The organism is Cohnella baijiui (genome assembly GCF_020731285.1).
Classification (GTDB): Bacteria; Bacillota; Bacilli; order Paenibacillales; family Paenibacillaceae; genus Cohnella.
The window spans coordinates 57672-113840 of record NZ_JAJFOW010000009.1; the positions used below are offsets into that span (position 1 = coordinate 57672).

Genomic DNA, 56169 nt, shown 5'->3' on the forward strand with positions numbered 1-56169 from the left:
GCCAATCGGTACCCTTCCGCCGCTTGTACCCGCCATTCGATCGTCATTAACCAAGAATGCGCATGACTACTTGAATCCGCCCATTCGAAATATAGGAAATAAAGGCATTATAAAGATGAGTAGCGAAATTCTGAAGTGGCCTTCTCGCAGCAAAAATCTGGAGCAAGATCTATGCTTGACCGCATTATTAATGGAAAAAGCGGGAACCGGCGGCGCTCTGTTTCGAAATCTATATCGGGATTTTCTAAAAGAATGCGTGGATCTGTTTGGAGATCCACAAGTAGAACAGGCCTATTTGCGGTTTACGGAAATCGCTCCCCTGTGGGTCAGCGTATCTTCTTTGATCGACCATGCGGGAAGAACGGGAAACCACCAGGAGCTTAACCAGGTTTCCAAGCTGTTGCTCGAGATCGCGGATAAAGAACGTGTTGCCATGGAATTATTATTGAAATAACAAAAATCGCAACAGGGCATCCAGATGGGATGCCCTATTCGTATCTTCTAACGCAATCAACCTTTGTCCCAGCCGAATGGCTGGGGCTGAGACGCCGAGTGGATAGGCTTTCTGTAAAGCTGCATGATGGCACTTTGGGCAAAGCATGCAAAGGCAAGATGGGACACCTTCTTCGCCTTTTTTCCAATGCCTATTTACATGCCATGGTGAATTAGTGTACTATTTCATTAGTGCACTGAGTTTTGGATTAATCTCAAAAGGGTGAAGCGGAAATGCGACAGTGGTCAGCTTTGTTCATTAAGGATTTCAAGTTAACAAGAAGCATGTTCTTCATCGGAATCGTCATGAATGTATTGATTGCTATGCTGACGTTATTCTTGGAGAGGGCAGCGGACGATTCATTGCTCATGTTCGTACCCTTAGCGATTGCCGCTGCCATTCATGTGATCTACGTTCCTCTTTTTGTGTTTGTCGGGTTAAAGTCGGAGGGCAATTTGCACTTATGGCTGAGCAACCCCCAACCGGCTGTTAAATTGTTGTTGAGCAAAGTGGCGAACAGCTTGCTGATGGTCGTAATTTCATTAGTCTTGTTATATGGGTTTTCCAGACTGCTGATCGTACCCAAGTTCAACTTGATTGAGCCGTATTGGACGGATACCTGGAAAGTGGGATGGTTTATCTTTCCTAATGTGATTTGGATATCTATTGAACTTAGCGCATGGGTGATGGTTCTTTGGGCTCTGTACCAATACCTTAAGTTGAAAATCGGGCGTTGGAGCTGGGCAGCGGTTGCCGGCGCGGCCATCCTGTCCGGATCGCTAAATGCTTTGATCAAATCCTCTGCCCTTTATCGGTACGTGATGAACTGGGGAAGCATTGCTTATCCATTTCCTACGATATTATCCAAACCCATACAAACCTACGTAGGAGGGTATGTATACGACCTCATCATGATCGTCGGACTTTTCATACTAACCGCGTGGCTCGTGGACAACAAAGTTGAGGGATAACGATGGATGAATTCAATGCTTCAAAGCCGATCTATTTGCAATTGGCGGATCGCATACATCGACAAATTATAAGCGGAGAATTGAAAGCCGGCGAGAAGCTTCCTTCGATCCGCGATATGGGAATCAAATACAACATGAATCCCAACACCGTTCAAAGAGCTTACAGCGAGCTGGAGCGTGAAGGGATCTTGGAAACGAAGCGAGGTCAAGGAACGTTCGTTCCGGAACGGCAGGATCGTCTGGTTCAACAGCGTGACAAGTTGAAACGGGAACAAATTGAACAATTCGTTCACGTCATGCGAGAAATGGGATACAGCGCGGCAGAGATCCTGTCGGGGCTGACAGATTATTTGAACAACGCTGAGAAAGGCGATGAGTGAAATGATTCGGATGACAAACGTTACAAAGAAATATGTCAATCAGATTGCGCTTCAGGATATCTCATTGACGATACCCATAGGTAAAATCATTGGCATTGTGGGCGAAAATGGCAGCGGGAAGTCAACCTTATTAAAGCTAATGTCTGGACTTTCGCTGCCCACAAGCGGCAGTGTGACGGTTAACGGAGAGACGGCCAATCGAAGAACCGGCAAAGTCGTTTCTTATTCCTCCGAGTCGAGTCTCTTTTATCCGATATTCACGGTACGAGAAGCAATGCAGTTTCAGGCTTCACAATTTGCCGACTTTAATCCGGCGAAAGCAGAAGAAATCATGAAGCTTATGCGCTTGGATCCTCAGATGAAAATCAAGTCGCTCTCGAAAGGTAATCGCGGCCGCTTGCAAATCGTTCTTACGTTGGCGAGAGAGGTACCCTACATTCTGATGGACGAACCCTTATCCGGGCTTGATCCGATGATACGCGACTCTATTGTGAAGGGCATGATCTCCTACGTTGACTTGAAATTTCAGACCTTAATCATGACAAGCCACGAGGTTGCGGAAATCGAAACGTTAATAGACGGCTTCATTGCGCTTAAGGACGGTTCGTTGCTTAAAATGGCCGATGTGGAAGAATTGCATGAATCGGAGGCTCTTCGCATCGAAGATTGGATGAAGAAGGCATATGTCTAGGGGAGAGGGATGATGAACGTGACGGAGCAATCCAAGAAGGTATCACCGAATGAAGTATCGTTATTACGTCTTTATTTGTTGAGAGGGGGTTACCTTCTTATCGTCGTGGGACTCGGTATCACGAAATGGCCTGAATTTTTCAATCGTTCGGGGTCGTGGGAGCTGATGGAGGGGATCGTGCAATGCATGCTGCTCGCCTTCTGGGCATTATGCGTCCTCGGGTTGAGATATCCCCTGCAGATGCTGCCTGTACTTCTATGGGAATTAGCGTGGAAAACAGTCTGGCTGATCATCGTTGCACTGCCAATTTGGACATCCGGTCGGATGGACGATGCAACGATGGATATGGTCACTGCTAACTTGTGGGTCGTGATATTTCCCTTCGTCATTCCTTGGCGCTACGTGTTTGCTAACTATGCGAAGAAGCGCGGGGGTCGGTGGGTCGCTTGATGCAAATGAAACGACCCGCAAGAGGGTGCTCGCGCCCTTCTTGCGGGTAGTTCGCTGTTCCTATTCCTCATCTTCGCCTTCGCAAACGACTTCAGTGAACTGACCATGGCCGAGAAAAAGGGACCCACTCCGGATCGAATGGGTCCCTGCTTCCGTTTCTTACGGTTTGGCAACTCCGTTTATCTTCTCGAAGTACGGGGCTAGCCTGGAGGCGAGCTGCTCAAACTGCTGCTGCTCTTCTTTGGTCAGCTTCTCCTCATGTACGACCCCATTTTCATCGGTGATCTTCAGCTTTAATTGCACCAACTGCTTGGTCAGTTCCATATACTCCTTGAACTCGTCTTTCGTGAGTTTGCCTTTTGCGGTCTGAAGCATCCCCTCGATCTCTTGATACTCTTCCTGCGAAACGCCGTGCTGTTCAATGGTCGTAGAAGAACCGAAAATGTCATGGGCCAGATAGGAAGAAGCAAATACGGCAGACGGAATCAGGATTGCGATTGCGGCAATGCCTGCTAGCACGTGTTTTTTCATGGGAGATCTACCTCTCTTTTCGTTCACATAGTGTTGATAGGACTGTCGGACACGTCCATATAGATCGGGTGGGCAGTGCATCGAATCTGCCGCCTGGCGAAGCTCTTCACGCAATTCCTTGTCAATGGACATACGCGTCTCCTCCCGTCATTTCGAATCGTTTCCGGAGTTCTTTCAAGGCCAGATGATGCCTGGATTTCACTGTGCCAACGGGGATCTGCAGCATGTCCGCGATTTCTTCCAGCGCATAGTCGTGAAAATAGCGAAGGATGACGACCACACGCAGTTTGTACGACAACTGGCGGACAAGGCTGAACAGTTCATGCTGCATTTCGGACCGCAGGACAGCTTTGTCCGTCCACTCGAACTGTTCGCAAGTCATCTGGCGGTTTCGTTCAAAGAGGCGAATTCGCCGCCAGGCCTTTCTTTTCCAATCCTGTACCTGACGGACAGTGATCCCGTGCAACCAAAACCGGAACGGCCGGTTCGGGTCGTACTTGTGAAACGACCGCCACATGCGCATGTAAACTTCATTCACGATATCCTCAATGTCCTGTTTGTTGTACACGAGAAAAGCAACCGTCCGATAGACGTCTTGGTGAGTCGCCTGATAGACAAGCTGAAAGGCCGACTCGTCGCCCAACGTCGCTTTTTCAAGCCACGGAAGTAATTCTTTATCATTCATGGGGGCCCCTCCTGAACGTGTTACAACCCTTAATTCGCTCCCGTAGGGAAAAAGGTTCAGTAAGAGAATAAATTTTTTATTGACGTAAGTTCCTTCCGGGTCCTTGAATAAAGCATACACCATGCCTCGCAATCGGGAAGAAATGCGATATACGAAAGCAAGTTATACTGGATCTATCCTGATGGAAAGGGAGAGGCGAATGGATGACAAGCGATTGACCGCCCAATTAGCGATGGAACGTCTTCAACCGTTCATCGGCAAGTGGAAAACGGAAGGCACGATCCGAATGCCGAATGGAGCGGACATGGTGTTGAATGCAGTCGATACTTACGAGTGGCTCCCAGGGGGGTACTTCCTTATCCACCATGTGGATGGCTTCATGGGGGAGGACGAAGTGAAAGCAATCGAAATGATCGGCTTTCACGAGGACGACGGCATGTATGTGACGACATCCTACGACAACCACGGGATCGTCGCAAACTACAAGGCACAGCTGCATGAACGCGAATGGACCATCATCGGGTCGACCGAACGCTTCCGGGGTCGTTTCGGGGAAGACGGACGGACGTTGGCGGGCGTTTGGGAACTTGCGGAAGACGGCGCCGAGTGGAAAAAGTGGATGGATATTCTGTTGACGAAATACTAAGTGGCTAACGCCAGAAGTACTTCAAGTTGTTTGCTTCGAACAACGTCGAGAACTGGCCCCTTCCTCAAAACGGCGGAGGGGGTTTTGCTTTCCGCAATAAAAGTCCCCCCCAGGTATCGCATCGTTCGCCCAGGCGTGATTACATGCTATCCGCTTCCCCCGCGTGACCGAACCCCTAACCTCATCGCTTCGGGCGAGGGAATCGTCATCCCCATCCTCCTCATCATCTTGTCTCGCGCTTTCACTACTCCGATCTACGACTGTTCCTTTCGCGCCCAATCAGAACTTGACGGACAAATGAGAACTAGGCAAGCGGGAAAGGGGTACTCTATGATGGGATGTACCGGTCGAAAGAGAACCTAGAGACGAAGGGGGAAGGGGGAGATCTCCATGTTCAGATCCACATCCTGGCGCGTATTTGTGATCAGCGGCATTTTTTTCGCAATTACGATCATACCGTTTTCGTTGTTTCTGGCTAACCGATTTTCTGAATTCGCTTACACTCAGATGGGGACGTTCAATCAGGACCGCATCGACGAAATGGCGGAGCGGACCGAGTTCATCCTGGAAAAGTTGAAATGGTACAGCCTCAACATGTACGAAGACCTTGCGGTTCAAAACTGGATGTACGCATCCGCCGATAATCTGCTGCAAAATGCCGCCACGATGCGGGCTTTAACTAAGTATTTAAATAATGAGCCGTTTATTGAATCCGCTTACTTATTCAGCATGCGCAAACGCGAGGTGCTCGACTCCAAAGTCGGACTGCTCCCGTTTGAGGAATTCACCGATCAGCCGATGCTGGAGCGGATCTCACGCAACCCCGGGACCTTCCTCCGCTTCTTCGATCACCGGGTCGGGAACAACTCCTATCTGGCTCTCCAGCTTCCTTCGACTCCCGTGCAGAAAAACCGCGACGGCTATCTTGTCATCCTGTTCGACAAGAAGCAGCTGCAACGACATTTGATCTCGAGCGGCGGAAGGGCGGATATGTCGCTATCGATCGTGGATAATCAGGGCAGATTGATCTTGGGCGAATCGGATGAGCGGCTTGAGGAGAGCATCGGTAACGTCCGGATGGGATTGAAGCGGGGATCATTCGAACTGAACCGTACGGGAGGGGAAGCCTTCGTCAACTATGCGCGGCTGGAATCGCCGGAGTGGACCATTATATCCATCACCGAGATGAAGCAATTCCGCGAAAAGGCCGAGTCGTTCCAAACGGTCATCATCGTCTGCTCGCTCCTGCTGCTTGCGGCACTGCTTCTGATCGCCTATTGGAATTCGCACCGTTTTGTCGGGCCCTTCCGCCGGCTTGCGGATCAACTGCAGCGGAAGCTGGGTGTAAAGGGGGAGAACGATTACGGCGTCATCGAGCAGGGCTTCGTCATGCTTCGCGATCATTATCCGCTGATCAAGACCGAGTATTTGCGGCAATGGCTGCTGCAGGGCAGGCTGACCGACAGCGCCAGAGCAGCGATTGTGCGCGAATCGCATCTGCTTAACTACGAATGGCTCCGGCTGGCCGTTGTCAAAATTGATTCCTATTACGAAATGGCTGAGCAGTATGATTTCGTCTCGCGCAAACTGTTCAAGTATGCGAGCGGCAATATCGCAGAAGAGCTGCTGGGCCGGCCGGAACGGCCGATAGAGGTCGTTGATTTCGGCACCGACCATCTGGTCGTGCTGGTTGGCGAGGCCAGTTCTTCCACCAATCCCGGGCTGACCGAAGAGCTGCAGGAGCTGCGTCGGCAAGTCGCCAAGTATGTCAAACTGGACGTGACGATCGCGGAAAGCGCAGCCCGGCGCGTGCATGATGATTTGCGCAAAGTATACGACGATATAAACGAGCTGACTTTGTTCAAGTTTGTCAGCGGCGATGACAAAATCTATGTCGAACAGGACTTTGAGCGTTATGCTGAATTGCAGGCCAAGATTGACGCCGCCGTGCATGAAAGCTTGATCCAGACGATTCGCAGCGGCAAAGAGGAGAAGGTGCTGGCGATGCTGGACGAGTTGTTCGCACGCTTGCAGACGATGAAATACACCGAGTGTCAATTCCAACTGAAGCTGCTTCTGTTCGCCATCGTCAAATCGTTCAGTAAAATGACGTCGATCCAGAGCGTTGATGGGATCGAGCGCCACTTAAGACAGTTCGCTACACTTGCCGACGTCCGCGAATGGCTAAAGAAAGAGGCCAGCCGAATTATCGGGCTGCTCGGCGACCAAAAGGGCTTCAAGCGCAAGGAAAAGCAGATCGAGGAGATGATCGAGTACGTCCGCTACCATATTCATGACCCCATGCTGTCCGTGGATGAAATTGCCGATCATATCGCTTTGTCGGCCAAATACGTTCGGCATTTGTTTCACGTTCAATATGGCATGCCGCTATCGAATTTCATCTTGAACGAGCGGCTCGGGAAGGTCAAGGAGCTGCTGGAGCAGACGAATTTACAGGTCACCGACATTGCGGAGCAGTCCGGTTTTCAAACGAAAAGCCACTTTTACACCGCATTTAAGAAAGCGACTGGCCTGACGCCGAGCCAATACCGCGACGGAAAAGCAGGCGGGCGGAAGGAATGGGCCGCGTCAGATGGCTAACCTAGGCGAATTAGCGGGCGCAGCGGACGATTGAGAACTTGCCAGGCCAATCACAATCGGCAGAATCCCCGCGAATCGGCCGCGCGAGAACCGAATCCGGCCAATGAGAACTAGGCAGCCGCAACCGTGAATGCTACGATGGCTCCGTTCGAATCCAGCCAACCGCACAAGAAAGGAGGAACGTTTTTGGGTCGACGGAGAGGTTTCGGCGGATCGTTCGTGCGCGAGCTTTCGCGGAACCGGTATTTGTACCTGCTGGCGTTGCCGGGCATTGCGTTTCTGATCGTATTCGCGTATATGCCCATGTTTGGGCACCTGCTAGCCTTCCAAAATTACCGGCTTTCGGATGGCATATGGGGGAGCGAATGGGTCGGATTCAAGAACTTCGAGTTCTTCTTCAACGGGAAACACTGGCTGCGCGTGACGCTGAACACCGTTTTCCTGAATGCGCTGTTTCTCGTATCCGGCCTCGGCAGCGCGGTCGTGCTAGCCGTCTTTCTGAATGAAGTCCGGAACAAGCTGTTCAAGCGAATCGCGCAATCGATCATTTTTTTGCCGTATTTTATTTCATGGCTTGTCGTCAGCATGATGGCGTTGACGCTATTCAGCACATCGGAAGGGCTCATTAACCGCGCGCTTGCCGTCCTCGGCTCCGATGGAGTGGACTGGTATTTGACGCCCGGCGTATGGCCGTACATCTTAACCGTGATCAGCGCCTGGAAGATTGCCGGATACAACTCCATCATTTTTTTGGCGGTCATTTCGGGCATCTCCGCGGAATATTACGAGAGCGCCCGAATCGAAGGCGCGAGCCGGATGCAGCAGATGCTTTACATTACGATGCCGTTGATGCGGCCGATCGTTATGGTATTGGCGCTGCTCGGCATCGGCCGTATTTTCTACGGCGATTTCGGCATGATTTACGCGATCATCGGAGATAACGGCGTGCTCTTTCCAACGACAGATGTCATCGACTCGTATGCGTACCGCGCGTTGCGGCAACAGGGCAATTTCAGTATGTCCTCTGCCGTCATCGTGTACCAATCCTGCATGGGTCTTGTCACGATTCTGATCTTCAATGCGATCGCGCGCAAGGTGGACGCGGATTCAAGACTATTCTAAAAGGTCGCGGTGAAATGGGCAGAGGCCCGGCCCCATGCGTCCTTTTCGCCAGACCATTTAAGGTGTGATCGAATTGAGAGAACGGTTGTTTCTTCTTCTGATGTACGCCGTGCTGAGCGCGTTCGCGCTGTTTTGCTTCATTCCGTTTTGGATTGTGTTTATCAACTCGTTCGCCGATGAATCGCTCCTTCAGACGGCCGGGTACCAGTTGCTTCCGGGCAAGTTCAGCCTCCATGCTTACGAATTTCTGCTTTCCGGCAAGCAGGTGTTTCGCAGCTACGGCATTACGATCATCGTGACGATCGCCGGCACTGCGCTGGGTGTTCTCGTGACGGCGGCCTATGCGTACACGCTCAGTCACCGGAAAGTGAAGTACCGCAACATTTTATCGTTTCTGACCTTCCTGACGATGCTGTTCGGCGCGGGACTGGTCGGCTTCTACATGCTGATCGCCAACTGGCTGCATCTGAAAGACACGGTTTGGGCGCTCATTTTGCCCTATCTGCTTAATCCGTTCTATGCCTTCATTCTCGTCTCCTACTACCGTACGCTGCCGTATGAATTGAATGAAGCCGCGACTGTGGACGGAGCCAATGATCTCTATATTTTCTTTCGCATCATCTGGCCCATCTCGCTGCCTGCCATCGCTACGGTGAGCCTGTTCTATGCGCTGCAGTATTGGAACGACTGGTACTTATCGCTGCTGTTCATCGACAATTACAAGATGCTGCCGCTGCAGATGATGATCCGCCAGTTGATGTCCAATTTGAATGTCATGGCTTATGTGAGCGGGAGCCAGACGCAGTATAACGTCATCGTGCCGACCTACGGCATGCAGTTGGCGATCGTCTGCATCACCATCGGCCCGATTGTGTTCGTCTATCCGTTTATTCAGCGCTTCTTCATTAAAGGCTTGACGCTTGGATCGGTAAAAGGTTGAACCAGGGGGATTGAACCATGAAAAGATTATTGTCCGTCACGCTTGTTTTCTTGGTCGCGCTCGTCGCGATTGCAGGTTGCTCGGGGAAGAACGAAGGCGAAGGAAAAGCGCCCGGACCGTCGGGCCAGACCGGAGACAGCCATGCCGCCGATGACGCCAAGTTGGAAAAGGTGACGCTGAAAATTATGATTCCCGGCGATCGGCCGCCGGATATGGATTTGGTTATCGCCGAAGCGGAAAAGCGAATGAAGGATACGATCAATGTCAAGCTGGACATCGTGTTCGTGCCCTGGTCCGACTTGGCGCAAAAGACGCAGGTGACGCTCGCTTCCGGCGAAAACATCGATCTTATCTTCGACGCACCGTGGCTGCACATCAATCAGATGATCGCAAGTGGATTCTACGAGCCGCTGGATGATCTGTTGGCCAAGTACGGCCAAACGGTATTGGAGAAACGACCCAAACAAATGTGGGACTACAACAAGTACGGCGGCAAAATTATGGCCGTACCGCTCGGTGTCAGCTACATGTCCGGCAATTCCTACATGGTGCGCAAAGACATTCGCGAGAAGCTTGGCGTACCGCCGATTAAAACCTATGAAGATTTGATCGCTTTCGCCTACAAGGTGAAGGAGCAGGAGAAGGGCATCATCCCGATGACCGCAGGCTCCGCCACTTATTCACTTGTTGCTCACCATGCACTGAACGATTACGAGACGCATGTCAGGCCGACCCACGCGCTTGGCAACAGTTTGATGCTCTACTACAAGAATAACGACGGGAAAGTGTATAACCTTTTAGAGGATCGGGAGCCGATTGGGACATGGCTGGCGAACACGCGCAAATGGTTTACCGACGGACTGATCTTCAAGGACATTTTGACGACGAAAGACTTTCAACAGCCGATCTCGGCAGGCAAAGTGGCAATCGTGCCTAACGGCGCGTTCGGCATCGGCGACTCCTTCAAGAACACGTTTAAGAACAACGTGCCGGGCGGCGAACTGGAAACGGTTACATTCTTCGATTCGGCGAAGGGCGCAAACTTCACTAACTTCAAACAGTGGAACTTCCTGGCCGTTCCGAAGGTGAGCAAGAACAAGGAGCGGGCGATTATGTTCCTGAACTGGGCGAATGAGAAGGAAAACTACGACCTGCTCTCTTACGGGATCGAAGGAAAGAACTGGGAAGCAGTAGGAGAAAAGAAAATGAAAAACCTGGATACTTCCGGTTACCCTGCTTTCGGTTACGTCTGGATATGGAATCCGGTTGACGAGCGCTCCGATGTCAATGGCGACCCGGGAAATGAGGAGAAGGATGCTGTGCTTCGCGATGCCGATATGTTCACTACCGACATTTTGGCCGGCTTCGAATTCGACAGCACTCCTGTGCAGAACGAAGTCAGCCAGTACAATACAGTCGATGGGCAATACTACACGGCGTTGTTCAACGGAGTGATGGATCCGGACGAGACATTGAAGAAATTCGAAGCGGAGGCCGGCCCCGCCCTCAAAAAAATTCAGCAGGAGCTGCAAAAGCAAATCGATGAGTTCCTTGCGGCGAAGGCGAAATGAACAGCTGGAAGCGACGGCGGGGATAGCAACGAAAAAAAGGGCCGAATCGGCCCTTTTCAGCGTTAATTCCGCGGCAAGCCGCCCCGCTGCTCCCGCAGCCGTTTGTTCGCGGCGTTCAGCCGCGAAATCCCGAAGAAAAGAAAAGCGAACAGCGCCGCATAGATCACGTAGACGAACGGAAAGCGATTCAACGAACCGTGCAGGGCGACGAGGATCGGCACCTGCGCGCACAGGAGGGTCGCCAACACGGCGACGAGCCGCTTGTTGCGGTCGAGGAGCGTGTCGAGATCGGTATAGAGGTCGGGGCGTGCATCGGTGTACGGCATCCGCCACACGTACCATCCCTTCTGATCGTATAGCAGCTCCCACCCCGCGTCTTGGCAGAGCAGGATATAGTCTCGATTGCCGGGCGTCTGATAGTCTACGCAGTACCGCATCCGCCTTGGCTCTCCGCGCTCGAAGTCGAAGCGGATCGCGTTGCCCGTGACGGCCGTCAGCTGCCAGCCGTCGGCTTCCATCTCCTCGAGCCACCGCTCGATTTTTTCCGAGTCCCAGCTGAACCACCATTTCTTGACGTGCTTCCTCTCACTCATCCCGATCCCCCCATACGCGCCTTGCGTTCCGATGCAGCTCGGAGAGGCGCGCGATCTCCTGCTTGAGCAGCGCTCTCCCGTCCTCGGTCGCTTGATACGACTTGCGTCGGTCTTCCTCGCGCACGAACGCGATGACCCCGTCCTTCTCCATCCGGGACAACGTGCCGTACAGCGTCCCCGCACCCAGCCGGATCCGCCCTTCGGTGAGCTCCTCCACGTATTGCATGATCCCGTATCCGTGGCGAACCTCCGTCAGCGCCAGCAAAATATAGAACATCGTCTCCGACATCGGCAAATATTGCCGTTGCAGCGTTTCCCTCTTCATCTCGACCGTACCTCTCTCCGCATAGCTACAGCTGCAGGTGCGGGCGCCGCTTTAGGAAGGAATCGATCCTGTAACGTCGCTCGCTATATCGTGTCTCGATATATCATGTAACGACTATATCATGGCTCGATATAGCGATCAACCCCTCATTTCTTGCTAATCCCTAAATATTCGATAAAGGCCTCTTCCTGCAGGAGGGGAACGGCGGGAGAAGCGCGAAAGTAAGGGAAACGAAAGCGGATGGACCGTCCGGGGAATGGAACGAGAGCTACGAATGTCCGAGGAGGCGCGAGACGCATGGAATTTCGACCGTTAAACGAATTTACGCTGGATCGGCTGGCCGCAATGTGGAATGACGGATTTGCCGGCTATTTCGTCGATGCGACGACGACGCCGGAGGGCTTCCTCCGCCGGTTCGCCGCCGAGCAGCTGTCGCTGGACCTCTCCTTTGCCGCCGTGCTGAACGGCGAGCCGATCGGATTCGTCCTGAGCGGGGCGCGGACGATCCAGGGACGCAAGCTCGCCTGGAACGGCGGCACCGGGATCGTGCCGGCCCACAGGGGCCGAGGCGTCGGCAAGGCCATGATCGCCGAAGCGCTCCGGCGCTACGAGGCGGCAGGCATCGGACTGGCGACGCTCGAGGCGATCTCCGCCAACGAAGCCGCGATCGCGCTCTACGAGCGGATGGGCTATCGGACGATCGACCGACTGAAGATCTTCCAGCATGGCGGCGAGCTAAAGGCGGACGCCTTCGGCGCTCCAGGTGCATTGCCGGTTGCCGTCCGGCGCGGTCCCACACACGAACTCGCGGGCCTCGCTTGCTACGATTGGACGGCGCCATGGCAGGCCCAATGGATGCATCCCGCGAATGCCGAAGCCGCCATCGCCTACGACGAACAGGGCCGCCCGCTCGGATACGCGCTGTTCAAGACCGTGCGGGACGAAGAGGGCAAGCCCGCTTCGATCACCCTGTTCCAGTGCCGCGCCGCTGCGTCCCGCGAGGACGCCGGCGCCGTCGCGAGCGCGCTGCTGTCGGACGTCTTCGTGCCGGGGCAGACGATCGCGCGCCGTACGCTGAACCTGCCCGCCTCCCACGACGACGCGGTTCGGGCGCTGGAGCAAGCCGGCTTCGCGCTGGCGTTGGAGCAGGTCTATATGACGCGCTCCCTGTCCGAGAGCCGATAGCCGAAGCGCCGCCTTCGCGACTATTCCTTTCGAGGAGGCTCTCCCCTTGTCCTACTTTCTCACCGATCTCGACGGCACGCTCCTCCGCTCGGATGCCACATTGTCCGCCGATGCGGCCCGCATTCTGACCGAGGCCCTGAACGCGGGGCTCGTCGTGAGCTATGCCACCGCTCGGAGCTACATCAGCTCGCACAAGGTCGTCGCTGCGGTACCTTGGCGGTATCCGCTCGTGCTATACAACGGAGCCGTCCTCTTCGACCCGACGACGGAGCGCGTGCTGGACGGGGCGTGGCTGGACCCGGCAACGACGGACGAGATCATCGGGCTGGGCCGGGCGCGCGGCCTGCTGCCGCTGCTATTCGCGCTCGACGGCGAGGATCGGGAGCGGGTGCTGCACGAACGGTTGGTCCGCTTAGGGGAGCTGCAATTCGTGGCCGACCGGCCCGGGGACCCGAGATTTGCGGAAGTCGACTGTCTCATCTGTCCGGCGTCGTTCCGCACGCTCATTTTGACCTATATCGGGTCGCGCGAGGAGCTGCTTCCGCTCCAAGAGGACGTGCGGCACCTGTTCGGGAACCGGGTTCACATCCACCTCTTGAAGGACGCCTACATCGCGGATCACTACTTCCTGGAATTCAGCGACCGGATGGCGAACAAGCGCGAGGGGCTGCGCAAATGGGCGGCGCTCCTGAACGTCTCTGCGGACGCGGTCACGGTGTTCGGCGACAATCTGAACGATCTCGGCCTGTTCGAGACAGCCGGAACCCGCATCGCCGTGGCGGGCGCACATCCGGACATCGCCGCGCTGGCGACGGCGCGGACGGGCGGCAACGACGAGGACGGGGTTGCGCGTTACCTGGAGCAATGGATGCGCGCGCAGCCGGCAGGCATCGCGAAAGACGGAGGCGCTGTATCGCGGTCTCCGTCTAGGGATACGCATATGGGATAGCTGGCGGAAACGGACGGTCTGCTTTCGGCTTTCCGGCTTAGCGGGCCGAATCATGCCAGGGGCGTTGCGGTGTGGCGCAACGAGGAAATGAGCAGCTGGCGGTGAAGCCGGTCTTCAGGGGATGTGCGCGGGGATTTGTGAATCACGGATCAGCCCGTCTCCGGCGAATAGGCCGGCACGCCTTAACGGCGGTCTCGCCTGCGTCCGTATCGGCGGCTTGCGCCCGGACTCAATGCAGCAGCTGCAAGATGGCGCCAAGCAGCTGCGACATGCCCCGTTTGCCTTGCCGTTCCGTCTCCCGCCGCTGCGCTTCCTTCCGCATGCGGCACTCCCATTCGGCGCGGAGGGTCTCCGACAGTTTTTCCAGCTCGTACGGATTGGTGATCATTAGCATCTCTCCTCTTCATTCTTCGTATTTTAATATAGCGCGCGCAGCAGGGCGCCGATTCGGCGTGCGACGCTGCGGCTCCCCGAGCGCCGGCCGGCAGCCGCTTGGTCCGCAGTCGCGCGGATGCGGGACTCCCACTCGGCTTGAAAGCTTTCGGACATTTTCTCGAATTCGTAGGTTTGGGTGAACATGTTCGTTTCCTCCTTGTCATCTCCGATTGATTCCATTATGCTTTAGCCAACTGATTGGAAAAAGAGTAAGAATCGGTTCGCGTTTTTCCCGTTTTCGCGAATCCGGGCGAAGCTGCATCCCCACTCCCCGACCAACCCCTCCGATCAGAAACGGCAGCAAGCAGCGGAAGGAGGCGTCTGATGCAAACGACGGCGGAAAGGTATTTGGAGGCGCTGGATTGCTTCGGCTCCCGCCTCGGCGACGACAACCGGGTCGAGGTAACGCTGGAGGAGTTAAGCGCTTGTTGGTACTGCACGACCCGCAACACGAAGATTATCGTGCGCAAGCTCGCCGAAGATGGGCTGATCGCGTGGCACGCGGGAAGAGGGCGGGGCATCCGCTCCCGTCTCACCTTCCTCGAGGATCGGGAGACGCTGCTGCTTCGCGCCGCTCAGCAGTTGGCGGAGAAGGGCGAATACAAGCAGGCTTTCGAAGGAATCGGCTCCCACGACAAAGGCGGCATCGTCAAGGAACGCTTCGTGCATTGGCTAAACGGCCACTTCGGCCATAATACGGAGTCGGCGGAGGGGCATCCGCCCGTACACGTGCTGCGGGTCCCGGTAACGGCCGTTCTGGCCACGCTGGACCCGGCGGAAGTGTACTCCGCCTTCGAAGCCCACATCGTCAAGCAAATCTTCGATCAACTGCTCCGGTATGACGCCGCGACGGGACAATACTCGCCCGCGTTGGCCCATGCCTGGGAGTCGAATGCGGATGCGACGGTATGGACCTTTTTCCTCCGCCGGGGCGTGCAGTTCCATCACGGCCGGGAGCTCACGTCGGAGGATGTGCGGTTCTCGCTGGAGCGGCTGCGCAATAGCAGGGCCAACCGCTGGATGGTGCGCGGACTCCTTCGGGTCGAGTGTCACGGACCGCGCACGGTGCGGGTGCTGCTCGATCGGCCGAATCGGATCTTTCTGCGGTATCTGTGCTCCGCCGCCATGTCCGTCGTGCCCGCCGATCTGGTCGCGGAGGACGAAGCCCGATTCAAGCAGCTGCCCGCCGGGACCGGCCCCTTCCGCGCGACGGCTTGGTCGGAAGACCGGCTTGAGTTGACGGCCCATTCGGAGTATTACCAGGGTCGTCCCCATTTGGACCGCATCGTGCTGGCTTTTCTCCCCGAGGGCTCCGCGCCGGCGATCCTCAGCGGAAGCTCTCTGGAGGTCGAAGAAGGGGCGGCGGCATCCGAGCCTCCCGAGGAATGGCCGACGATCGAAGCGCTGAGCAAAGGCTGCATGCTGCTGGCATGGAATCTCAACATTCCGGGGCCGCAGCAGTCTCCGGCGTTCCGGCGGGCGATCGGCCTGCTCTTGCATCGCCGCGAGATGATCCGGGAGCTTGGCGAGCACCGGGCCTACCCCGCGCGGAGCTTTCGGCCGACCGAAGACACCCCGCGAATCAAGGAGACGCACGACCCCGAGACCGCGAAACGGCTGTTGCGGGAGTCGGGATATCGCGGCGAGACGCTTGTCCTGTACACGACGCATCCGTACGAGGCCGACGCCCGCTGGATCGCGCGGAAGTTCGCCGAGTACGGGATCGCGATGGAGTTCATATTCGTCTCCAAAAGGGACGTTCGCCATTCCGACAAGAACCGTTTGGCCCACGTCGTCCTGTTCGACGTGCTGATCGCGAGAGAGGACGTCTGCGAAGTGGAAAACTACGAGCAGGAGGGGCATATGCTGAAAGCCGGCCTGCCGCCGGATATGCTACGCTGGGCGGGGGAACGCATCGATCTGGCCCTCGCGGCAGAAGACGCCGCGGAGCGCCGGGCCTTGCTCGATGGGATCGAGGATCGGCTGCGCGAGGAAGAGTTGGTTACGTTCATCTTGCACAAGAAGCTGAACACCCAGATCCACCCGGCGGTGCGCGGCGTCGGCTACAACGCCCACGGCTGGATGGACTTCAAGGACATCTGGATCGAATCGGCCCTCCGCTGAAGCGGCCGGGGACACCCGCGACAAAAGAGGCAACCGGCATCGACTGGGTAGCCTCTTTTTCATGCGGGGGCTGGGTGCGTGGGCTCGGGCGGCGGATTTTGACGAGTTGGGCCGCACTGCAGCGAAAGTTTCTGTCGCTACAGCGGCTTGCGGCGGGATTTGCAGTCGAATGGCATAGTTCTCCATCGCTTCATCCATACTACAAGGGATTATGTCCGGCGCCTACGACCCGCCGGAGTTGGAGGGATCCCTTGTGGCAGAACGAGCCATCCTGGCCTATTTCAATACCCCTGAGCAAGCCGAGCAGGCGCTCGAAAAGATCAAATCGCTCCGACTCGTCGACTACGCGATCGACCGATTCGACGGTTACGCCGGCACCGGCATACAGCAGCTCGATCAGCTCGGCAATACGATCGCCGGCACCTTCCGGGGGCTCGGCTACTTGACCCTCGGGGGCGACTTCGACAATCCCGACGCGGCCGTCCTTGGGGCAGCCAGCGTGAGCGCCAGCGGCATGAGCTCGGGCGGCCCGGACAACCGGGTGACCGGCCGGGATATTCTGCTGACCGCGATCGTCGAGGAAGCGGACTACGAGCAAGCATGGCAGTTCGCCAAAGAAGCCGGCGCGCTCTGACGGTTCGCCGTGCGGGCACTCCATTCTAGAAAACGAGGCGGCGGATTCGGCGGCTCGTTTTTTCCGCTTTACAATATCAGGAATCCTCGTTATATTTGTATGAGCAAACAAATATCGTAATCGCGAGAAACGAGGGCTCCCTTTGCTCGAAATTTACTTCAAAGAATGCCTGTATTTCTCGGCCAACCGCCTCGGACGAATCATTACGAAAATGGCGGAAGACGCGTTCGCCGCCAGCGGCGTTTCCCCTACGGCCGCTTTTCTGCTCATGGCGCTTTACGAGAAGGACGGCATTTCGCAGAAGGAACTGGGCCAGATCCTTCATCTGCAGCCGTCTACGGTAACCCGGCTGATCGAGAAGCTCGCGGCCAAGCAGCTCCTCTACAACCGGATGGACGGCCGCCTGTCGCTGATCTATGCCACGGACAAAGGCAAGTCGCTCGAAGCGTTGATCCACCAATGCTGGGATGCGCTCCGCGAGCGGTACCGGACGATCTTGGGCGACGAGGGGGACGAGCTGTCGCTCCATCTCTACGAGGTCTGCAATCGGCTAGAGCAGCCTGGCGCGACCGAAGCGGACTTGCCCGCGGCAGACCCCAATTCGCGCCATCTCTGACCTTTGGCACGGCTGGCCCGGTGCTGCGGCGTTTCGCCTTTCCGGCGCCATCCCTCACTCCGTGGTACGGTTACCTGCCGCTACGGAGTTTCGCCATCCCGGTGCTGGTCTGGACCGGACCGTAAAAACCGTCCAAATATTTGCTTGCACAAACAATTAAAAGGAGATGGTGCTTCATGGCCAAATGGATAACCGGCATCACCTACGCCTCCGCCCTTGGATCGGGGCTGATCGCGGGCATTTTCTTCGCCTTCTCGACCTTCGTCATGGCGGCGCTCTCCCGGCTCCCGGCCTCGCAAGGGATCGCCGCGATGCAATCGATCAACTCGACCATCCTGCAGACGCTGTTCAGCTTCGTTTTTATGGGCACGGCGATTGCCTCCGTCGTCCTGGGAGTCGCAGCGTTTCTTCGGCTGGGTACGCCCGGCGCAACCTACCTTCTGATTGGCAGCCTGCTTTATTTCGTCGGCGCGTTCCTTGCAACGATCGTCTTCAACGTGCCGCTTAACGATGCGCTCGCCGCCGTCGATCCCGGCAGCGCCGAAGGCGCGAACGTTTGGCAGCACTACCTGTCCAGCTGGGTCGCCTGGAACCATGTGCGGACAATCGCTTCCCTGGCCTCTCTAGCCGCATTCATCCTCGCGCTGCGCCGCTGGTGAACCTCTCCGGCCCGACAGCGACAGATCTGCACATAGATGCAAAAAGGGCTCCTCTCTTCATCAAAGAGAGGAGCCCTACAACCAGTCAGCCCATATGAAGCCCTTCGACCGAGCGCTCGCTCGCGGCAGAAGGCGCTTCGTCCGCGGACGGCTTGCGGCCTCGGCGAAGCAGGAAGCCGATCGCGATGCCGCAGACCGCGACGACGAGCATCACGCTGAACGTATAGCCGAACGCCTTGGGCGCCAGCGTCAGCAAGTGCTTGGCGGTATCGGCCTCGGTCGCGCCCGAGGCGGGCGGATTGCCGTCGGCCAGCGATTTCAGGCGGGCCGTCAGAATCGTCACGACGGCCGCCACGGACAGGGAGCTCACGACCTGCTGCATCGCGTTGGTGAGCGATGTCACCCGGCTGACCAAATCCCGGGGCGCCTTACTGACCAGGTGCGAATTGAGCGGCATCATCATGAGGCCCATGCCGCAGCCGGCCATGATAAGCGGCAGGAGCAGATCTTTGCCCTCGGTCGACAGGTCGACGTGGGTATACTGGAAGATAGCCCCTGACACGAGGCTGAGACCGATCACGACCAGCCAGCGGACGCCGATCCGGTCGAACAGATAGCCGCCGAGCGGCATGATGCAAGCCGATGCCAGCGCCTGCGGGAACAGCGTAAGTCCGGTGTCGAGCGCGCCGAAGCCTCTAGCCTGCTGCAGGAACTGCGGCATGAGGAAGATCGCGCCGAACATCGCGAACTGCACGATCCATTGCGCAACGATCGCGAGCGAAAAGTCCATGGACTTGAACACACGAAGCTCCAGAAGCGGAGTCCGGGCCCGCAGTTCCACGAAAATGAATCCGAGCAGGGCGAGGCCGCCGATGATGAGGCCGGCGATCGTCTTGGACGAGGTCCAGCTGTGGGCGCCCTCGCTAACGCCGAAGGACAGCGCGGCAAACGCCAGCGGCCCCAGGATCATGCCGGGGAGATCGAAGCCGGCCACCTGCTTCTTGCCGATCTTCGGCAGCTTCCACAGGCCGAACAACACGCTGAAGAGGCCGACGGGAATGTTGATCAGGAAAATCCAACGCCAGGACTGGTACTCTACGAGATACCCGGACACGATCGGTCCGATCGCCGGCGCGAACAGGATCGGGATGCCCAGCACGCCCATGACGGCCCCGATCTTGTGCGGGGGGCTCAGCCGGTAGACGTAGGCCATGGCGACCGGCATGACGAATCCGCCGCCGAGTCCCTGGATAATGCGGAAAATAATCAGCCATTCGGTGCTGTTCGGCGTCGCGCACAGGGCCGAGCCGATCGTGAACAGGACGACCGAGACGAGAAAGACGTTTTTCGCCCCGAACCGGTCCGACAGCCAGCCGGCCAAAGGAATGACGGCGGCGGTCGCCAGCATGTAGCCGGTAACGGTCCATTCCAGCGTAGGCAGCTGCGTATGAAAATCGACGACCAGCTTGGACAGGGCGACGTTCATTGCGGTCGAATCGAGAATGACCATGAAGCAGCCTAAGATGATCGCAATGAGCGGCATCAGAATGCTGGACATGCGAAATTCGCCCGGCGCTCCTGCGCTCGTGGCAGCTTGAGACATGCTCTCCACTCCTCCCACATCGGGTCCGGGCATGACGTTTGGCGCTTGGACTATGGTATGATCGAAAAAGCGGTCACACGCGCGCCGTCCCATGTGTTATATTTGTAGGGCGGACAATTGTCCGCTCCCAAAATATAGCGGACAATTGTCCGCGAGTCAATGCCTAATTTTTGAGCGATTCGGGACGGTATGATTAACGATAGTTAGACGCACATTCGTGAAGGGAGAGTTTGCCGTGAGAAAGCCGGATGCTACCGAAGTCAAGGAAAGCCGAGACGCCGCCTACCGACGGCGAATCCTGTCGGCTGCCGCAAGACTGCTCGAGCAGAACGGCATCGAATCGGTCAATATGTATCAGATCGCCCAGGAGGCGGGTATCGGCCAAGGGACGCTTTACCGCCGTTATGAACATCCGGGCGAGATCTACGCCGAGATCCTGCAGAAGGGCGCGGATGAGGCGCTAAACGAGATGGAGCAGGAGATGAAGCGGATCGAGGAACGGGCGGAGGGAGCCCCGTCCGCGCTCGAAGGGCTGATGCTGGCGCTCCGTCGAACCATCGATTACATCGACGACCAGGCCGAATTGCTCGTAACGATCAGCTGCATGTACGGCAAGAAAAACTTGTTTCCCCAGAAACGCCCGATTTCGATCCGCCTGCGCGGCATCCTTAACGGCTATCTGAAAATGGCCGCGGCGGGGGGGGAAGTCCGGGATGACGTCGACGTCACGCTGACGACCAGTTTCATGCTGACGACGCTGTATCCCGAGCAATATCTGTACCATCGCGATACGCACGGGTACGACAAGGATCAATATTTGTCCGGCATTCGCCGCTTGTTTATCGAAGGGATTCGGGCCGTCCGCTAGCCTCGGCTTCGATGTCCGACGGAGCTCGCCTTGCCTGTGCTAGCGCCCGTCCGGGGAGTTCCCGGGCAGGGCGCTTTTGCATTGGAGTTCCTTCAGCACCGTGCGGACGCCGCCAAAAAAAAGACGCCTGCACCGCCCTTTAAAGGCGGCCAAGCGTCTTCTCTGCTTCGTCCCGCATGTTCATTTGCAGGCTAGCCCTTCTCGGCCGCAATCAGTAGAAAGATCGGCCGGCGGGTCTCGTCGCGCATCTCCGGATCCCGCTCCAGCGCCTCCTGCGTCGGTTTGGGCTCCAGCACTTTACGGATGCGGAATCCCGCGTCGATGAGCGCATTCAGATAGGTTGCGACCGTACGGTGGTATTTGACCACGTCGTGACCCAGGAACCGGGCTTCCCGCGCACCCTCCTCCTGATAGTCGTCGACCGGCCAATGCAGCCGCTCGCCCGCCGGACCGTAATGCCAATCCTGCGCGGCGCGAGCGGTGAAGATCGGATGCTCGGCGGAGAGAACGAAGCTTCCGCCCTCCGACAGGCAGCCGTGAACTTTCTCGCAGAGGCGGTCGAACCGCTCGACATAGTGTACCGCCAGCGAGCTCAGGACGACGTCGAAGGCGTCTGGCCCGAAGTCGATGTCCTCGATCCCCATCCGACGATAGGTGATGCCCGCGTCGTCGGTCATCTCCCGGGCACGCGCCAGCATCCGCTCCGACAGGTCGATCCCCAGGACGGCGGCGGCCCCTTGATCGCGCGCATAGCGGCAGTGCCAGCCGTAGCCGCAGCCGAGGTCCAGCACCCGCTTGCCCCGCAGCTCCGGCAGCAGGCCCCGAAGCGCCGGCCATTCGCCGGCAGCCTCGAGACCGCCGATCGACCGCGCCATCTGGCTGTAGTTGTCGTAAAACCCGGGATCGTCGTATTTGTTTTGTTGCATGGATCTTCTCCCCTTTCTTTAAAGCGGTCCATTATAATAGTCTTGCCCGCGAAAGCCGTTAAAGACGGATATCAACCCGCAAAAGCGAATCCGATCCTTGTCCGCCTTCGCTCGTCCGTATGTTTCTAGGAAACGGTCCGCGATGCGATCAAAATCGCTTCGGAGATTGTACCGAAGCGACCAGAGGCCCCAGAACAAATCGTAATGACGATCCCCCACCCCGCCGTATCCTACGTCGATGTACCCCTGCACTTTAAAATCCCGCACAATCACATTCGGCAAACAGTAGTCCCCATGGATAACCACCTGGTCCGTCCGGTCCTCGCAGGTTTCGTACATGGCGATCAAGTCCCGGTAAGCCGTGTCCGCGTCCGCGTAGCCCATGTAGAGCAGCAGGCTTCGATCCGCCCGACCCTCGCGGTAGTTGCGGTCCGCCCGGCTTGCCATTTCGGCCAAGCCGTTAACGACCGGACAGCCCTCGGGATCGACGTCGTGAAGCGCCGACAGCCCCTCGGCAAAAGCGTCGGTTAACCGCTCCGGGTACCGCAGGCATGCCTCGGCGGCGGCGTCGCTCCCGGCCACTCGGCTCGTGATCAGATAGTCTCCGGTACCGTCCGACCGGTACAGAATGACGCGAGGACAGGCGCCGCGGCGCGAGAGATACTCGGTCATCCGCGCTTCCTCGCGCATCTGTCCCTTAGGCGTCACCTTCAAGAAAACCGACTCTTCCCGCCGATCGAGACGCAGCACGACCGATCGGGTCTTCTGCTTGACGACGGCGATGTCGGCACCCTGCAGAAAGCCCTGGATCTCCTCCGGATAATGGGCCCATGCGGCCCTCATCTTGTCCGCCATTTTCAACCCCACCGATGCCAAATTGTACGAAATTTCGAATACAACTGCCGGAATCAGTGGTCTGCGCCGGTATGTATATGAAATATCGCATACGATCACCGGATTCGGCATGTGTATCCTATTTCTCATACACTCGCGGATTTTTGCCGATTGCACCCGTAATGTGTATGAATTTTCGCATACAATCGCCATGATCAGCCGAATATGCAGGTGATGTGTATGAAATTTCGTATACAATCGCCTGATTCGTCCGTTTGTGCAGGGAATGTGTGTGATTTTTCGAATACAATCGTGGAATTCCGCCGTCTGCACCAGGTACGATCCAGCCGCTATTCGGCGACGATCCAGTCGACGCCGCGCTCGCCCAGCGTCTGGTCCCAGCCCTTGGGCATCGGCGCCTCGCAGATGACGACATCGATATCGCGCCAATCCGCGATGCGGTACAGCTGCGTCAATCCGATCTTCGAGCTGTCCGTCATTACGATCGTGCGCTTGGCGTTCTCGATGACGCGGCTCGCGAGCTGGCCCCGCTCGGCGTCGAAGGACGTGATGCCCTTGTTCAGCACGATCCCGTCGGTCGAGATGAACGCCTTGTCCGCGTGGAACAGCGAAGCCATCTTCTCGGCAATCGAACCGGTCACGCGGGAGTGCGTGGCGTTAACCTTGCCCCCGATCATGTAGATCTCCCCGGAGAAGAGCTCCTTGTTCTTGAATTCGATCAATTGGTGCAGCGCCGGCATCGACACGGTCAGCACCGTCAGATTGCGCTTGTTCGTCAGAAATGGGATCATCTGGAGCGGCGTCGTGCCGTCGTCGATGAAGATGACGTCGTTGTCCTCGACGAGGGCGGCCGCCTTCTTGCCGATGCGCTGCTTCTCCTCGGCGTGCAGGACTTCGCGCTTGAGGTAGGAGGGCTCCTCCCCGCTCAAGTTGATCTTGACGGCGCCGCCGTACACCCGCTTGAGACGGTTCTCCTCTTCCAGCTCTTCGAGATACCGGCGGATCGTCTCGGAGGAGACGCCCAGCTTTTTGACCAGATCGAACGTCTTGACCTGCCCTTCCGAGTGCAACAAGTCCAGGATGATCGCCTTGCGCTCTTCGCCTACCAGTGACAACCTAGCCGACTCCTTCCAGCTTCGCTCTAGATCTTCATTATACCGTCTTACGCCCCTCGGCGCCTATCGCGAATCGCGTCACGGCAAACCGAGCCAGGTCCGGGCGGGGCAGCGCCTTGAAAGAAACCCGTTCGGGCATCCGCGGGAACACGAGCTTCCGCCGCCTGCGTCAAGAACCCCATAAACCGATGGCTACGATCCCCGACGCAATGACGGTCGCGTAAAAGATCCGGCTCACCCCGCCAGATTCCCGCAGCAGCCAAACGCCGAGCAGGGTGCCGAACACGGTGCTGATTTCGCGAATCGGCGCCAGATGCGACAGCGGCCCGAGCTGCATGGCGAACAGGAAAAGCAGGTATGAGCCGGGCGACAGCATCGAACCGATCAGGATGCGACGCCACTGCGCCCGCCATTCGGCGCGGATGTCTCCCGACGCGAGCGCCGTTCGGCTAAGCATGAGAACGAAGCCGAAGTTCGACACCTCGATGAGCGACAAAGGGGAGAGGTCATGCAGCAATGTCTTGTCGTTCAGCGTATAGCCGGTAATCATCGCGCCTACGCCGAGGATCGGCCCGAACGCATGGAGGAAGGCGCCCCGCTCGATTCGCCGGAGGTCGCCGATGGCGAACAGGCCGGCGACGATCGCGGCCACGCCGGCCCACCCGGCGGGGGACAGCTTTTCCTCGTAGATCCATACGCCGAGGACCGGGACGCACAAAGCCGCGATTCCCCGCATGACCGGATAGGCGCGGGACATATCGGCCCGTTGATAGGCGATCGGCAGCAGATACGCGTAGCCCATCTGAAACGCCAGCGAGACCGCTATGGAGGCGTAACCTGCCGGCGGAATGCCCCGGGCAATATCCCGAACTAGGAACGGCAGAAAAACGACGCAGCCGCATAAATGAATCAGCCATAAAAAGACGTTCTTGTTGCGGCTGGTCTTGGCAAACAGATTCCAAACCGCGTGCGCCAGCCCGGAACCGAGTACCAGCAGGATGCCTAAGGCGATGCGGTTCCCCTCCCCTCTCTTCATCCGAACTACTGTTAGCTTACCGTGAATTCCACACAAAAACAACTTAAACAAAACAAATAACAATTAAATTCGTATTAAAATTATTGTTTGTCTTGTTAGTCGGGGATTGGAATGACTTTGTGGATTCTGATTCCGTCCGAGAGCGCAAACCAAAGAAGCTTCCTATCCCGCGCTTTGCGCAGAATGGAAGCTTCTAGACTGCCGATTACCGCAAGTTCGATACTTGTAGCCGGGGTGCCGGGGAACGGATGCTGGCCCCCTGCGGCTAGGCCTGCGCCATAACTATGGGGATCTTGAATATTCAAAGTCTTCCGATCCAGACAAGCTTTCGAACCGACGCATGCTCGTACACGTTCGAAGATTTGCGCAGCTCTCCGTATGAATCGTAAATCGACGATCAACGTACAGGGATAGACCTTCGCTCTCGCCGATTCGCAGCGCCATCAGAAAAGGATGATCTGAATAGCGATAGTCCAGTCCCGCCGGATCCCCTTCGCCTTTCCATTGCGCTCCGAAGCGATCCGCCAGCCCGAACACTTCGTCCCAAGTCATGCCGTCCCTGGGATATGGAATTTGCAAGCGATCGAACAAGGTCCGGTTATAATAAAGACCCGAACCCACGAAAGTTGGCGCCAAGCCGTACAACTGTTCCTTCTCGTCGCTGAGTGCGTCGAGAACCGCAGGCGCATAGTCGTTCAGTTCGAGACGACTTTGACGGATGCGGTCATTCAACACAAGCAGCCCTTCCTTTCCGCTAAGCATGGCATAGTAGTCGGAGGGCAGTACGACGAGATCCGGCTTGTCCTGCTCGCTGAGCCTTGTAACCTCGGCATAGAGATTGACTCCCGGTACGAGCCGATCTACTACAGACGTGACTTGAAGATCGTTGCTTGGGCGTCTTGTCAAATAGTAATCTCCATATTGCTGAGAAAAGGAAGATGCGTCCCAGGCTAGCACTTTGATGACGATGCCTTCCGGCTCTTCTATCCTTTGCTCGCATCCCAAGAGCAGGAATGGTAGGAGCAAGATCAGACACATTCCCCGTCGCAAGCGGTACGGTTTTATTTGATCCATGATTTTCATTGGTTAATAGATCAAATCCTCCCGGATGGGAATGCCGTTCCGCATGCAGTAATCACGGTACTTCTGCAGGACCGTGTAAATGTCGTCTTGTCCCGTCACTTGGCCCTGCTCGTCAAGGTACCCAGGGCAAGTCTTCCGAGTGGACGATCCGCTCCGGAAGCTGAAATGGTTCGGCCAATTGTCAGGATTTCACTTCTTTTTCCAATATAACCTGCTATTGCCCCTCATGGTCAACCCCTTATTGCCGTGTATATAAGAAAGGACCGAACGCAACCTCCGCCTGGAGTCGTTCGGTCCTTTCGCTTTTATTCGACCGGATGATCCCGTTTAAGCCAGCACTTCCACTTTGAACCCGCCAGGCGCATCTACGTAGAAGGTCCATCCGTGCGCGCGACGCGGAGGCGCGACGTCGTAGCCGTCCTGCAAGAGCTGCCGATGGATCTCGTTCACCCGCTCCTCGTTTTCCTGGGCGAAGCCGATATGAAAGGTTCTTGGGTAGCTCACCTGATTGTCTTTCATCAACGTCAGCACCAGGCCGTCGTCATCGAACATCGCTGCAAACGCGTCTCCGCGTTCTCCGGCGACCCGCAAGCCGAAGTACTTTTCTAGAAACGCCCGAGCAGCCGGCACATCCGTCACCGTCAGATTGACATGATTGAGCTTCATGCCTTCACACCTCTCCTCAATTTGTTTGTTTCATTACCTATCCTATTACATTCATGCAAGTGACAACCTTGAAGGCCGTAAAACGCAGATGGAGCGCGAAAAGCTTTGACACGTCCTTGAAGGCTTTCCATACAGGTTTTTGCGGCTTCATTAAATATTCCTTTACAGGAATATATAGATCGCATATAGTAGAACTAGCAAGAGATTCGAATCCAAAATCTCATCTCACCTTCAGGAGGAATCGATCATGGCGGCGCAAAACGGAATGGACAAGATGTTTTATCGGGTAGAGGGCCGTGAATTAACGCTGGAGCGAACTTTTCAAGCGCCTAGAAGCCTCGTATTCCAGGCATTCTCGAATCCCGAGCATCTGAAGCGGTGGTTTAGCCCGAGCGGCTGGACGCTGTCGATCTTTAATTTCGAATTCCGTCCCGGCGGGACATGGCACTACTGCATGAAATGCACCGACGAGAGCCAGCCGTACTACGGCAACGAGTCCTGGGGCAAAGCGATCTATCACGAGATCGCGGAGCCGGAGCGCATCGTCTACAGCGACGCCTTCTCCGACGCGGAGGGCAGCGTCAACGAGGAGATGCCGGCCGCGATGATCACGCTCACGTTCGTCGAAGAGGGCGACAAGACGACGAAACTGGTCAATCATGCGCAGTACCTGTCTGCGGACGCGCTTCAGGCCGTGCTGGATATGGGCATGCTCCAGGGCGTCACCGACACCTGGAATCGCCTGGAGGAAATGCTGGCGGAGCTGCAGTAAACGGGACAAACACGAATCGAAAAGAAACCGCCTTGGGGCGGTTTCTTTTCGTAGCGGCTCCGGGAATGCCTCTCATGGCGCGCCCTTAAATGAAACCGGCGGCGTCTGCGATTCATAGAAATCGTACGGCGGCTCTCCGTCCGATAGAAATGCACGAACGGCCGGCCAGACGATGTCGGGTTGATCCTGATAAGCGTTGTGTCCCGCTGCTTCGACATAGAGCAGTTGGGCTTGCGGCAACGCCTTCCGATAATCCATCGCGGAAGACCACGACAAGTAATCGTCCGAGCCCTTGATGATCAGAGCCGGGACGGGATGCATTTTCAGCATGGGACGAATATCGGTCGGTTCCACAGCCGCACGGGATTGCGGAAATTGGTTGGCGTAGAACCCCATTCCGTAAACGGGATGATCGCTCTTGTTGCCCGCTGCGTGCAAGGCCGGTTCGGTAGCGGCATACACCCGATCAAAGCGCGCGTCCATCTCTTCGTCCCCGGCAAACGCGTGCGCCGCCTTCGGGTTGATCTGCAGCAGGGCATACGCGAACAAGACCCTCGGCTGCAGCAACAAGCGGTACAGTTCGCGCCGATCCGCCCCGGCAAGCCTGGCGGTCAGCTGCGCATCGCTACGATCCGAAGAATCGATCGCGCCGGGTGACGACAGCACGGCACGGGCTACGCGTTCGCGATATTGAGCCATATAGTGAGCCGCGATCTCGCACCCGTAGGAGTGTCCGACAAGGATCATCCGTTCGGCACCGATGCGCTGCCGGATGGCTTCAAGATCCGCAACGTCTCTTGACAACTTGTAGCCTCGGGGATCCTGAAGCCGCGACGATCTGCCGGCGCCCAATTGGTCGTAAACGTACACATCGTACCCGATGGCCGCGAGTCTCCCGAAATAGGCTGCATCCCCGGCCATATCGGGCGTAGCTGGCCCTCCGTGCAGGAACACGATGGGATCGGGCCGCTTCGTGCCCTTTCCCGCAATCAGCTTGTAAGCAATCGTGGATCCGGTCGACAGCTCCCAATAGCGCAAGCCTTCGATCGGATCGGGAGGGTGCTGCGGATCATCCAACGGTTTGAGCAGCGCGAAGGCGGTAAGGGCTAGCAGGATCGCACCCAACGCATAAGCTGCTCGAAACCGCTTCGAACGCTTGTGACGCCGGTAGACGTAAGCGATGCCCGTGCCAACCAGAATCGCGTAAACTGCAGCCCCGATCAAAAGAAACAACAGCGGCACGGGCGTCAAGGAAGCCGCCGCCAGCGACGCGGCGATTCCGGCGATCCAAGCGACGATACCAACCAACAATCCAAACATGGTCCGCGCTCGCTCCTTTGCTAACGGCGTCTCCCCGTCATCTCGTCTCCGGTCCTTCTATCCGCAGCTCGGCAACTCTATATTAACAGAATCATCGACGGAGGATTTCTTACGCATTGCCAGATCGGCCGTAGAGTGAGCTGCGGGTACTTGATCTTCAAAAAGCAAAATCGGCCACCTTCTGCTCGAAGGTGGCCGTTCGCATTTCGCCGGCGGACGGGGTTGTCAGAGGAGGGCCAGAGACGGCAAATAGCGTTCCCGCACCACGTTCAGATGATGAAGCGTATGGCCCAATATAAAATAGGCCGTCGCGGCCGCCGTGTTCCGAACCTCGTTGACCGTACCTGCTCGGCTCAGTTCCTCCTGCGTCAACCCGCGCACCAGCGCGACGGTGGCTTCGCGCACGATTCGATATTCCTCCAGCAGCTCAGCGAACGGACGCCGGTCAAATTGCGTCCCGTTCACGAACAATTCCGGATGTCGCGGAAGCGGCGTCCGATCCCCTCTGGCGATGCACATCAGCCGATAGGCGGCGATTCGCTCGGTATCCATCAGGTGACCCAGCAGCTCTTTCAGGCTCCATTTGCCTTCCCCGTAACGATACAGGCTCCGCTCTTCGCCTAGCGGCCCGTAGATGTCCAGAACTTCCTGCTTCTGCTCCTGCAGCATCTGTACCAGATCGCCTTCCGGCACGCCGTCGATGTAATAGCCGCTATTCGGATGATAGTCGCCTTCCACGGGCTTGGGTGTGATCATCTTCATCTACCGCCTATTCTTCTAACCAGTTCCGTAGAGTGCTCTTATTGTAATTGTCGTACCTGCTTGATGCAAGCTTAAACCATCCCCGCATAGTACGGATAATCCATCTTCTCCTGCACCTGGCGCGAGACCTCCCGCCCGACCAGGGACTCGACGACGTACAACCCCAGGTCGATCGAAGCCGACACGCCTCCGCCGGTGTATACGTTCCCGTCGCGAACATAGCGAGCCCGAACCACCTCGGCGCAATAGGGCTCCAGCAATTCATAAGCCGACGGATTGGTCGTCGCCCGCTTCCCCTCGAGCAGCCCGGCGGCCCCGAGGAGCAGAGCCCCGGTGCAGACGGATACTTGATACGTCGCGCCCTGTGCGGTTCGGATCCAGGAGACGAACGCAGGGTCGAACCGAAGCTGACGGGTCGCGTAACCGCCGGGGACAAAGACCAGATCGTAGTCGGACAGGTCCGGCAGGACGCGATCGGCCCGCATGCGTAGCCCGCGGTCGTCGACGACCTCCGCTTGGTTGGCGCAAAACGCCCAAGATACGTCTTCCTTGGCCTTTAGGATGCCTAGCCAGGTGATCGCCTCATAGAACCCTACAAAATCCATCGTCGTCATGCCATCGAACAGCACGAATGCCATCTTCATCCCTCGCCACCTGTCCTCTCGTCGGAAATTAAAAAAGCATACGATCCGAGGATCGAATGCTTTTGCCCAGGCGTACGGCGTTATGAAAGATGCGCTCCCTCGTGGTTCTCCACGTTACGCCAGTCGCGCATCCCGCATTCCAGTAATTGTATTCATTGTAAACCGGGTCCTGAGAATCATCAAGCGCGATTTAGGTCGGGTACGAGAAGAAGTCCAACCCTGCCTGCGCGTACGACGTCTGCGAATCCGGACCTTCTCGCGTTCCGGCCCGCGTCAAACGTCTATAGATACGGGCGTACTCGGACCGGCCCGCGTTCGGCGTTATGGCCCCGGTCTTCCCGGACCGGCCAGCGTTCGGCGTTATGGCCTCGGTCATCCCGGAACGGCCCGCGTTCGGCGTTATGGCCCCGGTCTTCCCGGAACGGCCCGCGTTCGGCGTTATGGCCTCGGTCATCCCGGACCGGCCAGCGTTCGGCGTTATGGCCTCGGTCATCCCGGACCGGCCAGCGTTCGGCGTTATGGCCTCGGTCATCCCGGACCGGCTCAAATTCACTTTAGGGTAAATGTACAACTAATTTCGCCGAAAAGCCCGGATATGAACCGATTAGATGCAATCGTACAACTAATAAGGACCATTAAACGGAAATTCGCCCAAATTCGATAAAATAGGTGTACAAATGCAACTAAGTGTCTGTTTAGGCTCTCTCGAACGGGAATTAGGTGTACAAATGCAACTAAGCGTCTGTTTAGTCTCTCTCGCACGGAAATTAGATGCACAAACGCAACTATACGTCTGTCTAGTCTCGTACACGGAAATGGGGCCTACAAACGCAACCAAGCCGGGGCGCGAGCGCAACCCCAGCATGCGTCCCGGAGATCGTGATCGCATACGCGACGCCCATCAAGCCTCGAAGCTCAACGATTCGACGCGCACGGCTCCCTCCCTCGCGGCGACGACGACCCGGTGCGTTCCCGCCTCCAGCGCAGGCAGGCGGTCGGCCGCGGCGATTCGCTCCCACGCCGTGCCGGGGCGGAGCTCCGCCAGCGGACGGCCGTCCAGCGTCACGGCCGCGACGCCGGCGCCTGCGGGCGTGCCTAGCTGCAGGACCAGCCGATACACCGTCCCCAGATCCACGCCCCCGGCGACGTCGCCCCCGTCCGATCGCACCGTGAAGTCGTACGCCGCCCACTCCCCGGGCTTCAGCTCGAGGCACAAGCCGCCCTCGGTATCCCAGCGATGCCAGCCCGGCGTTTCCGGCGGCAGCCTGGGACGTCCGTCCAGATACCGGATTTCCATGCCATCGTCGCCGCGGTAGCCGCTCTTCCATTCCGGCATGCCTTGCCTTCCGAAGCTCCGGCCTTCTCCTTCGTAGCCATAGTGGATCGCCGGAATGCGGACCGGGATCCGCCGGAACAGCGCGTTCACCACCTCCTGACGGTACGTGCAGGCGGCCAGAGGCAGACCATCGAGATAGGCCCAAAGGATGCGGCGGGCCTCCTCCGGCGACGGCTGCGGTCCGCCGTCCAGATATCGCCCGAGCTTGTCCCAGCCCTCCGGCATCGCGACCGAGCACGGCGAATTGATGGTGTCCATCTTTTTCCACGTCCAAAAGTTCCAGCTGATCCCATGATCTTCGAACAAGCGGAACGCGCCCGCGTACCAGTCGAGGTCGTTCTCCCCGCCTTCGCCCATGAAGATCGGCACGTTCCACGCTTCCCGGAAGTCGAGGTATCTCTGGATGCTCTCCGGTTGTTCCAGTACTTGTGGAACTGGTAGAGCACGTTGCCGTCGAGCGGCTCGGTGAAGATCGACCAGTCCGTCGACCAGTGGACGCCCTCGAGGATGATCAGGTGACGGTCGTCGACTTCGCGGATCGCCCGGATCATGTCCCGGTACAGCGGCTCCGCCTCGCCGTGATACTGGCCGTGATAGTCCGGAAGCGGCTCGTTCAGCAGGTCGTAGCCGGCGACGATCCACTCGTCCCGGTAACGCTCCGCCAGCATCCGCCACATGTCGATGGCCGCTTGGCGATAGGCCGGATCGATGTACAGCTCGGGCTGGTCGCGCTCGGAGTCGTCGATGTTCGCCCCCGTCTGTCCGCCCGGCGCCCCGTGCATGTCGAGGATGACGTACAGCTTCCATTGGCGGCACCAATCGATGATCCGGTCGAGCAAGCCCAGCGCGTATTCGCTGTAGCCTTGGGCGTTCCGCTCTCCCTCCAGCAGCATGCGCGCGTTAAACGGCACGCGGACGGAGTTGAAGCCCTCCTCCGCGATCCGCCGGATGTCCTCCTCGGACGTATAGCGGTCATGGTACGTCCGCCAAAACGCTGTCGCCTCCTCCTGCCCGATCAGCTCCGCGATCATCCGCTCGATCCGGCGCGGACGGTCTCCGCCCTCGGGCAGCTTCCACATATAGCCCTCGGGGAGCAGCCAGCTCCCCAGCCCGGGCCCGCGCAAGATCAAATCCTCTCCCCGTCCGTTGACCAGACGCTGCCCTTGCGCTTTCACCCAGCCTTCGACCTCTAGTCGACGCCCGTTCATCGTTTCCCTCCTTGTCCTCTTCCGCCCCGCTCAGCTCCGCTTCGTGCCGTGCGGCTGCTGGCGGCTGCGGTAATCAAGCGGCGTGATGCCCTCCGCTTCCTTGAACACCCGCGTAAAATGCTTGACGTTGTCGAAGCCGGACCGCTCGCTGATTTCGTACACCTTCAAGTCCGAGCCGACGAGCAGCTCCTTGGCTTTGGTCAGCCTGAGCTTGCGCAGATACGCCGAAAAGCTCTCTCCGGTGTACTCCTTGAACGCCTGGCTGAAATACGTGTAGTTGAGCGAGATGTGGTTGGACACGACGGCCATGTTCACGTCGCTCGCATAGTGCTGCTGCAAATATTCGACGGCCTTCTGCATGTCCTTGCGTTCCGCGTGCGCGCCGCGGACGCTGCTCACGAATTCGTCCAGCCGCTCCAGCAGCTGCTCGACGTGGCGGTAGTAGTCCTCGAAGCGCTCGAAGTTCTCGATATGCCCGGCCCGCCGATACAAGCGCAAAATCTCGATGGACTCCTCGCCGTAGCTGCGGAACACGCTGTCGAACACCTCTTCGTTCAACGAGCGGCTGATTCCCTCCAGATAGCCGATCTCGCAGCGGCTCACCGTCCGGATGTCCAGAATCTGCTGCAGAAGCCGCTTCATCTCCGGCAGCTTGCCCGTTCCGAGCAGGTTGGACAGCCGGCGGATCGCCTCGATCGGCTGCGGACACCCGGTGCCGCGTTCCGCGCCCCGGCCGGCGATGCTCTCGTAGGCGAGCAGGTCGGCCTCCGGATGGAGGAGGAAATACTTCATCGTCTGGCGCGCCTGGCTGTAGGCTTGGCGCAGCTGGACCATCCCCGCGGTTCCGGCGCTCAGGGCGATCCGAACCGGCAGCAGTGCATGTCCGCCCAGACGTCCGGTGAGCCGGCGAACGAGCTGCCTGTCGGCCGCGACCAGCACGAGCAGCCCGTCCCGATCCCAGCTCAGCGCCCATTGCCCTCCCTCGTCTGCGAGCAGTTCTCTCAGCCGTTGGGATAGCCCCGCCGTATCTCCGCCGTCGGACTCCGGCGCCCGGGCGAGAGCCACCTGGTACCCCTGCTCCATCCACCCGAGCCCCGCCTCCGTCAAGCGACCACGGATATCGTCCGGTTGGATGCGCTCCTGCGAAAGGACGTATGCGAGCTGCCGGGAGGCGTCCGCGGTGTCCTCGGCGCCCGCGGACGCCTCTCTTTCCCGCTCCCGGCGCCGCTCCGCCTCCTCTTCCAGCCGCTCGAGCGCGGCGAACAGCTCCTCGCGCACGATCGGCTTCAGCAGATACTCCTTGGCCTGGTATCGAATGGCCGCCCGCGCGTAGGGGAAGTCGTCGTGTCCGCTCAGGATGATAACCGCCGGTGCGGCGGGCATCTCCTGCAGCCGCTCCAGCAGCGCGATCCCGTCCATGACGGGCATGCGGATGTCCGTGATCATGATGTCGGCGGACTCCCTCCCGAGCAGCTCGAGCGCTTCGGCGCCGTTCTCGACCAGGAGAAAGTCGTACCGGTCCGCATACTTGCGCTCGATCATGGCTTTGAGGCCCAGACGGATATTTTTCTCGTCGTCGACGATCAGCAGCTTAGGCATCCTGCCGCTCCCCTCCCGTCAAGATCAGATGCGGCAGCGTCATGACGACGCGCGTGAAGCTCCCCTCCACGCTCTCCAAGCGGATGCCGTACTCTCTCCCGTAGCTCATCTCGAGTCTGTGATCCACATTGCGCAGCCCGATGCCGCTGCCTTCTCGTCGTCCCGTCTCCATGCGGCTGCGCAGCTCCTGATAATCCGCCTCCTCCATTCGGAGCATACCGGAGAGCATCCGCAGCCGCTCCTCCGGGATGCCGGCGCCGTTGTCCGTCACCTCGATCACGCAGGTCTCATACCGGATGCGGGCGGACAGCGTGATCGCCAGCTTGCCGCCCGGCGCGTCGCTCCGGTTCATCCCGTGCTTGACCGCATTTTCCACGATCGGCTGCAGCGACATCTTGAGCACCTCCTGGTCGAGGCAGTCCGACGCGATGTCGAGGTGCAGCTCCAGCCGTCCGTCATATCGGATATTCATGATGGCAATATAGTTCTGAATATGTTGAATCTCGTCGCGCAAGCGGACGTGGCTCCGCGTCCACTGAAGGTTGTATCGCATCATACTTCCGAGCGAGGTGAGGGCGTCCGAAATCGTATACTGTCCCTCGATCTCGGCCAGCATCTTCAGGTTCTCCAGCGTGTTGTACAGGAAGTGGGAGTCGATCTGGTTCTTGAGCGAACGCAGCTCCGCCTCCTTGGAGGCGGCCTGACGATTCACCTGGTCCACGATCAGCTCGTTGATCTTCCTCAGCAGCTGACGGTAATGGTGGCCGAGCTCGCCCACCTCGTCCCCACCCGTCACGGGCACGTCCACGTGAAAGTCCCCCCTGCGAATCTTCTTCATCGAATCCCGCAGCACGCGCAGGCGCTTCAGGATGATGGATTGCATGAAGTAGGACAGCAGGCTGAGCACCGCGACCAGCACGATGATCATGACGACGAAGTTGCCCCGCGTCTTGCGGATGTCCGCCATCGTGTCGCTGCGGTTGACCAGGTTGACCAGATGGACGTCCAGCTCGGGGATAAACGTCTGGATGGCGAGATAGGACTGCCCGCCCTCCGAGAAGGCGGAGGTCCGGTTGCCCGCCGCTTCCGACAGCTGAACGTGGCGCAGCAGCGCAGAGGCGGACTTGTCCTGGAAGATCGGCGCTCCGCTGTCCGTATAGACACTGCCGTCCCTCGTCACGGCGAGCAGCCGGGAGCCCGGATCCTGCACGCTGCTGAACGTCTTGGTGAAGAAGTGCTTCAGCTCCATGCTGACCTCGAGGATGCCGTTGTGCGTCTTGTCGTCCGGGTATTTGAACTCTCGCAGGAGCGAGACCATCGGGGTTTCCCCGTTCGCGCCCATCGACGTGTCCGACAGCAGCTCTCCGTCCTTTTGGACTTCCCACCAGACCATGCCTTGCTGCTCCTGAACCGTCCCGTACCAAGATTTACCCCGGATACGGGCCTCGTCCAGCACGACCGGCCAAAACTCGTGGACGTACGGATTGTCGGTGAACAGGCGAATGTTGGTGATTCGCGGGTTGTTGAACAGGAATAGCTGGAACATGTTGAACGTCTTTGTCTTGAATTCCAGCAGCAAGGAGGTGTCCATATCCTCCTGCGATTGCAGGTAGTCGTTCATCTCCCGGTTGGAGAGGGCGATCTGCCCCGTCCACTCCATCAGCTCCATATTGTTCTGAATGTTCGTGCGCTCGATGTCGAGGATGCTCTCGTTTTTTTTGGTCAGCTCCCGGATCGAGTAGTCCGACACGCCACGCAGCGTATACCAGGCGAACAGCAGCACCGGCACGATAATGATCAGCACGAAGGAGGAGATGAGCTTCACCTGCAGCGGCTGGCTTCCGATATATTCGCGGACGGCCGTCATCCGCTGCTTTCCCGTTCTAGCCACACCGACTTCACTTCCTGGACGATGATGGGACAAGCCCGGCGCCCGCCCCTCGGAAGGGGTTGGACGGCCAGGCTTGATTTCGATCTTGTTGGACCCGTTACTTGTCGAGCGCCTTCAGCTTCTCCAGGTTGGTCTCGTACGCCTTTTGGCGGTAGGCGTCGATCGCATCCTGCTCGCTGCGGTCCTTCAGGTATTTATTAAAGATCTCGTCGAATTCCGCGTCGGACTTGGCGAGAATCATCTTCGGCAGGGCCTTGCCCCACAGACGGCCGTTTTTGCTGCCCGCCACGCCTTCCTTGCTTGTCGCGGGCGGATCGAGGTTGTCGAATTCGGCCATGCTGATGGACTTGCCCTTCGTCCAGTCTTCGAGCTGCTTGGCCGGATCGACGCTCGGCGGCGCCCATTGCAGGTTCATGTTCGTATCCATGAGCATCCAGTAGGTGTAGGAAGCTCCGTACTTCTGGTCGAAGGCGGTACGGTCTTTGTTGAGCAGCTCCAGCACTTCCGGCTTGAATTGGTCTTTGCCGTCTATCGTATCATAGGTAACGCCTTTTTCGCCGAGGAACATATCTTTGTTGCCTTCTTCGCTGATCAGGTAGCTCAGGAAGGCGATGGCGCGTTTCTTGTCCTTGACGTCCTTGGAGATCAGCGTGACCGTCCAGCCGGAGATGCCGGGACCCGACAGCGTCTGCTGGTCGCCGCTCGCGTTTTTCGGTCCGTCGATGGCGATGTACGCCGTGTTCGGATCCTTTTGGTACAGGCTGAGGTTCTGCGCCGCGAAGTCGGAGCGCTGGTACAGCATCGCGAAGTAGCGGCCTTGCGCGATCTTCTCCTCCATCTGCGGACGCTTGTCGATGAAGATGTCCTTCGCGAGCAGGCCGTCCTGGTTCGCTTGGCGGAACACCTTCAGCCACTTGAGATACTCCGGATCCTGACGGCGATCGTACAGCTTGCCGTCCTTCTCCTGCGGGATGGCGAGGAAGTTTTGCAGATAGCCTTCCAGCGAATAGTTGCCCGTGTCGGTGAATTCGTGCAGTCCGATCGGAATCAGAGGCTGGCCGTTCACTTCCGGGAACTTCTCCTTGGCCGCCTTCAGCGCGTTCAGGAAGCCTTCCGGCGTGCTCATGTCCGGCTTGCCCAGCGCTTCGTACATATCCTTGCGGACGGCGAACGTCTGGTTGGACGTGAAGTTCTCGCCGTACTTCTCGTAGTCGGCCGGGGAGGACGAGGCGTTCGGATAGCCGTATACGTTGCCGTCTTCTTTCTTGTACCAGCCCAGCTTGGCCGGATCGGCTACCTTGAAGAAGTAGGGATCGTACTGATCCGCCAGCTCGTTCAGCGGAAGCACCAGCTTGCCTTCGGTCATTTTGCGGACGGCTTCCTCGTACCAGCCGAGCGTGATGAAGTCGGGCAGCTTGCCGGAAGCCATCATCGTGTTCAGCTTTTCGTTCTCGTTGCCGGCCGGAACGATGAAGTTCAGTTTGACGCCGGTTTTCTTGGTGATGTACTCGGCGGTGGCGTCGCCGCCCCACTTTTTGTTGAACCAGCTGAAGTTGATGTACCAGTCGAACGTGATCGGCGACGTATCCTGCTGCCAGGCCGGCGCGTCTCCGGACGGAGACGCAGATGCGGATGCAGTAGCCTCCGTACTCGCCGAAGGCGAACTTGTGCCTTCGGACGGACCGGCGTTGCTTCCGCCGTTGTTTTTGCCTCCGGAGCAGGCCGCTGCGGAGAGGGTCATGGCAAGCGCCAGCAGCGTCGTTGCCACTTTACGCGTCGTTCCCATTGAGATGCCCCTTTTCGATAAGTGATAAGTGCCTGTATATATCGATCCCGGGTTGCCGGGATGGATACCGTCGTTTGATGCTTCGACCATGCTGCGAATCGCGCTCAGCCCTTAATGGAGCCGATCATGAAGCCTTTGACGAAATACTTCTGCAGGAACGGATACACGATGACGATCGGCGCAGTCGTCACGATCATCGTCGCCAGCTTGAGCGATTGGCTCGTCACGGTTTGCGCGACGCCGCTAGGCATCGCCGCGAGCATCTGGTTGGAGCTCGACTGGGCGACGACCCGGTAAAGGAACGTCTGGATCGGCTGCAAGTCGGTGTTGTTCATATAGATCATGCCGGTGAAGTAGTCGTTCCATTGGTATACGCCGTGGAACAGGGCGATCGTGGCGACGACCGGCATGGAGACCGGGATGATGACCCGCAGGAAGATGACCATATCGTTGGCCCCGTCGATCTTCGCCGCCTCCTCCAGCCCCGCCGGGATCTCCCGGAAAAAGCTGAGGAAGATGACGAGATCGAAAAAGCTGAATGCGGCCGGGATGATATAAACGAGGAAATTGTCCAGCATGCCGAGGTCCCGAATGAGCAGGTAGTACGGAATCAGGCCGCCGCCGAAAAACATCGTGATCGTGCCGATGATCATGTACAAGTGGCGTCCGATCAGCTCCCTGCGGCTGAATGCGTAGGCGACCATCGCGGTGAACAGGACGTGGACGAAGACTCCGATCAACGTCTTGGCGACCGTGATCCCCATGGCGGTCATGATGCCGCTGCTGCGGAAGACGGCATGGAAGCTCTCCAGGCTGAACTGCCTAGGCCACCAGTAGATGCCGCCCCGCATCGCGTCCGTCCCGTCGTTGAACGCGTTCACGATGACGTACCAGACGGGGTACAGCGTGAGGAAGCAAATGGCGAGCATCAGGACGCCGTTGGCGATGCCGAAGGCCGCCTCGCCGGTGGTCTGGCGTTTGAAGGTCAACATGAGGCCTTGCCTCCTTTAGAACAAAGAGTTGTTGTTCAGCTTCTTGGTGACGAAGTTCGCGCCGACGAGCAGGACAAGCGCGATGACGGACTTCAGCAGGCCGACCGCCGTAGAGTAAGAGAACCGGCTGTCCACAAGCCCCGTCTGGTAGACGTAGTAGTCGATAACCGTGCTGGCGCTCTCGTTCAACTGGTTGCGCAGCACGAGGATCTGGTCGAAGTTGGAGTTCAGCACGTTGCCGATCGCCAGGATGAGCAGGATCGTCACCGTGCCCATGATGGACGGCAGGGTGATGTGCCGCATCTTCTGGATCCGCCCCGCGCCGTCGATCGTCGCCGCTTCGTAGTACTCCGGCGAGACGCTGCTGATGGCCGCCAGGTAGATGATCGCAGACCAGCCGAGTTCTTTCCAAATATCCGAGACGATGATGATGGTCCAGAAATATTTAGGTTCGGCCAAGTAGTTGATCGGCGCGTCGATGATGTTCAGGCCGAGCAAAATCTTGTTGATGATGCCTACGTCGGACAACCAGGTGGCGAGGATGCCCCCCAGGATGACCCAACTCAGGAAGTGGGGCAAATACGTGATCGTCTGGGTCCACTTCTTGAAGACGACGGAGCGGACTTCGTTCAGCAGCAGCGCGAACAGAATCGGCAGCGGAAAGCCGATGATAAGCTTGATGAGGCTGATACCCAGCGTATTGCGGAGGACGGTGAGCAGCATGTCGTCGGACAGAAACTCCTTGAAGTGGTCCAGTCCGACCCAAGGCGCCATCGACATCGGGAAAATGATGTCGTACTCCTTGAACGCGATGATGATGCCGTACATCGGAATGTAGTTGAACACGATCATCCACGCGACGCCGAGCAGCGCCATCACCTGCAGGTACCGCTGGCCGTACAGCTTTCTCAGCCATTTTTGCCCTCTCGCCTTGCCCGTCTCGGTCCGTGGAGCCGGAGCGCTCGCCTCTGCCTCTGTCTTCATTGCTGCCGCACCTCAACCTTCCTGGTCATTCCGCACGCGGCCGGACTCGTCCATCCTCTGCGGACGGCGAGACCGTCAAAGCTTGCTTCCCCGCGCTGTATAGAGTCATTGTAAGCGCACGACATTTCCTAGAACAGGTATCGCATTTTAGGTATGGTTACTATTTTTCGGGTCCATCACGCCGGAGCCGCACGCCTTCGCCGGTTAATCGACGAATCCGAAGGGCAGCTTAGGTGGGAGTCGCTCCGCGCTTGCCTTTCGGATTTTCTTTTGGTATGATGACTGACGAACGTTCGTCAGGTAAATCGAGGAGGGTTCGTATTGAAAAGCGACGACATCAAAGCGGCCGCGCTCAAATATTTCGCCGTTCACGGGTACGAGGGGGCGTCCCTGTCCCAAATCGCGGATGAAGTCGGGATGAAGAAGCAATCGCTTTACGCGCATTTCAAAGGAAAAGACGATCTGTTCATGCAAGTTTTGCGGGACGCGAAAGAGACGGAAATGTCTTTTACCCTTCCGTATTTCAATCGCGCGGGTACGCAAAATCCCGAGGACATCCTGCACGCGTTTTTGCGCCAGACCGTCGAGCTTTTTCAAAAAGACGAACAGCTGAAGTTTTGGCTGCGCGTTTCCTTTTTTCCGCCGGCCCACTTGGCCGAAGCGGTCGGCAAGGAATTCGCCGATACCGAGGAGAAGGTTCGGACGGTTCTCCAATCCGCATTTCAACGTTGGTCCGAGGCCGGCGCCATTGCCGACCTCCCGGCAGACACGCCTGCGCTCGCCTTCATGGGCATCATCGACTCCTTGATGCTGAGTCTCGTGTACGACGACGACGAAAAAAAGCTGATGGATAAGCTGGAAGCGTTGTGGACCGTTTTTTGGAGAGGCATTTCGCGCCGGTAATTTTGGAATTTGAACGAGGGAATTCATTTGAACGAGGGAATGATAATGAATAAAACGATAAAAGAACAAAAAGCGGTCCTTCTTCTGTTGCTCAGCAACATCTTTATCGCCTTTCTCGGCATCGGGCTCGTCATTCCCGTCATGCCGTCCTTCATGGACATCATGCACTTGTCGGGAAAAACGATGGGCTATCTGGTCGCGGTATTCGCGATGGCGCAGCTGCTGATGTCTCCGCTCGCCGGACGGTGGGTCGATCGTTACGGCCGCAAAAACATGATCGTCGTCGGCCTGATCCTGTTCGGGGTGTCGGAATGGATCTTCGGAGCGGGCACGCACGTCGCCGTGCTTTATTTCGCGAGAGTTCTCGGCGGTTTCAGCGCCGCCTTTATTATGCCCGCCGTCACAGCCTATCTGGCGGACATCACGTCCGTTGAGGAGCGGCCCAAGGCGATGGGCTACATGTCCGCCGCCATCAGCACCGGCTTTATTATCGGCCCCGGCATCGGCGGCTTTCTCGCGGAATACGGCGTCCGCACCCCCTTCTACTTTGCGGCGGGGGCGGCTTTCATCGCCTGCATTTCGTCCTTGTTGGTTCTAAAGGAACCGCTGACCAAGGCGCAGCTCGCGGAAATGGCCGCGCAGGCGGACGAATCGACCTTTATCCGCGATCTGGCCAAGTCGCTGCAGCCGCTCTACTTGATCGCCTTTGTGATCGTATTCGTGCTCGCCTTCGGCCTGTCCGCCTACGAAACCATCTTCAGCTTGTTCAGCGCCCACAAATTCGGGTTCACGCCCAAGGATATAGCCGTCATCATTACCATCAGCTCCATCTTCGGCGTGATCGTCCAAATCTTTTTGTTCGGGAAGATGGTGGACCGGCTCGGGGAGAAAAAGCTGATCCAGATCTGCTTGATCGTAGGCGCGGTATTGGCGGTGGCCGCCGTCTTCATCGCCGGCTTCTGGGCCGTGCTCGCGTTGACGTGCTTCATCTTCCTCGCCTTCGACCTGCTGCGCCCGGCGCTGACGACGTTCTTGTCCCGCTCCGCCGGCCAAGAACAAGGCTTCGTGGCCGGGATGAACTCCACCTACACGAGCTTGGGCAACATCATCGGACCGGCGATCGGCGGCGTGTTGTTCGACATCGACATCAACTATCCGTACCTGTTCGCCGCCGTCATCATGGCCATCGGCCTCGGCATCACCTTCGCGTGGAAAGAACGGCGTTGGGGGGAGATGTCGGGCTAGCGCGCCCCGGCCGAGCGAAGCGAAGGCACGCGATCCAAAGAGCCGTCCTCCCTGCATCGGGAAGACGGCTCTTGTCATGCGGCGACGAATCGCTTCGTAGAATGAAGCATAAGGCTCATACCTAAGCGGGCACCCGGAGGGAGCGCCATGAAAATTACGTCCGGCGGATTCGAAGTCGTCTACCACGGCAGAGTGTTCGCCTATGGAATGAATCCGATCGAGATCGTCTTGTCGGAGGAGCACGAGCCCCTGAAGTTCGTATTCTGTCTCGAGCGGGAGCCGGAGCGGGACGACTTCATGACGGACATCCGTCTTGTTCGCTACAACGAGGTGCGGATCGCCTGCGTCAATTTTCCCCGGGGCAAGCCGACCGGCAACCACGACCTGATCCACCTCGGCGTGCTGGACAACCGCAAGCTCTCGCTGCGCTACGAAGTGACGATCAACATGGACGCCACCTCGTGGTCGCTGACGTTTACGTTTTATGCGGGCGAGGGGGTCGCGGGATCATGAACAAGCTCGAGATCCAGGATCCAAAGGTCGCCAGCAAAATTATCGCCGCGAACGCCGAGAACGAAAAGCGCAAGGCGGAGCTTGGCTTTCTCGGCAAGTTTTTCGGTTCGGGGGACAATGTCCGCCTGTATATCGTCGGCACGATCGCGCTCGGGGTGCTGCTCATCGCGCTCGTCTACACCCTGACGCCCGAGCGATTCCGCTCGTCCGACTTCGGGCTGAAGGAGCTGTGGACGCTCGTAGTGCTTCCCGTCGAGTCGACGATTATCGGCTATCTGATCGGATCCAAGTCCAAGGACGGCGGCGGGTGAGAACTTTTAGTCTTCATTCCGATAATGCTTTAACTTGTACTAATATTCGTGGCAATTCTTGTTTTACAACGCCCCAGACGATTTTAATATCTACGCCCAAATAGTCATGAATTAAAACATCCCGTAAGCCTGCATTCGACGATATGGGTCAGATACACTTGATCGTCCCTCATAGCTGTATAGCCTCGTGAAGAATTTGATCTTTAAGCTTCCAGTGGACGGCGTTTTCGGTTACCACATCAACGGATCTATTCAATAATGCCTCGAGGTCATGCTTAAGCCGAATCAAATCAAAAAGAGTCCTATGGTCTTCAAATTCAACCAAGAAATCGATGTCGCTATGCTCATGATCTTCTTCTTTGGCGACGGATCCAAATACGCTTATTTTCTTGACGCCGTTTATTTGGGCAATTCGGAGAATCGTATCCTGCTTGGATTCAACTAGCGATTTCAAAGACATGGACCTTCACCTCCACTAACAGTATAGCACTGATCATGAAGATTAAGCATGGGGACCGGCTCCGATCTCCTTCTCAAAAATCAAGATGACCTCCGCCGGCCGGTGCTTGGCACGCAGTTGCTCCTGGATGGACTTGGCGAGCCGGCCGTCGGGGATGCGGACGCGTTCGAATTCCTTCCTCGCCAGACGTCTGGTCTCGTCGAGATTCACGGCGATGCCTTGAAGCTGCGCGGTCCCGGCTTCCCGCCGCGAAGGCGCGCCATAGCATACGCCGACCAACTCCCCCGCCAAGAACGCCCCGAGATACCAGTCGCGGCCGGCTTCCATTCGATTCGCAAAATCGGCCCTGCTCTCCCGATCCAAATACTCGCACTGGAAGGCATAGGCGCTTGCATCGTCTTCTTCGCGGACAGGCCTTATATCGACGTCCACTTGGTCCTTCCTCCGTTCCCCAACGTCGGTCACTCGTTCGCGTTCGTATCCCTGATTTCCAAATCGTGCGGGTTGTACATGATGCCGAGCACATTGCCGAACGGGTCCGTGACGGAAGCGGTGACGAACCCTCCTCCGCGACGGGTAACCGGTTCGTATTCCTCGGCTCCCATCGCCTTCAACTTCCGGAAGGTGGCTTCGACATCATCCACATGCCAGTACATAAGGGCACCGCCCGGCCCGTCCATCGCACGCGCGGGAGCGAACCTGCGATCGATTAGGCCTAACTCGTGCTGATAGTCGCCAAGACGAAATTCGGCGTATGCCAGCCGCCCATCAGGTCCGGAACGTTCGAAATACGGCGAGATTCCGAGCAGCTCCGAGTACCAGGTCTTAGCCGCCTCCACATCCTCCGCCCAGTAGCTGATGGTTGCAAAGCCTCGCAACGTTTGATTCATGCCCATTTTTCCTCCTCAGACGCTTCTGATTGATTTTCTTACCTTCATCCTAAACACCTCCTATTGACAACAGATTTCGGTTCGCTAAATCGCCTTGGTGAGCAAAATTTCCAACGGTTCGTTCTCCAACAGCAGGCAGCCCGCGTCCTTGTAGCCCAATTTGCGGTAAAAATGCTGCGCCTCCTCGTTGGCCAAGGTGGAAGTCATCAGCAGCTTGTGGCCCTGCTTTTTCATTTTGCTCTCCCAAAAGAGTGCCGCGCGCTTGCCCGCTCCCTGCTTCCGGTACGCTTCGTCGATCCAGATCATGTTCATAAACGGCGTGTTGTCCCAGAAGTACCCGTACCTTAACCAGCCGATGTTCGTTCCATCTCCGTCCCGCAGCATATAGATTTCGTTCGCGCGGATTTTGGGCCGGATCAACGGTTCCAACAGATGCCTGTCGCGCTCCAAGAGGTAGGCGTAGTCCGATTCCCGCGCCGGTTCGATCTTCATGGGCTTCCTCTCCTTCCGTCTTTACTTTTGAACCACGGCGACCCACTCCCCCCACCAATCTACCGGATGGACCTTCGACCCTCCTTGCAAATGCCGCGCCGTTTCTGCTAGGGCGGGGGATTATTCCATCATCCTATCGCGCGGCCGCGTCCGCGTGCATCATCCGCTGCATATCATGCCCAGACGGGCTCTGGAAGACGCGAAGCCCGAACGCCGGCGCGATCGCCAGAATGTGGTCGAAGATGTCGGACTGCACGCCTTCGTAGACGGCCCAAACGGTCACATTCGTAAAAGCGTAAATTTCGACGGGAAGCCCCATCTCTCCAGGCGCCAGCTGCCGGACCATGCGGGTCATGCCCTGGTGAATCATCGGATGGTGCTCCAGATAGCGCTGGACATACGCGCGGAACACGCCGATGTTCGTCATGGCCCGCCCGTTGACTAGGGACGAACGGTCGACGGCCCGCTCCTCGTTGTGCCGGTCGATTTCCTCCTCCTTCTCGATGAGGTAATCGCGCACGTACTCGATTTTCTTGAACGCCCGAATCTGCTCCGGACTGCAAAAGCCGATGCTGCTCATATCGATGTAGATCGAGCGTTTGATCCGCCTTCCTCCGGCGTTTTGCATGCCTCTCCAGTTTTTGAACGAGTCCGAGATGAGCGCGTAGGTCGGCAGCGTCGTAATCGTCTTGTCCCAATTCTGCACCTTGACCGTATTCAGAGAGAGATCGATGACGTCCCCGTCCGCGCCGTACTTGGGCATCTCGATCCAATCGCCGACGCGGACCATGTCGTTGGACGCCAATTGGATGCCCGCAACGAGACCGAGCAGCGAGTCTTTGAAAATCAACATCATCACGGCCGACAATGCGCCAATCCCGCTGAGGAGAATGAGCGGACTTTCGCCGATCAACCTGGAGATGACCAAAATGCCGCCGATAAGGAATACGAAAATCTTCACGACCTGGATGTAGCCTCTGATCGGCCGACTCTTGGAGATTTCGAACGTGGTATAGATGTCGTTCGCCGCGCTGAGCAGGGCATCCAGCACCCCCAGCGTCACGACGATCAAATAAATGACGACGCCTTTTTCGATCCATAGCTGATAGGAGGGGAAGCTAAAGGAGAAATAATAGAGAATGAGCACAGGAACGATGTGGGAAAGCTTCTGGACCACCTTTCGTTCCAATATGAATTGATTCCACCGGAATCGGTTGCTCCGTATGTAGCGGGTGACGATCTTCAGCACGACCTTCTTGGTTGCAAAATTGCCCAGGATGCTCAGCGCGACGATGCCGACAATGAGGATGGCGCTTGCCGTAAAGCTGGCCGCGTCCGCCTTCATTCCCAGATCGGCGAGCAGGTCTTTCAGGTAATCCATGTCTTCCTCCCTCAAAAAGAAAATGCTCGCCTTGGCACCCACCGTCGGTGCGCAAGGGAGCTTTTAGGTCGATGTTATCGGAAAGAATCGTCCTCCGTCAACCCTGTTCTGTGCGCGGCTCTAGCTGCTATAATATGTCAGAGCAACTTCGAAGGAGCGCAGCGCAGCCATGACGAAAATATTGATTGCCGACGACGATCCCCATATTCGCGAGCTCATGAGTCTGTTTCTGCGGAATGAAGGCTTTGAAGTGGTCGAAGCGGAGGATGGCGCGGGAGCGCTCGAGCTCATCGAGGCGTCCGGCATCCAACTCGTCATTCTCGATATTATGATGCCTACGATGGACGGCTGGGAGCTATGCAGAGAGATTCGTAAGCGGGATGCCGATCTCCCGCTGCTCATGGTGACGGCCAAAGGCGAAGCGGCTCACCGGGTCAGAGGCTTCCAGCTCGGCAGCGACGATTACTTGACCAAGCCGTTCCACCCGATGGAGCTGGTGATGCGCGTCAAATCGCTGCTGAAGCGGTATCGGATCGCCTTCTCTCAGGTCATTCAATTGGGCGGAATCGTGCTGGACGGCCGCAGCAACCAGGTGATCCGCGACGGCGTGGAGTCGGCCATTCCCCTGAAGGAGTTCGAGCTGCTGTTCAAGCTCGCCAGCCATCCCGGGCAAATCTTCACCCGGGAAGCCCTCATCGTCCAGATTTGGGGGATGGATTACGAGGGCGACGACCGGACGGTCGACGTGCATATCAAACGGCTGCGGCAGCGTTTTGCGGGAGATACCCGTCATTTTCACATCGAGACGGCCCGGAGCCTCGGCTATCGGCTTGTGGTGCAGGCGCCATGAAGACCTTGTACGTACGAATCGTGCTGACCTTTCTAGCGATCATCGTTTTCAGTCTGCTGTCGTCCGTTCTTATCGGATTTGCGCTTTTCCAGTCCAAGCTGAACCACCTCGGACAAGCGGAAATGACCGCCGCCGGCGAACAGGTGACCCATCTCTACGAGCGGACACGGCCGCAGGATGTCGACGGCTTCCTGACCGACGTTTCCCGCCTGATCTCCTATCCGCTGGTTTTGTTCGGCGAGTCTGACCCGCCTAAGACGTTCGGTCCGGTGAAAGCGGAGCGCATCGGCGCCATTGCCCCGGAAGCGGTTCGGCAGGTGCTGCGCGGACAGCCCTACCGTTCGGCTATCCAAGGCATCGACGAACTGGCGGTTGGCCTTCCGCTGGAGGTTCAGGGCCGCACCTACGCCTTGTTTCTATTGACCTCCTCCAAAAACGAGAGCACGATCCTTCAATTCATATCGACGTTGCTGGTGCTGGTGCTGGCTGCCGGGAGCTTGTGCATTCTGGTGGCCGCGAGATACTTGGTGAAGCCTTTGCGCACCTTGACGACGGCGACCCGGGCGTTGGCCAAGGGCCGCTTCGACGTCGAACTCAAGCTGAAGCGGAAAGACGAGTTGGGGGAGCTCGCCCGCAGCTTCAACGAGATGGCCCGCGATCTCAAGCAGCTGGAGGGGATGCGGCAGGACTTCGTCTCCAACGTCTCGCACGAGATCCAGTCGCCGCTAACGTCCATCTCCGGCTTCGCCGAGGCGTTGAAGTCCCCGGAGCTGGTGACGGAGGAGAACCGGACCCGTTACCTGGATATCATTGTGGCGGAAAGCGAACGGCTGTCCCGGCTTAGCGACAACCTGCTGAGATTGGCTTCCCTGGAATCGGAGCACCACCCCTTCGAGGCGCGGACATTCCATTTGGACGAAAGCATTCGCCAGGTCGCGGTCGCGACGGAACCGCTATGGGCGGCCAAGCGGCTGACCCTCGATCTGAAGCTGCCTCCCGCGCTCAAAATCACGGCGGACCCCGACCAGCTTAATCAGCTCTGGACGAATCTGCTCGGCAACAGCATCAAGTTCACTCCGCCCGGCGGCCGGATCACGATGGAGCTGGTTGTGCAAGGCGACACCTACATGATCACCGTCGCGGACACGGGCGTCGGGATTTCCCCCGAGGATCTCGGCCGCGTCTTCGATCGCTTCTACAAGGCCGACCGCTCCCGCCGCGGCGGAAGCGGGAGCGGTCTTGGACTGTCCATCGTCCGGCAGATCGTTCATCTGCACCAGGGCCGGATCGAAGCCGCCAGTCTTGTCGGGCAGGGCACCACCGTCACGGTGACGCTCCCGCGGAACGCCGCGCCTCTTCGTCCGCCGAATGAGGAGATATAGCCTTTCCCGCTGCGGATTCGCGGCAACCGTTCACGCTCCGTTCATATTTCCTTCCTATGCTTCCTGTGCAACGCGACTTTTGCGAACAAGCGGGAGGCTGGAAAGATGGGAAACGTGTTGGAAAATGTGCTGGGCGCCTATAAATGGTTAACCCCGTACGAGATGCTGTTGTGCGTCATTCTTCTCTTTTGGTTCGGGCGGCACGCCCTGCCGATTCGTCGTCATCGCCGATGGCTGGATTTCGTGCCGAGCGTCGGTCTGCTGATCGCTATGGCTAGTTTGGTTAGCGGGGATACGACGCTGCCCGCCTTGGTTTTGTACGCACTGAGCGGCTTGCTGTTTTTGTTCACCGCAAGAAGAATCTGGTCGCCACGGCGGCGTGTCCAGAGCAAGAAGCGCCTGGTGCTTCGCAGCGCCTGTTGTGTCATCGCGCTGATCCCGATCATGTTGGCGCTGACGGTCGCGGGAGAGCTGCGCTACAATCCGGCCAGCGACTTTGGCGGGCTGAGCTATTCCCAGGCGTTTATCCGGTTGAACGAGCGGCTGTCCCGGGAATATCCTTTCGGGGACTGGAAAAAGGTCGACTGGCAGGCGTTGGAGCGCAAGTATGCGCCGATCTTTCGGAAGGCGGAGAAAGAGCACGACAAGGAACTGTATTATGCCGCCTTGCGGGAGTATCTCTTTTCGTTGCGGGACGGGCATGTCAAGATCGTCAACGAAGCTTTGTACGCGGATAATCCCGTTTTCCGCCAAGCGGCCGGGGGCGGCTTCGGCATCAGCACCGTCCTGCTGGATAACGGACAAGTTCGGGTGAGCTTGCTGCTGCCGGGCAGTCCCGCGGAGCAGAGCGGTATGGCGCTGGGAGACGAGATTGTCACGTGGAACGGAAAACCCGCCCAAACGGCGTATCGGGAAGTCGAGTGGAGCGAGAATCCGATGGCCACGGACGGCGACCGGCGGATGAATCAGGGCCGATTCCTGCCGCGGGCGGCGGTCGGCAGTCAAGTCGAGGTGACCTACCGGAGCCGGGCGGACCAGTTGCCGAGAAAAGCGACCCTGCAAGCCTACGACGACGAGTACGCCACCCTCAAAGCCACCAAAATCAAGCTAAAGCCGACGGACGTCCCCGTAGAGGGACGCGTGCTCGATAACGGATACGGCTATATTAAAATCCGCTACTTTCTGGCGAATGACGATATGCCCGATCCTGCCCGAGCCTTTGCGGAGATCGTCAAAGGTTTTCGGAAGGCATCCGTCAAAGGCCTCATCGTCGACGTCCGCGACAATCCCGGCGGCGACGACGACCTGGCCGCGGCCATCGCCGGCTACTTGACCGTGCAAAAGCGGCATTACGAATCCGTCAGCTACTATAGCCGGATCACCGGCCGATTCGAACGGAATGCAGGCGAGACCCGCGTCATTGCGCCGAGCAAGTCGGGCTTTCGGGGAAAGATCGCCATTCTCGTGAACCACAGCACGGTCAGTTCGGGGGAAGGCTTGCCAGTGACGCTTAAGGGCCAGCCGAATACGCGGATTGTCGGCTTCACCTCTACGAACGGCTCCTTCGGCGTAGTGAGCCGCCCAATCGAGGCGATCATGCCGGAAGGGTACCTGCTGCGTTTCCCGGATGGACGCTCGCTGGACGCCCATAATGCCATTCTGGGCGATAGCGACGGCGAAGGACGGGGCGGGGCCGTGCCGGACATTCTCGTGCCGCTGAACGAGATGACCTTCGCCGCCAAGTATATCGAGGGGCAGGATGTGGAGCTTCAGACCGCCATAGCGGCGCTGGAGAAGATGGATGCGGCGGATTGAGGGGCGAAGGGAACGGGGCGTCGCAGCGTTTGCGCACGGGAACGGGGTACGACAGCGTTTGCGTACGATAGCGATCATGCCGTTCCGTCACTGTACTGATGGCGGTCATACCGTACCATTGCAGCGCACGATAGCGGTCATGCCGTTCCGTCACTGTACTGATGCCGGTCATACCGTACCATTGCAGCGCATCCAGCCATTGTATATGAAAAATCGAATACATTTTGCTCCAAGAAGGTGAAATGGGCCGACTCTATTTGAAAAACCGAATAAATCGGACGATTTTTGCGGAAATCGGGGCGATTGTATTCGAAAAATCATATAACGCAGCGGCGTGGGACCGGTGAAGACGTTGGGAACGACTTTGGATCTACGTTTGAAAGGTTCTAGAGATAACAATCATTGCGAAGATTAGAGGATTCTGGCGCCGCATGTCGAATTTAGCTACAAAAAGGGGGATTTTACCAGCATGAAAAAGGCAATATTCGTACTTGCGGCAATGGCAGTTATTTCTGCATGCAGTTCCAACTCATCGGCAGGCTCTTCGGAAGACATCAAACAACTGAAAGATCAGATCAGCCAGCTCACTACCGAGAATCAGAAATTAAGGGACGAGCTAGCCAAAAACACCCCACCCGCGCAGACAGAGAAGGAGAAGGGACCGGCTAATGCTGATTCCGATAAGAAATCGAATGAAGGCACGGAAAACGTGCTCGCCCTAAACAAAGCGACCGCCATTCCGGATTTTGCCGAAATGACCGTCAAGAAAGCAAGCTTCACCGCCAAAGTCGTCCCTCCGAAACCCGACAGCTTTTATACGTACTATGAAGTGAAAGACAAAGAAAACATCTATCTCGATACCGTAATCAGCATCAAGAGCCTGCTTGCAGAAAGCAAAAGCGCGGACGAATTTGCGAGCGTGAAAGTCAAATACGACGGCAAATATGAATACGATAGCTTCTCCACTATCGAGGAGCAGGGCGGCGGCAATTTTACCTTTACCAATATTAGCAGCATCGAACCGCTTAAAACGCGGGTGCTGCACTTCATTGCCGAACTCCCCAAAGAGGCGGCCAAAGACGAAAAGCCGGTCGTCATTACCGTAACAATCGAAGGAAAAGACTACCTGTACAAGCTTCGGGGCTAACACTCTTCGGATCTAGCCGAGCATTCCCTATTGCGCTCCCTCCCATTTTGTGGCACATTATAACTATCGAATCGCAAACAAGTGGCAAAGAATGCCCCGCTTCCTTTCCTGATCCGGAGAGAAGTCGGGGCTTTTTTGTGCTTGTCTAAAGGAGCGAATGGAGAATGGGGTTTGAGTCGGAACACGATAAGTGGGTCAGGGGCCATCTGAAAGAATTGTTCGAGCGGTTTAAGAGAGCCGACGAGTCGCGCCATTCCGAGGGATCGGGGCTGGGTCTCGCCATCGCCAGGAGCATCGTCGAGCTGCAGGGCGGCAGCATTCGGATCGATATTCAGGGCGATCAGTTCAACGTGCTGATCGACTTTCCGAAGCAGGAACGTTGACGTCAGCCCCGACCGGACTCTACCGCCCGTTCATGCTGTCCTACGCATCCTGCTCGAGCAGCTCCAGCATTCGTGCAAGCAACGCGACACCCTCCGTCTCCGCTTCCTTGGCTTCCCTTAGCAGAGCGATCGCCCGGGTCGCCTCCGCATCGTTTCCAGGCTCGCCACCGTGCGGGAATGGGAACATATCGCGCATCATCGACAGGTTGCCCGCGACAATGGCATACTGATCTGCGGCTTGGCGAGCCAATTGACGCAGCGGTCCTTCTTCCGGCTGCTTCCAATCCTCCGCCATCTCCTTCAAGAACTGTACGGCGAACTCGCGCGCATCGCAAACTTTTCCTGTATTGACGGCATTGCCGAACGGATTGGCGGCTCTCCGCTCAAGGGCGTATATCCAGGCATCGAACGCGGCCAGTCCGTTGCGATGTCCCGCACTCTCGTCCTCCCGGAACTGCTGTACATGCGCATGCTCGAGTGCAAGCTTCAACGCGCCTCTCAGCATCGTTCGACGATCAACGGGCTTCGAGTCCGTGATCGTAAGCAAATACAACTCCGTCACCTCGCCGCGCCCCAGCTTCTCGTAGGGCAGTTCGCCATCTCGACGAACGTCGCGGCATTGCAGCATACGGGTCTCATCGTCGTAGCCGTAGATGACACCCCATTCGGGTATGAACAAGTCCCAGCTTAATGCCGGGATGCCTGCATCCAGACTTGTCTGGATCATCGCCAGCGCCGTCTCGAGCTCCTCTGGCGTCGGTGAGATGTGATTTTGTCTGCCTGTCGTCTGTACGGTATATCCCAGATTGCGCAACGCTTCCGCGTGCCTCAGCTGCCAATCGAAAAAGGAGTAGCTTCCAACCTCTACTTCCTCGCTGTCGATAATGATGCGGAATGCATGAGCGGTAAAGCCCATGACGTCCGTGTGGGACATCCCCTTTTTGTCGGTGTATTGCACCATGCTATGAATACTCTCGGTGTCGGTATTGCGGCTCCACGTAAAATCATTTCTTGGATTTCCCGCCATTACTCTCCATCCCTCCATGCGATACGAATACAAGGCGGAGCCAGCAGCTTTCGCTTTGGCTTGCCAAGTGCCCTTCGCTTATCAATGTACATGCTGACGTGGACGCGAAGTCTTTCATGCTGCACCTTCATTCGGGCACGAGATATGCTGTTGTAGATACTAGCAACGGAGGTATGGAGAAACGCAGCGATGTCCTGGGGCGACAGTTGGTCCAGGAAAAACCGTTCGAACACGTCCTTCTCGCGACTCGTCAGGCAATGCAGCAGGCTTCGGATGCCTTCGATCAGCTCCTGGCGCAGCAGAACGGAAGTCGGGTCGGACGTCTGTCGATCCGACTCAAGCGCACTTAGGCCAAGGCGGAACAGAACATCGTCGATCGTCCAGCGTTCATCCTCGCTATGTGCGGACAGGACAGCCATAGCACGGTTCGCATTTGTCGGTGTTGTCCTGCGTTTGGGGAAGCCCGTCCAGGCCGTGAACGGCCGTTCCTTGCCGTGAGGTCCTCCCCGGCGCAGCTTCATGTACGCCTCATTGCGTACGATCCGCGATAACCAAGGGGCGAAGCGCCGCTCATCCATCAGCGATCCAAGCTTGAGAAATGCTTTCACTAGCGCTTCCTGCACGATATCCTCGGCCATATGCGAATCCTGGGTCAGCGTCTGCGCCACGCCAATCGCTCTTGCCCGATGCCGACGCACCAACTCGCCGAAGGCGTCCGGATCGCCTTCCCTTGCCCTAGCCACAAGTTCCTGATCGGGCTTTGGCTCCTTTTCCGCCTGCAACATGTTCCCTCCTTCGTCCACATCAGTTTAGATGCCACAGCTTCGAAATTCCTAACCGGATTCAAGCCATGTCCGCCTGTACAAAACGTTCGGAAGGAAACCCAATGCCAATTTTAACGTTTATCATTAAATCGACGATTCTATTCGACAAATCATACAGGTTCTTGTTTGCAAGCTGACTGTTAAGCGAAAAGCCCAAAAAGAGCCGCACCAGCCCGCCTCCCGGCAAACTGTCACAGCCCTCCAATCCGGATTCCTCTCGTAACCGATCCAATCATCAAACAGATAGGTGGTCGACCATGCGTTGTAATACCTTGAGCCCGGCAACCTCCGCTTTCCGCGCTTCCTTGAGCAGCCGGATGGCTTCGGATTTCAATCGCGGATCGGTCGTATCTGCCCCTTGCGGGAACGGGAACAGCTCACGCAAATATACCCAAGTTCGATAGCTTGTCAAATAAACATCGGCCGCCTCCAGCATCAGATGCTGCAAAGCATGATCCTGAATCCCCGTACAATGGGTAATGGCCGATTGGGTAAAGAATGGAATCAAGTACTGCCGCGTAGAAGTAAGCCATAAGAGATTGTAGCTTGTAAAGAAACGATGTGCCGCCTCTGTCTCGAAAGCCGTAATCCAAGCATCGATAGCGGCGATTCCGTTTTTTCGCCCATCCTCTCCCGTTAGTCCCTCTCCCTCCATATGCCGAATGGCAAGAGAGAGCGCCTTCCTTAACGTGCTCCGATACGCTGTGTCTTCTTGCTCCGAGTATCTGGTAACGCTAAGATGCGGATGCGAAGTCTCGCTCTTCTCGCGAAGCGCCAGCACGAACATTTCCGGATCTATGGAATTGCCATGAAGCGGACGCCGACCAAAATCGTCATAAGACAGCTCTCCGCCGTCCCGTGCGTTAATATCTTGAATGTTCAATACGCTGCGCTTGTCATCGTAGCCATAGATAAGTCCGTACTCATAGTTGTCCAGGTTCCACCCGATAACCGGATATCCCCGTTGAATACTGTCCCGAACCATGTATAACGCTCTTTCGACGGTATCTTCCTCCCAGTCGCCGCCATGGATATTCGCAGCGAGAACCTCCATATCGAAACCCAGGTTCTGCAGCGCTTCTTGAAGCAAGCTGCCGTTCCCGAGTACATCCATGGGCGCCACGGTCGTATCCGTATTTATGGCGAACCCCTGTCCCGTATAAACTAACGCTTGAGGCCAACTCGTCTGCTTATCCGAATACCGCATGACGCCATACAGAGCGAGCGCAAATGAATTATAGCAGTCGTTCCACTCGATTTTGCGGAAATCCAACGTCTTCCTTACGCGAATCGGCTTGTTCATCCACTTCTTGGAGGCTGCCGCTTTGCGAACGATACGCGGTGGTTCGGGCGTCGTCCCAGGATTACCGACATATCCTTGTTCAGCATAGAGCTCGAGAACCTCGTTGTCCGTTAACGATCTATCGTATATTCGAATATCGTCCAGCACTCCATGGAACCAGAACCGCTTCTCATCGGAGTTCTTTTTGCCAATATAGATGAGTTCTTCGACGTTGGGGCGGAATGAACCGGTTTGCACATCCTGCAGCTCGCCGTTCACATAGAGCTTGTGTTGCGTCTCATCATAAATCGCGGCAAAGTGATACCATACGCCTTTCTGGATAGGTTGCTTCCCGACCGCATCCTTCGATTGTCTCATTCGATGCCAGGTCACATACTCTCCTTTGGTGCTCAATTGAAATACGCGTCGGGATTGATCGAGCATGCGACCATGATCGTCCTGCGAAACGATGGCACTGTTCCACCCTTTCAGCGCTGCTTCCTGATCGTACTTTACCCAAACGGACAAGGAGAAGGCCCCCGCGTCAAGGTTCGGGAGGGGGTTCAGCACAATGTAATCGCCCTTACCAGAGAACGCATAAGCGCTATCTGCTTGACCAAAACGATCTTCCGTTAATGTAGCGCCTTCCACCCTCCCATGAAGACCATAGTCGCTCGTATCCTCCGCATTGCCTTTAAATAAATATTCACCTATCAATCCTTGCCGCAAGCTGCTCATACCCATTCCTCCCGACGGTGTAAGATTTTCTCTGCAATCGGTTTCAAAATTTCAAGCCACCTCAAGACTTTCTATCCTATACAACGAATTTTTTTAAATGTCAGATACGGGGGTTAGAACATTTATTCGATCCGCATAGAGAAAAATCCTTTTTCTCCCATTTTACTGATTTCATGTTTGTCGCGTCCAACGCGTTCTCCCGTCTCCTACTCTTCTCCCGCCGCGATCGGATTCTCCGCGTACGAGATCCAGTCGCTTCCGCTGTTGTATGCTCTTCGAGAGCCATCCGAGCACACCGTGAAACCTCCTTGCGCAACCAGCGTATACCTATCAATATTTGGTAGCCAGGGGAGGCTCAGGGTGCGCATGAACATTGCCGTCAAACTGGTGCAAAAGGTGAATGAACGCGACGCGCTTCACAAGCTGAAAGGTTATCGGGACAAAGCCGAAACGATAAATAAACGGGATTTGCGAGCGTG

At 57.3% G+C, this 56169-nt stretch carries 60 protein-coding genes, 1 pseudogene and 1 riboswitch (2 of these 62 running past the window's edge); of the genes and pseudogenes, 29 read left to right on the plus strand and 32 right to left on the minus strand.

Going from position 1 to position 56169, the window contains the following annotated elements:
* From LKX83_RS11840 to LKX83_RS11860, 5 genes are all read left to right on the plus strand, one after another.
* Positions 1–454, plus strand: the final stretch of a protein-coding gene (locus LKX83_RS11840; protein WP_227882473.1) for a BtrH N-terminal domain-containing protein. It extends 530 nt beyond the left edge of the window; 454 of the gene's 984 nt are visible here — the last part of the coding sequence; its start codon lies off the left edge, out of view; it ends in the stop codon at positions 452–454.
* Between the two features lie 272 nt (positions 455–726).
* Positions 727–1464 carry a hypothetical protein gene (locus tag LKX83_RS11845; RefSeq protein ID WP_227882474.1) on the plus strand — a complete coding sequence of 246 codons (738 nt, stop codon included), beginning with the start codon at positions 727–729 and terminating at the stop codon, positions 1462–1464.
* A gap of 2 nt (positions 1465–1466) precedes the next feature.
* Positions 1467–1844 (plus strand): GntR family transcriptional regulator, encoded by a 378-nt coding sequence (locus LKX83_RS11850; protein WP_227882475.1) that lies wholly within the window; start codon positions 1467–1469, stop codon positions 1842–1844.
* 1 nt (position 1845) lies between these two features.
* On the plus strand, positions 1846–2535 hold the full coding sequence (locus LKX83_RS11855; RefSeq protein ID WP_227882476.1) for an ATP-binding cassette domain-containing protein: 690 nt from the start codon (positions 1846–1848) through the stop codon (positions 2533–2535).
* Positions 2536–2547: 12 nt separating this feature from the next.
* Positions 2548–2985, plus strand: coding sequence for a hypothetical protein (locus LKX83_RS11860; RefSeq protein ID WP_227882477.1), 438 nt, complete (start codon positions 2548–2550; stop codon positions 2983–2985).
* Positions 2986–3144: 159 nt separating this feature from the next.
* Here the strand turns inward: LKX83_RS11860 and LKX83_RS11865 are convergent, their stop codons facing one another.
* Both LKX83_RS11865 and LKX83_RS11870 read right to left on the minus strand, forming a co-directional pair.
* Positions 3145–3648, minus strand: coding sequence for a DUF3600 domain-containing protein (locus LKX83_RS11865; RefSeq protein WP_227882478.1), 504 nt, complete (start codon positions 3646–3648; stop codon positions 3145–3147).
* The gene (locus LKX83_RS11870; RefSeq protein WP_227882479.1) at positions 3638–4201 is read right to left on the minus strand and encodes a sigma-70 family RNA polymerase sigma factor; all 564 of its coding nucleotides are present in this window, start codon (positions 4199–4201) and stop codon (positions 3638–3640) included. Before LKX83_RS11870 ends, LKX83_RS11865 begins: the two co-directional genes overlap by 11 nt.
* A 199-nt stretch (positions 4202–4400) precedes the next feature.
* Between LKX83_RS11870 and LKX83_RS11875 the strand changes: the two genes are divergently transcribed.
* From LKX83_RS11875 to LKX83_RS11895, 5 genes are all read left to right on the plus strand, one after another.
* Positions 4401–4847: a DUF1579 family protein gene (locus LKX83_RS11875; RefSeq protein WP_227882480.1), complete on the plus strand. Its 447-nt coding sequence runs from the start codon at positions 4401–4403 to the stop codon at positions 4845–4847.
* A gap of 390 nt (positions 4848–5237) precedes the next feature.
* Complete coding sequence (locus LKX83_RS11880) at positions 5238–7448, plus strand: AraC family transcriptional regulator (RefSeq protein ID WP_227882481.1); 2211 nt, start codon at positions 5238–5240, stop codon at positions 7446–7448.
* A gap of 186 nt (positions 7449–7634) precedes the next feature.
* Positions 7635–8570: an ABC transporter permease gene (locus LKX83_RS11885; protein ID WP_227882482.1), complete on the plus strand. Its 936-nt coding sequence runs from the start codon at positions 7635–7637 to the stop codon at positions 8568–8570.
* 64 nt (positions 8571–8634) lie between these two features.
* Complete coding sequence (locus LKX83_RS11890; protein ID WP_227882483.1) at positions 8635–9510, plus strand: carbohydrate ABC transporter permease; 876 nt, start codon at positions 8635–8637, stop codon at positions 9508–9510.
* Positions 9511–9527: 17 nt separating this feature from the next.
* Entirely contained in the window at positions 9528–11081 is a 1554-nt protein-coding gene (locus LKX83_RS11895) for an extracellular solute-binding protein (protein ID WP_227882484.1), read from the plus strand.
* Positions 11082–11143: 62 nt separating this feature from the next.
* Here the strand turns inward: LKX83_RS11895 and LKX83_RS11900 are convergent, their stop codons facing one another.
* The gene (locus tag LKX83_RS11900; protein WP_227882485.1) at positions 11144–11674 is read right to left on the minus strand and encodes a DUF2812 domain-containing protein; all 531 of its coding nucleotides are present in this window, start codon (positions 11672–11674) and stop codon (positions 11144–11146) included.
* A complete protein-coding gene (locus LKX83_RS11905; RefSeq protein WP_227882486.1) occupies positions 11667–11999 on the minus strand; it encodes a PadR family transcriptional regulator in 333 nt (110 codons plus the stop codon). The genes LKX83_RS11900 and LKX83_RS11905 overlap by 8 nt, the downstream gene beginning before the upstream one ends.
* A 297-nt stretch (positions 12000–12296) precedes the next feature.
* Here LKX83_RS11905 and LKX83_RS11910 point away from each other — a divergent pair, with 297 nt between their 5' ends.
* Together LKX83_RS11910 and LKX83_RS11915 are read left to right on the plus strand one after the other, a co-directional pair.
* Positions 12297–13184, plus strand: coding sequence for a GNAT family N-acetyltransferase (locus LKX83_RS11910; RefSeq protein WP_227882487.1), 888 nt, complete (start codon positions 12297–12299; stop codon positions 13182–13184).
* Between the two features lie 46 nt (positions 13185–13230).
* Positions 13231–14133: an HAD hydrolase family protein gene (locus tag LKX83_RS11915; RefSeq protein WP_227882488.1), complete on the plus strand. Its 903-nt coding sequence runs from the start codon at positions 13231–13233 to the stop codon at positions 14131–14133.
* A 229-nt stretch (positions 14134–14362) separates the two neighbouring features.
* Here LKX83_RS11915 and LKX83_RS11920 read toward each other — a convergent pair whose 3' ends face one another.
* Together LKX83_RS11920 and LKX83_RS11925 are read right to left on the minus strand one after the other, a co-directional pair.
* Positions 14363–14521: a hypothetical protein gene (locus LKX83_RS11920; protein WP_227882489.1), complete on the minus strand. Its 159-nt coding sequence runs from the start codon at positions 14519–14521 to the stop codon at positions 14363–14365.
* A 29-nt stretch (positions 14522–14550) separates the two neighbouring features.
* On the minus strand, positions 14551–14712 hold the full coding sequence (locus LKX83_RS11925) for a hypothetical protein (protein ID WP_227882490.1): 162 nt from the start codon (positions 14710–14712) through the stop codon (positions 14551–14553).
* A gap of 180 nt (positions 14713–14892) precedes the next feature.
* Between LKX83_RS11925 and LKX83_RS11930 the strand changes: the two genes are divergently transcribed.
* The 4 genes from LKX83_RS11930 (at position 14893) to LKX83_RS11945 (ending at position 18601) form a co-directional block, all read left to right on the plus strand.
* The gene (locus LKX83_RS11930) at positions 14893–16692 is read left to right on the plus strand and encodes an ABC transporter substrate-binding protein (protein WP_227882491.1); all 1800 of its coding nucleotides are present in this window, start codon (positions 14893–14895) and stop codon (positions 16690–16692) included.
* Positions 16693–16945: 253 nt separating this feature from the next.
* Complete coding sequence (locus tag LKX83_RS11935; protein ID WP_227882492.1) at positions 16946–17326, plus strand: hypothetical protein; 381 nt, start codon at positions 16946–16948, stop codon at positions 17324–17326.
* Positions 17327–17468: 142 nt separating this feature from the next.
* Positions 17469–17942: a MarR family winged helix-turn-helix transcriptional regulator gene (locus LKX83_RS11940; RefSeq protein WP_227882493.1), complete on the plus strand. Its 474-nt coding sequence runs from the start codon at positions 17469–17471 to the stop codon at positions 17940–17942.
* 176 nt (positions 17943–18118) lie between these two features.
* Entirely contained in the window at positions 18119–18601 is a 483-nt protein-coding gene (locus tag LKX83_RS11945; RefSeq protein WP_227882494.1) for an anthrone oxygenase family protein, read from the plus strand.
* Between the two features lie 85 nt (positions 18602–18686).
* Here LKX83_RS11945 and LKX83_RS11950 read toward each other — a convergent pair whose 3' ends face one another.
* On the minus strand, positions 18687–20204 hold the full coding sequence (locus LKX83_RS11950) for a DHA2 family efflux MFS transporter permease subunit (protein WP_227882495.1): 1518 nt from the start codon (positions 20202–20204) through the stop codon (positions 18687–18689).
* Between the two features lie 235 nt (positions 20205–20439).
* Here LKX83_RS11950 and LKX83_RS11955 point away from each other — a divergent pair, with 235 nt between their 5' ends.
* Positions 20440–21072, plus strand: coding sequence for a TetR/AcrR family transcriptional regulator (locus LKX83_RS11955; protein WP_227882496.1), 633 nt, complete (start codon positions 20440–20442; stop codon positions 21070–21072).
* Positions 21073–21263: 191 nt separating this feature from the next.
* Here LKX83_RS11955 and LKX83_RS11960 read toward each other — a convergent pair whose 3' ends face one another.
* The 6 genes from LKX83_RS11960 to LKX83_RS11985 form a co-directional block, all read right to left on the minus strand.
* On the minus strand, positions 21264–21998 hold the full coding sequence (locus tag LKX83_RS11960; RefSeq protein WP_227882497.1) for a class I SAM-dependent methyltransferase: 735 nt from the start codon (positions 21996–21998) through the stop codon (positions 21264–21266).
* A gap of 18 nt (positions 21999–22016) precedes the next feature.
* A complete protein-coding gene (locus LKX83_RS11965) occupies positions 22017–22853 on the minus strand; it encodes an aminoglycoside 3'-phosphotransferase (protein WP_227882498.1) in 837 nt (278 codons plus the stop codon).
* A gap of 329 nt (positions 22854–23182) precedes the next feature.
* A complete protein-coding gene (locus tag LKX83_RS11970; protein WP_227882499.1) occupies positions 23183–23968 on the minus strand; it encodes a DeoR/GlpR family DNA-binding transcription regulator in 786 nt (261 codons plus the stop codon).
* 169 nt (positions 23969–24137) lie between these two features.
* On the minus strand, positions 24138–25004 hold the full coding sequence (locus LKX83_RS11975; protein WP_227882500.1) for a DMT family transporter: 867 nt from the start codon (positions 25002–25004) through the stop codon (positions 24138–24140).
* 282 nt (positions 25005–25286) lie between these two features.
* On the minus strand, positions 25287–26087 hold the full coding sequence (locus LKX83_RS11980) for an extracellular solute-binding protein (RefSeq protein ID WP_227882501.1): 801 nt from the start codon (positions 26085–26087) through the stop codon (positions 25287–25289).
* A 327-nt stretch (positions 26088–26414) separates the two neighbouring features.
* Positions 26415–26753, minus strand: a complete 339-nt coding sequence (locus LKX83_RS11985; protein WP_227882502.1) for a VOC family protein — start codon at positions 26751–26753, stop codon at positions 26415–26417.
* 247 nt (positions 26754–27000) lie between these two features.
* Between LKX83_RS11985 and LKX83_RS11990 the strand changes: the two genes are divergently transcribed.
* On the plus strand, positions 27001–27525 hold the full coding sequence (locus LKX83_RS11990; RefSeq protein ID WP_227882503.1) for an SRPBCC domain-containing protein: 525 nt from the start codon (positions 27001–27003) through the stop codon (positions 27523–27525).
* A gap of 72 nt (positions 27526–27597) precedes the next feature.
* On the opposite strand, the gene LKX83_RS11995 is transcribed toward LKX83_RS11990, so the two are convergent.
* The 3 genes from LKX83_RS11995 to LKX83_RS12005 form a co-directional block, all read right to left on the minus strand.
* Positions 27598–28845, minus strand: a complete 1248-nt coding sequence (locus tag LKX83_RS11995; protein ID WP_227882504.1) for an alpha/beta fold hydrolase — start codon at positions 28843–28845, stop codon at positions 27598–27600.
* Positions 28846–29070: 225 nt separating this feature from the next.
* Entirely contained in the window at positions 29071–29601 is a 531-nt protein-coding gene (locus tag LKX83_RS12000; RefSeq protein WP_227882505.1) for a DinB family protein, read from the minus strand.
* Positions 29602–29678: 77 nt separating this feature from the next.
* Positions 29679–30251 (minus strand): DJ-1/PfpI family protein, encoded by a 573-nt coding sequence (locus LKX83_RS12005; RefSeq protein ID WP_227882506.1) that lies wholly within the window; start codon positions 30249–30251, stop codon positions 29679–29681.
* Between the two features lie 57 nt (positions 30252–30308).
* Positions 30309–30388: riboswitch (ZMP/ZTP riboswitch) on the minus strand.
* 186 nt (positions 30389–30574) lie between these two features.
* Between LKX83_RS12005 and LKX83_RS12010 the strand changes: the two genes are divergently transcribed.
* Positions 30575–30814, plus strand: a complete 240-nt coding sequence (locus LKX83_RS12010; protein WP_227882507.1) for a hypothetical protein — start codon at positions 30575–30577, stop codon at positions 30812–30814.
* 338 nt (positions 30815–31152) lie between these two features.
* Here LKX83_RS12010 and LKX83_RS34325 read toward each other — a convergent pair whose 3' ends face one another.
* The 7 genes from LKX83_RS34325 to LKX83_RS12040 all read right to left on the minus strand — a co-directional run bounded on the left by LKX83_RS34325 (position 31153) and on the right by LKX83_RS12040 (position 40047).
* Positions 31153–31677: a carbohydrate-binding protein gene (locus LKX83_RS34325; protein ID WP_370639068.1), complete on the minus strand. Its 525-nt coding sequence runs from the start codon at positions 31675–31677 to the stop codon at positions 31153–31155.
* Positions 31674–32795 carry a glycoside hydrolase family 5 protein gene (locus LKX83_RS12015; RefSeq protein WP_370639069.1) on the minus strand — a complete coding sequence of 374 codons (1122 nt, stop codon included), beginning with the start codon at positions 32793–32795 and terminating at the stop codon, positions 31674–31676. The genes LKX83_RS34325 and LKX83_RS12015 overlap by 4 nt, the downstream gene beginning before the upstream one ends.
* A gap of 30 nt (positions 32796–32825) precedes the next feature.
* Positions 32826–34394 (minus strand): response regulator, encoded by a 1569-nt coding sequence (locus tag LKX83_RS12020; RefSeq protein WP_227882508.1) that lies wholly within the window; start codon positions 34392–34394, stop codon positions 32826–32828.
* Complete coding sequence (locus LKX83_RS12025; protein WP_227882509.1) at positions 34387–36285, minus strand: sensor histidine kinase; 1899 nt, start codon at positions 36283–36285, stop codon at positions 34387–34389. The genes LKX83_RS12020 and LKX83_RS12025 overlap by 8 nt, the downstream gene beginning before the upstream one ends.
* Positions 36286–36382: 97 nt before the next feature.
* A complete protein-coding gene (locus LKX83_RS12030; RefSeq protein ID WP_227882510.1) occupies positions 36383–38071 on the minus strand; it encodes a type 2 periplasmic-binding domain-containing protein in 1689 nt (562 codons plus the stop codon).
* A gap of 104 nt (positions 38072–38175) precedes the next feature.
* Positions 38176–39063 carry a carbohydrate ABC transporter permease gene (locus LKX83_RS12035; RefSeq protein WP_227882511.1) on the minus strand — a complete coding sequence of 296 codons (888 nt, stop codon included), beginning with the start codon at positions 39061–39063 and terminating at the stop codon, positions 38176–38178.
* 15 nt (positions 39064–39078) lie between these two features.
* Complete coding sequence (locus LKX83_RS12040) at positions 39079–40047, minus strand: ABC transporter permease (RefSeq protein ID WP_227882512.1); 969 nt, start codon at positions 40045–40047, stop codon at positions 39079–39081.
* Positions 40048–40368: 321 nt separating this feature from the next.
* Here LKX83_RS12040 and LKX83_RS12045 point away from each other — a divergent pair, with 321 nt between their 5' ends.
* The 4 genes from LKX83_RS12045 to LKX83_RS12060 all read left to right on the plus strand — a co-directional run bounded on the left by LKX83_RS12045 (position 40369) and on the right by LKX83_RS12060 (position 43019).
* Positions 40369–40950 (plus strand): TetR/AcrR family transcriptional regulator, encoded by a 582-nt coding sequence (locus tag LKX83_RS12045; RefSeq protein ID WP_227882513.1) that lies wholly within the window; start codon positions 40369–40371, stop codon positions 40948–40950.
* Between the two features lie 45 nt (positions 40951–40995).
* Entirely contained in the window at positions 40996–42195 is a 1200-nt protein-coding gene (locus LKX83_RS12050; protein ID WP_227882514.1) for an MFS transporter, read from the plus strand.
* A gap of 147 nt (positions 42196–42342) precedes the next feature.
* On the plus strand, positions 42343–42708 hold the full coding sequence (locus LKX83_RS12055; protein WP_227882515.1) for a DUF6864 domain-containing function: 366 nt from the start codon (positions 42343–42345) through the stop codon (positions 42706–42708).
* A complete protein-coding gene (locus LKX83_RS12060; protein ID WP_227882516.1) occupies positions 42705–43019 on the plus strand; it encodes a hypothetical protein in 315 nt (104 codons plus the stop codon). Before LKX83_RS12055 ends, LKX83_RS12060 begins: the two co-directional genes overlap by 4 nt.
* A 13-nt stretch (positions 43020–43032) precedes the next feature.
* On the opposite strand, the gene LKX83_RS34330 is transcribed toward LKX83_RS12060, so the two are convergent.
* The 6 genes from LKX83_RS34330 to LKX83_RS12090 form a co-directional block, all read right to left on the minus strand.
* Positions 43033–43164: a HepT-like ribonuclease domain-containing protein gene (locus tag LKX83_RS34330; RefSeq protein WP_227882600.1), complete on the minus strand. Its 132-nt coding sequence runs from the start codon at positions 43162–43164 to the stop codon at positions 43033–43035.
* Between the two features lie 24 nt (positions 43165–43188).
* Positions 43189–43479 carry a nucleotidyltransferase family protein gene (locus tag LKX83_RS12070; protein WP_227882517.1) on the minus strand — a complete coding sequence of 97 codons (291 nt, stop codon included), beginning with the start codon at positions 43477–43479 and terminating at the stop codon, positions 43189–43191.
* Between the two features lie 42 nt (positions 43480–43521).
* On the minus strand, positions 43522–43911 hold the full coding sequence (locus LKX83_RS12075) for a hypothetical protein (RefSeq protein ID WP_227882518.1): 390 nt from the start codon (positions 43909–43911) through the stop codon (positions 43522–43524).
* A gap of 29 nt (positions 43912–43940) precedes the next feature.
* A complete protein-coding gene (locus tag LKX83_RS12080) occupies positions 43941–44375 on the minus strand; it encodes a VOC family protein (RefSeq protein WP_227882519.1) in 435 nt (144 codons plus the stop codon).
* Positions 44376–44453: 78 nt separating this feature from the next.
* Positions 44454–44861 carry a GNAT family N-acetyltransferase gene (locus LKX83_RS12085; protein ID WP_227882520.1) on the minus strand — a complete coding sequence of 136 codons (408 nt, stop codon included), beginning with the start codon at positions 44859–44861 and terminating at the stop codon, positions 44454–44456.
* A 133-nt stretch (positions 44862–44994) separates the two neighbouring features.
* Positions 44995–46242 carry a mechanosensitive ion channel family protein gene (locus LKX83_RS12090; protein ID WP_227882521.1) on the minus strand — a complete coding sequence of 416 codons (1248 nt, stop codon included), beginning with the start codon at positions 46240–46242 and terminating at the stop codon, positions 44995–44997.
* Between the two features lie 169 nt (positions 46243–46411).
* Between LKX83_RS12090 and LKX83_RS12095 the strand changes: the two genes are divergently transcribed.
* The 5 genes and pseudogenes from LKX83_RS12095 to LKX83_RS12115 all read left to right on the plus strand — a co-directional run.
* Positions 46412–47092 carry a response regulator transcription factor gene (locus LKX83_RS12095; protein ID WP_227882522.1) on the plus strand — a complete coding sequence of 227 codons (681 nt, stop codon included), beginning with the start codon at positions 46412–46414 and terminating at the stop codon, positions 47090–47092.
* A complete protein-coding gene (locus LKX83_RS12100; protein WP_227882523.1) occupies positions 47089–48474 on the plus strand; it encodes a sensor histidine kinase in 1386 nt (461 codons plus the stop codon). The genes LKX83_RS12095 and LKX83_RS12100 overlap by 4 nt, the downstream gene beginning before the upstream one ends.
* Before the next feature lie 105 nt (positions 48475–48579).
* Complete coding sequence (locus LKX83_RS12105) at positions 48580–50289, plus strand: S41 family peptidase (protein ID WP_227882524.1); 1710 nt, start codon at positions 48580–48582, stop codon at positions 50287–50289.
* A gap of 469 nt (positions 50290–50758) precedes the next feature.
* A complete protein-coding gene (locus LKX83_RS12110) occupies positions 50759–51436 on the plus strand; it encodes a hypothetical protein (RefSeq protein WP_227882525.1) in 678 nt (225 codons plus the stop codon).
* 209 nt (positions 51437–51645) lie between these two features.
* A pseudogene (locus tag LKX83_RS12115) lies at positions 51646–51819 on the plus strand (ATP-binding protein); the annotation flags it as partial.
* Positions 51820–51859: 40 nt separating this feature from the next.
* Here LKX83_RS12115 and LKX83_RS12120 read toward each other — a convergent pair.
* From LKX83_RS12120 to LKX83_RS12130, 3 genes are all read right to left on the minus strand, one after another.
* Entirely contained in the window at positions 51860–52780 is a 921-nt protein-coding gene (locus LKX83_RS12120) for a hypothetical protein (protein ID WP_227882526.1), read from the minus strand.
* A 65-nt stretch (positions 52781–52845) separates the two neighbouring features.
* Positions 52846–53631 (minus strand): RNA polymerase sigma factor, encoded by a 786-nt coding sequence (locus LKX83_RS12125; protein WP_227882527.1) that lies wholly within the window; start codon positions 53629–53631, stop codon positions 52846–52848.
* 274 nt (positions 53632–53905) lie between these two features.
* Positions 53906–55690 carry a LamG domain-containing protein gene (locus LKX83_RS12130; RefSeq protein ID WP_227882528.1) on the minus strand — a complete coding sequence of 595 codons (1785 nt, stop codon included), beginning with the start codon at positions 55688–55690 and terminating at the stop codon, positions 53906–53908.
* A gap of 366 nt (positions 55691–56056) precedes the next feature.
* Between LKX83_RS12130 and secA2 the strand changes: the two genes are divergently transcribed.
* A protein-coding gene (gene secA2, locus LKX83_RS12135; RefSeq protein ID WP_227882601.1) for an accessory Sec system translocase SecA2 crosses the window boundary here: on the plus strand, positions 56057–56169 show its start. 2206 nt of this gene lie beyond the right edge of the window; 113 of the gene's 2319 nt are visible here — the first part of the coding sequence; the start codon lies at positions 56057–56059; its stop codon lies beyond the right edge, outside the window.

Bases quoted from the DNA above. Each gene is read 5' to 3' on its own strand.
- LKX83_RS11845 (WP_227882474.1), top strand. From the start codon at position 727: ATGCGACAGTGGTCAGCTTTGTTCATTAAGGATTTCAAGTTAACAAGA.
- LKX83_RS11850 (WP_227882475.1), top strand. From the start codon at position 1,467: ATGGATGAATTCAATGCTTCAAAGCCGATCTATTTGCAATTGGCGGAT.
- LKX83_RS11855 (WP_227882476.1), top strand. From the start codon at position 1,846: ATGATTCGGATGACAAACGTTACAAAGAAATATGTCAATCAGATTGCG.
- LKX83_RS11860 (WP_227882477.1), top strand. From the start codon at position 2,548: ATGAACGTGACGGAGCAATCCAAGAAGGTATCACCGAATGAAGTATCG.
- LKX83_RS11865 (WP_227882478.1), bottom strand. From the start codon at position 3,648: ATGTCCATTGACAAGGAATTGCGTGAAGAGCTTCGCCAGGCGGCAGAT.
- LKX83_RS11870 (WP_227882479.1), bottom strand. From the start codon at position 4,201: ATGAATGATAAAGAATTACTTCCGTGGCTTGAAAAAGCGACGTTGGGC.
- LKX83_RS11875 (WP_227882480.1), top strand. From the start codon at position 4,401: ATGGATGACAAGCGATTGACCGCCCAATTAGCGATGGAACGTCTTCAA.
- LKX83_RS11880 (WP_227882481.1), top strand. From the start codon at position 5,238: ATGTTCAGATCCACATCCTGGCGCGTATTTGTGATCAGCGGCATTTTT.
- LKX83_RS11895 (WP_227882484.1), top strand. From the start codon at position 9,528: ATGAAAAGATTATTGTCCGTCACGCTTGTTTTCTTGGTCGCGCTCGTC.
- LKX83_RS11900 (WP_227882485.1), bottom strand. From the start codon at position 11,674: ATGAGTGAGAGGAAGCACGTCAAGAAATGGTGGTTCAGCTGGGACTCG.
- LKX83_RS11905 (WP_227882486.1), bottom strand. From the start codon at position 11,999: ATGAAGAGGGAAACGCTGCAACGGCAATATTTGCCGATGTCGGAGACG.
- LKX83_RS11910 (WP_227882487.1), top strand. From the start codon at position 12,297: ATGGAATTTCGACCGTTAAACGAATTTACGCTGGATCGGCTGGCCGCA.
- LKX83_RS11920 (WP_227882489.1), bottom strand. From the start codon at position 14,521: ATGATCACCAATCCGTACGAGCTGGAAAAACTGTCGGAGACCCTCCGC.
- LKX83_RS11925 (WP_227882490.1), bottom strand. From the start codon at position 14,712: ATGTTCACCCAAACCTACGAATTCGAGAAAATGTCCGAAAGCTTTCAA.
- LKX83_RS11930 (WP_227882491.1), top strand. From the start codon at position 14,893: ATGCAAACGACGGCGGAAAGGTATTTGGAGGCGCTGGATTGCTTCGGC.
- LKX83_RS11945 (WP_227882494.1), top strand. From the start codon at position 18,119: ATGGCCAAATGGATAACCGGCATCACCTACGCCTCCGCCCTTGGATCG.
- LKX83_RS11950 (WP_227882495.1), bottom strand. From the start codon at position 20,204: ATGTCTCAAGCTGCCACGAGCGCAGGAGCGCCGGGCGAATTTCGCATG.
- LKX83_RS11960 (WP_227882497.1), bottom strand. From the start codon at position 21,998: ATGCAACAAAACAAATACGACGATCCCGGGTTTTACGACAACTACAGC.
- LKX83_RS11965 (WP_227882498.1), bottom strand. From the start codon at position 22,853: ATGGCGGACAAGATGAGGGCCGCATGGGCCCATTATCCGGAGGAGATC.
- LKX83_RS11975 (WP_227882500.1), bottom strand. From the start codon at position 25,004: ATGAAGAGAGGGGAGGGGAACCGCATCGCCTTAGGCATCCTGCTGGTA.
- LKX83_RS11980 (WP_227882501.1), bottom strand. From the start codon at position 26,087: ATGAAAATCATGGATCAAATAAAACCGTACCGCTTGCGACGGGGAATG.
- LKX83_RS11985 (WP_227882502.1), bottom strand. From the start codon at position 26,753: ATGAAGCTCAATCATGTCAATCTGACGGTGACGGATGTGCCGGCTGCT.
- LKX83_RS11990 (WP_227882503.1), top strand. From the start codon at position 27,001: ATGGCGGCGCAAAACGGAATGGACAAGATGTTTTATCGGGTAGAGGGC.
- LKX83_RS11995 (WP_227882504.1), bottom strand. From the start codon at position 28,845: ATGTTTGGATTGTTGGTTGGTATCGTCGCTTGGATCGCCGGAATCGCC.
- LKX83_RS12000 (WP_227882505.1), bottom strand. From the start codon at position 29,601: ATGATCACACCCAAGCCCGTGGAAGGCGACTATCATCCGAATAGCGGC.
- LKX83_RS12005 (WP_227882506.1), bottom strand. From the start codon at position 30,251: ATGAAGATGGCATTCGTGCTGTTCGATGGCATGACGACGATGGATTTT.
- LKX83_RS12010 (WP_227882507.1), top strand. From the start codon at position 30,575: ATGGCCCCGGTCTTCCCGGACCGGCCAGCGTTCGGCGTTATGGCCTCG.
- LKX83_RS12015 (WP_370639069.1), bottom strand. From the start codon at position 32,795: ATGAACGGGCGTCGACTAGAGGTCGAAGGCTGGGTGAAAGCGCAAGGG.
- LKX83_RS12020 (WP_227882508.1), bottom strand. From the start codon at position 34,394: ATGCCTAAGCTGCTGATCGTCGACGACGAGAAAAATATCCGTCTGGGC.
- LKX83_RS12030 (WP_227882510.1), bottom strand. From the start codon at position 38,071: ATGGGAACGACGCGTAAAGTGGCAACGACGCTGCTGGCGCTTGCCATG.
- LKX83_RS12035 (WP_227882511.1), bottom strand. From the start codon at position 39,063: ATGTTGACCTTCAAACGCCAGACCACCGGCGAGGCGGCCTTCGGCATC.
- LKX83_RS12040 (WP_227882512.1), bottom strand. From the start codon at position 40,047: ATGAAGACAGAGGCAGAGGCGAGCGCTCCGGCTCCACGGACCGAGACG.
- LKX83_RS12050 (WP_227882514.1), top strand. From the start codon at position 40,996: ATGAATAAAACGATAAAAGAACAAAAAGCGGTCCTTCTTCTGTTGCTC.
- LKX83_RS12055 (WP_227882515.1), top strand. From the start codon at position 42,343: ATGAAAATTACGTCCGGCGGATTCGAAGTCGTCTACCACGGCAGAGTG.
- LKX83_RS12060 (WP_227882516.1), top strand. From the start codon at position 42,705: ATGAACAAGCTCGAGATCCAGGATCCAAAGGTCGCCAGCAAAATTATC.
- LKX83_RS12070 (WP_227882517.1), bottom strand. From the start codon at position 43,479: ATGTCTTTGAAATCGCTAGTTGAATCCAAGCAGGATACGATTCTCCGA.
- LKX83_RS12080 (WP_227882519.1), bottom strand. From the start codon at position 44,375: ATGGGCATGAATCAAACGTTGCGAGGCTTTGCAACCATCAGCTACTGG.
- LKX83_RS12085 (WP_227882520.1), bottom strand. From the start codon at position 44,861: ATGAAGATCGAACCGGCGCGGGAATCGGACTACGCCTACCTCTTGGAG.
- LKX83_RS12090 (WP_227882521.1), bottom strand. From the start codon at position 46,242: ATGGATTACCTGAAAGACCTGCTCGCCGATCTGGGAATGAAGGCGGAC.
- LKX83_RS12095 (WP_227882522.1), top strand. From the start codon at position 46,412: ATGACGAAAATATTGATTGCCGACGACGATCCCCATATTCGCGAGCTC.
- LKX83_RS12100 (WP_227882523.1), top strand. From the start codon at position 47,089: ATGAAGACCTTGTACGTACGAATCGTGCTGACCTTTCTAGCGATCATC.
- LKX83_RS12105 (WP_227882524.1), top strand. From the start codon at position 48,580: ATGGGAAACGTGTTGGAAAATGTGCTGGGCGCCTATAAATGGTTAACC.
- LKX83_RS12110 (WP_227882525.1), top strand. From the start codon at position 50,759: ATGAAAAAGGCAATATTCGTACTTGCGGCAATGGCAGTTATTTCTGCA.
- LKX83_RS12120 (WP_227882526.1), bottom strand. From the start codon at position 52,780: ATGGTGCAATACACCGACAAAAAGGGGATGTCCCACACGGACGTCATG.
- LKX83_RS12125 (WP_227882527.1), bottom strand. From the start codon at position 53,631: ATGTTGCAGGCGGAAAAGGAGCCAAAGCCCGATCAGGAACTTGTGGCT.
- LKX83_RS12130 (WP_227882528.1), bottom strand. From the start codon at position 55,690: ATGAGCAGCTTGCGGCAAGGATTGATAGGTGAATATTTATTTAAAGGC.